The organism is Clostridium sp. AF37-5 (genome assembly GCF_003477605.1).
Classification (GTDB): domain Bacteria; phylum Bacillota; class Clostridia; order Lachnospirales; family Lachnospiraceae; genus Eubacterium_F.
Genome location: NZ_QUDR01000002.1, coordinates 168,185 through 225,855, shown reverse-complemented (window position 1 = coordinate 225,855; position 57,671 = coordinate 168,185). Strand labels below are relative to the sequence as shown.

Below are 57,671 nucleotides of genomic sequence, written 5' to 3'. Positions count from 1 at the left end.
GCTTTTCTAGTTCCTTTTTTCTGTCACTAATCTGGATTTTATTAGCATTTAACGCAATAATTTTTTCTACAATTTCATGTTTTTCATTTTCCAAATCTTGCGCTTTTTTCCTATTAGACTGTATGGTATCATCATACTTGGCATATATCTCTTGTCTTTTTTTCTCCAGTCTTGCCTTTCGTTCCTCCTCTTCTCGCTTCTTTCTTTCATATAATTCCCTTTCTTCCCTCATTCTTTTTTCATTCAGTTCTTGCTCTTTTTTTCTTTGTCTATCAACTATAATTTTATTATATTGCATCAGTTCATTTTTTAACTCATCATCTCCGTATTTCATGATTTTTTTGTACTCATCATACCCGTCAAGTGGATGCGACCAGTTTTTTAGCGCATTACGATTATTAAGGCTCATTCCTGCAAGCATTTTTATCAAATACGCTTCCCCACATTTTGGATTCATGTCCAAAACTCGTTCTACATATTCTCGAGCTTTATTCCAATTCTTGTCCTCAAGAAAAATCCATGCACGTTCCAATAAAGGAGCATATTTTGACGCACTATTCGCATTTTCATCTACACGGACTACTTTTTCAACAATCCTATTTTTATCTTTTCCCAAAATCTTTTCAATCCCATGAACTAAATCCTGCATAGCACCAATTTTTTCCATGTTGACAGCTTGAATTCTTGCAAATCCTTCCGGCATATCATATGGATTCATAAATTTGTAAACCGGAATTATCGTTTTTTTACTATCTTTTTTCATCATCGCCAAAAAACGGCTCCATTCATTTTTTACCCACACTGCTTCCATGTACTCAGGCTTGGTTCCAATCGTAATCATTATCGGAGCACTTTGCAGAGCAGCGAAAATATAAGGTTCATATGCAGTTCCTACTTTATCTTCAAGCGAAATACGCGCAAAAAATACACGTATTCCCTTTTCTGTAAGTGCATCATAAATATCTTGTCCGATTACGCTATCGGGTGTCCGCTCTCCCATATTATCTGCCTCTTTATAGCAGATAAACACATCATAGTCCTCTTCTTTGGATGAAATTTGCAGAATTTTTTTCTGTATTTTATCAATGTGTTTTGCTTCTTGTTCATAGGTCGAGCGCGCAACAGAATCTGCGTTTTCGCATGCACTTATAAAATCTTCATCCTCAATAATTGATTCTAACTGTGTTCTGTGACAAGTTGGAATCATTTTTTCTGTTAATGGATCTTTAACATACTCAATTCCATACCGGCATAAACATAATCCCCAGTATGCCTCTGCGTTTTTTGAATCCTCATTCAGGATATTTTCATAAGAATTCATTGCGTTATCAAAATCATTTTTCATTCGATAATGATTTGCACGATTAAATAAATTCATTATTTTTTCATTATCCGTTTTAGGAATTGTCTGCTTTGTACCACAATATTGACACTGTCCAACCGTCGCATCTTGATTTACTTCTAATTCTCCACCACACATTTTACAATAAAAAAACATCTGATATCCTCCATACTCTTAAGTGTTCTAGCATTTCTTTACTTGTACATTTTACAGAGATTGTTTCGTCTTTCTAATTTTGTCAAAAACTCATCCACCATCGACTCAAAACGTTCAACCTCATTATTTTGAAGCAATTGTTCCATCTGTGTTAACAATAAAGCCAGTTCTTTTTCTTCATCTTCCAATTCATCCATACTGACAGGATCACTGTATTTAATTTTATCCGCAATCAACTTCAGCTTTTCTTGTGATGAATAGCGTTGATATAAATAATCTGACTCAACACGCATTTTCTTAATAAGTTTTGTGTCCTTTTTTTGTTCCGTTTCCATTCGATCAATTTGTTCTTTTATCTGTGTAGCTGCAATTAATCCAATCAAAAAAGCACCTAACACAATAATATACAAAAGAATTGGAATCCAATAAGGAATCACTTTAGAAAGCAAAATAACTACAAAACTCAAGCAAATTTGTACTACCAAATATATAATGCCAACACGAAAAATGGGAATTCCATAAAATTTACTCATTGCAGTTTCCGAATTATCCCATGAAATTTTCCAAACAACTCCTTGGAACAAAAATGCAACAACCGTAAATATATACGATAAAACAAGACAACCATTTTTCTCCCACGGAACAATCCATACAATAGAGCTATAAATTGCCAATATAATACCCAAAAAAATCCACATTGTTTTGCTATTTTTCATTGGTATTCTCTCCTTTCTTTTTTCCACAATTACTACAAAAATTTCCGGTCAAGCCAGTCATTCCACAACTACAGGACCAAGTCGTATTTTGTGTCTCAGGCTTCATTAAATTTGATACAGATTGTCCCATCTCACCCGTCGTATTCATAAGAGGTGAAATTGCGTCCTTTGTCATCCCCATAACTCCTGACATAGCACTCAACCCAACTCCAAGATTCACCAAATCACCCATCAAGCCCGAATTTCCTATATTATTGCCACCCTCACCTGTACTTCCAAAACCATTTTCCACAGCACCAACGCCAACTTTTCTTGCAGTTTCTTCTGCATAAGTATAACCTTTCATCTTCATTTCAGACGCTTCTGCCTCTGCTTGCATACGATAAGCAGCTGCCTCTGCCTCTCCCTTTATTTTTAATGCCTCTGCTTGTCCCTGAGCGCGAATCATATTTAATCGGGCCTCTGTTGCAGCCTCGACAGCCTTTCTTTCCGCTCTTGCTTCCGCTTCTGCTCGAAGAATCTCCTCTTCTCGTATTCTTAAATATTTATCCGCATACTGCTGTTTTAGTCTCCTATAATTTGGATCATCATCCGGAGTCAAAATTCTGGTAACAAAAAATTCCGGCATATGTAATCCATATTCTGATAATGCCACATTTATTTTATCTTCTAGTAACTGAGAAAGTTCTTCTAACCGGCTATCAATTTCTAAAATATTAATTGCTTTTTCTTTTACAATTTGAGCCAAAAAACTTTTTACATAAGTCATAATCATGGATCGAAAATATCCATGCATTCCTGTAACATTACCGGCTTGTCCTCCCGTACTAAGAAGCTGTGATTGGGATAATGTTGCTTCTGTACCAACAAGTTTTGTAACCAGTTTCCGTGAGTCAGAAACACAAAGATTAAATTCACCACAAGCCCCTATTTCCAAATATAAACCTGACATAGGGTCAAATAGCCTGATTTTACTATCTGTTCCCCATTTAATTCCCATTTGTACTGTTTGATTAATAAAATACACTTCCGCCTGAAAAATCTGTCCATTTTCAATTGGCATTTTAAATAATCGACTTGTCATAGGAATATTTTGTGTTTCCAGCAAGTACCTTCCCGGTCCAAATAAATCCAGTGCTTCTCCATTTTTCAAAAACAAGGCCTCTTGTGATTCATGTACAATTAACTGAGAGCCCATTGTAAAATCCTGTATCGGACATTTCCATACAAAAGTTTCTTTTCCTCCGTCATATTGTATAACAGACATCTCGTTTTCTGAATATTTTGAGCCAAACATTTTTGTTCCTCCTCTTCCTTAATCGGCTAATATTGATTTGTAAGCATCAAATAATATGCATAAGCAATTTCCTCCAAAGATGATTGTCCTTCCCCATCTAGCATACAAATAAATTCATCATTTTTATCACATAAATATGCACTTTGAACACTCCATCCCAAATCCCAAACTAATGCACTCGTTTTCTCATATGTAATATGTACCTTCATTCCGCTTTCAATTTGAGATTCCTCATACTCGTGGTCTTTTTCCTCTGGAAAAACACCATAAAACTCAACATATACATCTCCATCATCTTCCCTGCTTTTCCATTTTGAAATAGCAAAATAAGAATCAAATGCTCGGCCGCGATCAACATCATAAATATCTTCAAATTCAGATTTGCATTCTTTCCTGACCTCCTTTACATCATCATCTAATGGATTATAATAAACCATATTTTTTTTATTACTTTGTACCTTACTCTTCTTCTTCGTTTTTTTCCTTTTTACACTCTTCTTCTTTTTTTTACTCTTTTTCTTATTCTTCTTTTTTTTCTTTTTCTTTGAAGCTTTTTTTGATTGTTCCGAACTTGTTTGTTCTGTATTCGTATTAGACGAAGCAGTATCCAATTCCTCACAACCAACTAATATAAAACTCATAAATAGTATTCCAAACCATACATAAATTTTTCTCTTCATTTTTCATTTCCTTTCTTAATACTTATCAATTGCCTGAGTCATATACTTCATAATTTCGTTGCTCGAATCCATAATGATACCTATCATTTCATCATACTTTGCGATTGTTCTTTCAAACTTCAAATGAATGAATTCTAAATTTTGACGAGCCTTTTCAACCTCTCCCTGACGAAGATACTCGACCATTAATTCATCACAATATCCATAATATTCTGCCAAAATTCTGCGGATATTCATGTCTGAAAATTGTGCGGTATAATCTGTAATCGTATCAAGTTCTTCATATATGTAAGCTAAATTTTCAATAGCAGGGTCATTTTCGTCTGCATAATATTCAATAAATTCTTCTGCATTTCCTAACATAGATGCATAATATAAAAATTGACCTAAAATTGGCATAATATCTTCCCATCGATACCAATTTGACGTTTTGCTTTCTTCTACAATTTCATGCAAGGCTGCTCTAACTCCTACAAGAGTTCCTTGAACATCTAATATCATTTCCCTATCTATAAACAATTGAATTGGAAATCCACAATGCGGACACTCCTCTATTTCGATGTCATAAAATGTATAGTTGCATTTTGGGCATTTAAATTCATCCATTACTCTTCCTCCTGTCATTTTCCTCATCTCTCACCTGAGCGATTAATTTCCGTATGTACCGCTCGCTGTAATCATACTCTTTAGCCAGTTCAGACACTGTCTTTTTTCCTTCAAATTTGCGAAGCATTTGCACGACATATTCTTTTGAATAAATCCGTTTTGGAAAATCAACCTTCAGACCACGATAACGATTGTATACTTTTCTCATATTGCTCTCGCCAATCAAATCCGAAAACTCCATATAAATTTCCGCATACTTCGTCTCTTCTTCAAATGAATCCGCACTCATCTTTTATCCTCCTTTATTTACTAATTCTAACACAATCAATTTCACAATACTTGTGTTGTTATCCGCGGTCATTATCCCCTTGAATTTCCTTTTTTTACCTAAACTAATGTTATTATAACCGAGCAAAAGAAAAATCAATTTCCGTTTTTTTATCCGGCAAATGTTCTCTTTTTGCATCAAAAAAAGAGCCCTAATCAAGCTGATTAACAGGCTCTTTTTAAATAAATTTATCCTAATCCATTTTCATCATTACCAGTTGTTCTGCCAGTTCTTCGTACAAATAGCAGTCATCTTCTTGAAAGCCAAGTAACAACAACGAATCGAGCTCATATTTTTCTGAGATAACAGCCATATTACAGGCGGTAAGAATCTGGTCGGCAAGAATGACAAATTGCTCTTTTGCTTTTTTTGCCTCATACTTTTTTCCGCAGGCACTGATTTCTTCCAAATAACGAAATACGGCAACGTACTGTATGAATGGAAGTAAATCTGCACGCTCAACTTGAACCATGCGTCTTTTGTGCTCCCGTTTGTTTTTTTCAATCTGTGACAACTGCTTTACCGCCTCCGGATTTTTCTCCATTGAATCCAAAAGTTCGTAACGCTTTCTTGTTAGCTCCATATCCTTTTCTTTCTGCTTCGCAATGTTTAACAAATCCGACAAATGCTTTTGTGTCATTCCACGTAAAAGGGTGTCACGCAAAAGGGAAATACGTGTATCCGGGAAAATTTCCGCGAGAACACGAACGTTATTATCCTCTTCAAAATAGACGAAAGAAACCATATCTAAAATTTCTTTGCGTCTCTCATCCGATAGTGATTTTTCTTTATACAAATATTGCCGAATCTGTTCTCCTTCGGATAATTTGTGGCGGTTTCTTTTCTTTTTCTTCCAAGTTTCAAAATCAGTGGAAGCAAGCATGTTTTCAAGCAGTATTTTCCATTCTTTCCGCATGTAGGAAACAACCAGTTTTTTCAATTTGAGCATATAATTCAATGCTGTTTTCCCATATCCCTTGAAAACACCGGCAATCGAATCAAGCCAGTCCATAAACTCATCTTTTGACAGTTGTTTGTTGTTCTCAAAAGCATACAGTAATTCGGCGGTATTTGTTGCCTGCACAATGACTAGGTCAGAATTGATATGCCTCTCAAATTGTTCAATCATCACGCAACACTCTTCATAGGACAAATGATTTAATAAACCGAACCAGAAAATAATTTCCCGATAATCATTAATGCGGATTCCCGGCTCAAACATTCCCTCTTTTAAAATCAAGTTTACATCCTGTGCCGAAAGAGAAAGGGCGAAAGCAATTTCAAAAATCTGCATACGGTCCGGCTTTGTTTTTCCGCCTAAACCAAACCACTTACGAATGGTCGGATAAGAAGCGATTTCTCTCTTATCTGTCTTCTCACGAAAAAGAGAACACGCTTGTTTCCTTTCCTCTTCCGTATAACAGTCTTTTGGAACGCCTAGCATGAATCCTGTAAAAAAGGTATCAAACCGGACAAAATCTGTTTTATTTAAAAAATCTTTTAATGCATTTTCAAGTGACATATCATGCTCCTTAATAAGTTATTACACCATCATATTTTTTCGGCTTTTTCGTTGGTTTTGTTGTCAGCTTTGGTGTTATGCTTTTGCATACTGTAAGTTTGATACATGTTTTTTTTCGCTTTTTTGTTCCTGCTCTTACACTTTGTGACAGCACAACATACGCCTTGCCATTTTGCTTTTCCTTCCAAACAATTTTATAAGTAAATCCCTTGGATTTTATTTTCTTTTCTGCCTCTTCGTAGTTCATTCCCACAACAGATGGAACCATAACCTTTTTCACTCCCTTGCTTAACGTGAAGGTTACATGAACTGTTTTTTCTTTCGAATATGATGTATCCACCGGAATACTTTGTGCAATTACAAACCCTTTTTGGAAATTTTCATCATAAGAACTCTTCCATGCTACAGTAACTGCCTTTTCCTTTAAGCCGGGAAGTGTTTCTAAAATTTCCTGCTTTGTTTTTCCAATTCCTGAAATCATTTTATACATCTGTGGTGTCGGCTCCGGCGATTTCGTCACAGCTTCTGTTTTTTCTTTCAGAACAGTTGCCACTTTCTCTTTTGGGGAGTTAAAAAGAAATGTTCCAAGCAACCCGACAAGTATAATAAAAACAGCCAGACCGGCAAGCACCCTGCTCTTTTTCTTCTCTGTATAAAGAGCATTTTCTAATTCCTTCATCGTGGCAAAACGCTCTTTTGCTTTTAGAGAAATACCTTTCATGACATTCCGGCGAAACTCCTTGGAAGCACGCACGCCTTTCATTTTCACCAAAGACTCTGTTTCATCCTCCAAAATCCGATCAATTGCTTCATCCGGAGATTTTCCCGTAAGCATATAATAAATGGTTGCACAAACGGCATAAACATCAGTGTATGGTCCCTGTTCTCCATGGCTCCGGTAAAGTTCCGGTGCCGAGTACCCACGCTTTATCATAACCGTCATGCTTTTATCTTCATCCAGATTAATCTGTCTGGCGGATCCAAAGTCCACAAGAATCACATGATTATCATCCGTAATCATAATATTATCGGCACTGATATCCCGGTGGATAATTCCCTGCTCATGGATTTTCGACAATGAGCTAAAAATCGGTTTGAGCATTTGTTTAACTTCATGCTCTGATACGGTTCCATTCTCCTGAATATAATCTCTTATACTGGTTCCCTCAATGTAATCCATCACAATATACGCCGTATGGTTCGCATAAAAGAAGTCACGAATAGACACAATTCCATCAATTTGATTCAGTTTTGAAAGTTTTCTCGCTTCTTCCAAATATTTTTCAAGAATCTGTTCATATTCCTTTTCCTGAAAAACATAAACTTCCGTCTCTCCCTTCGATACATCACGTCTTACGCGGCTGACCGGAAAAAATTCTTTGATTGCTACTTTACTTTCCAGCAGGCAGTCCCAGCCAATATAAGTAATACCGAAATTGCCCTCGCCGTTCACTTTAAGTATCTCATAGCGCTCCTGCAACTTTGTGTGTACAGGGAGAAATTGATTATTTATTTGGTTTTGCTGCTCCATTACCATCACCATTTACTTAATTTTTTTCTTCACAAATTTGCTGTACCTCTTTTTCTTCCCATGTCCCAGATACGTGCGGATATACAAATATACATTTTTCTCTTTAACCGCATACTGCAATCGCAGAGTTTTTTTGATTCTCTTGGATTTCAGCTTTACCGCTTTCTTTTTTCGTCCCTTTTTCCCCACATATAAATCTATATATCTTCCCTCATACTTTTGAAAAGTAAGCGTCAAAATATGTTTACTTTTCCTTGTTCTGACTTTGGGTTTTCGTAAGAGTGTCCGTTTCGTTTTCACTGTATTGGAAAACGCACTCCATTCGCTTTTTCCGTTTATCTGATATAGGGCTCTCACTTTATAAAAATAGTATTTATTCCGCTTTGTCCTGCTATCCGGATAATGCGTCACCTGCCCTTGCAAAACGGCTATTTTTTTATAATTTCCGTTCTTTTTGCTGCTGCGATACACCTCAAACTGAGATGCCTGTGGCACCACTTTCCACGCAATAGCAGCTTCTCCTCCCTTTAACCGCCACGCACGAATTTGCTTTGGAATTGGTGCATTTGTTGGCTTTTCTGCACCCCGCACAGGTGTTGACGTCGGTATCGGTGATGCCGTTGGCGTGAAAGTTGGTTTCGGTATCAACGTAGGAGTTGGTGCCGGAGTTGGTGTTGGGGTCGAAGTTGGCGTTGCCGTTGGGGTCGGGGTCGGCATTTGGGTCGGCGTTGCCGTCGGGGTTGGGGTTGGCGTTGCCGTCGGGGTCGGCGTTGCCGTTGCCGTTGGTTCTGGTGTTGGTGTTTCCGTTGGGGTCGGTGTCGGAGTCGGCGTTGCTGTTGGGGTTGGGGTTGGGGTCGGGGTCGGCGTCGGAGTTGGCGTTACCGTCGGTTCTGGAGTTGGCGTTGCCGTCGGTTCTGGTGTTGGTGTTTCCGTTGGGGTCGGTGTCGAAGTCGGCGTTGCTGTTGGGGTTTGGGTCGGAGTCGGCGTTGCTGTTGGTTTTACTGTCGGGGTCGGTGTTGCCGTTGGCGTCGGGGTCGGCGTTGCCGTTGGTTTTACCGTTGGTGTTGCTGTCGCCGTTGGTTTAGGAGTTGGTGTCTCTGCTGGAATCTCGGTCGGTTCCGGCGTAATAATTGGCTCGCACATTTCATCGTACACTCGTACTTTACCTGCCCATTTCCAGAGACCAGATGAAAGATTTATATGAATCACAGGACGTATAACCGGCTTCTCATCATTTACATAATAATTAAAACCTTCCTCTGTAGCACCAAAACTGGTAATAATTGGCGTCATTTTACTCGGTCCGCCTTTCCGAAGCCACCAGCATCCGTTACCTAAATACGCATCTGTTGTTGAGGACCAGCCCCCACGATTTTTTGCAAACTGTGTATTTCTGGATTCTCTTTTTTTTATGCCCTGACTAACTTCACAGTCAAATCCATAGGCTGGATTTTGAATTTCATCAAGTGATAAAAGATATACATAGTCCTCCGTTGTACATGCTTTCTCATAACTATATTGAGGCGGTGTATAAACACTTGTTAGACGAATTGCATTCTGCTCCTCTGTAGAAAAGGCAGCATAGAAAAATGCATAATTTAACCATTCCCGTAAATAGCAGGTTTCCCACGAAACATAGGATTCACTTGTATGATAAGCTTGGCTATCCAGATTTTTATCTGCCAACAAAAAAGCATCATCACCATCTACCGATAATACCCGCCATTTAATCGGCTGTTTGTCATCCTTTCGATCCGCAGTGCCATCCCGATTCGTATCGCTCTGCCAGTAATTACCAAAGTATACACAATCCCATGTGGTGTACCCGTCAGCCACAATAGGATTATTCACCGTGGTCGGTATTTCCGCCGGTTCTGCCGCCTCCACATCGACAAACTCATAACCATTCTCCAATGCATAAGTTTCCGCATAACTATCCTTATACCCAAATATCTTTATGATTTGTCCATCGCGAAAAGCAACCCGTGAAATAGTTGTCACCGATTTTGGTATATAAATTTCCTTCATTCCGTATGTACAAAAAGAGCCCTGTTCAATGGTCTTTATTCGATTAGACAAATTAATCCGAGTAATGTTGTTACAATCATAAAATGCATCCTTTGCTATACTGGTAACTGAATTTGGGATTGTAACGGTTCCCTCAAAGTCTGTGCGAAAAAAAGCAGCCTCACCAATACTTTTCAAATTGGGAGGAAGCATTAATGTTCCACTAAAACCAGAGCCTCGAAACGCCTCATACCCAATCTTTCTTAGATTATTTGGCAGCGTAAGGACTCCATCAAAACCTGATCCCCAAAAAACCTGTGATTCTATTTCTGTTATACCATCCGGAATTACTAAATCTCCACTTAACGAACTGCAAAATTCAAACGCTCTTTCACCCAAACTCGTTAAATTTTTCGGCAACACAAGTGGCCCTTCGAGATTTCTGCAATAAGCAAAACAACACTCTCCTATTTTTGTAATTGTATCAGGAAAAATCACCTTTGTAATATTATTATTTGAATCAAATGCAGAGTCTACCAGTTGCGTTACCGGATATCCATCTATTTGGTCCGGTATCGTAACCTCACTCCCAGAGCCTAAATACTTATATATCGTTACCGAGCCGTTATTTACTTCATAACTCCATTCCTCATTACTTATAATCGATGCCTCCGACACCCTCCCCGGCACATAAGGAAACATAAATGAAATAATCAAACAGAATATCCATATCCGCTGTCTTTTTTTGCTTTTCACTCTCATCTTATGTCTCCTTTCCATTTTCACTTTACGCCTTCGTCGTTTTCTTCTTTCTCGTGGTTCGCTTTTTCTTGTTTTCCCCTGCATGATGAGGCTGCACCGAACGATAAAAAGAATTCAGTTTTGCACGATAATCGCCGCCTTTTGCACGCTGTACCACCTGCTGCACAAAGGCTTCGAGTTTTTTCATGTAGTCACCCTCGCTGATTGAGCCGTCCGCCACGCCGGTTAAGCCCTTCTCCCAGCTTGCCGTCAAATTCGGCGAAATCATTTCCGGCATGGAACAAAATACAATGCCATAGACAAGTTCGCCCTTTAGCGTCGGTGTAATAATCTGATTCTTTTTGTTCAGATTCAGATATTCAATGGAAAACAACTTCTTCAAAATTTCCGCTCTCGTTGCACTTGTGCCAATGCCGCTTCCTTTAATCTGCTCTCGCAGTTCTTCATTCTCGATGAGCTGCCCGGCATTTTCCATTGCTAAAATCATAGAACCCGAATTATACCGTTTTGGCGGAGAAGTCTCCCCCTCTTTTACCGAACATTCGGTGAGAGAAACAGAGGTGCCTTTTTTTAAGAGATTAAGTACCTCTTTTAAGTCAAAACTCTCCTCTTTTTCCTCTTCTTTTTCTTCTGCCGATAGAATCTCTTCCGGATTCTTCTTTTTCGTAAAAGAATACTGGGTAACAGGCAAAAATCCTTCTTCCAAAAGAACTTTTGTTGATGTAAAAAAACGTTCCTCTCCGGCCTTTACCGTTACATTTAGCTTCTGATATACCGCAGGTGGGTAAAAGATACTAAGAAAACGGCGGACAATTACTTCATACATCTTTGTCTGTAACTCTCCCAGACGTGAAAGTGCACTTAATCCTTGACCGGTCGGAATAATTGCATAGTGGTCGGTAATCTGTTTGTCGTTTACATACCGTGTTTTCTCAAGTCCCTTATACGTCTGGTTTTGCGAAATATAAGGCAGGAAAGATGCCGTCATAGGATACCCCTGCAGTCCATTTAAGTTTTTCCCGATTTCTTTTGCCACCGCACTGGAAAGAACACGGGCATCGGTACGCGGATACGTTACTAACTTTTTCTCATAAAGTTCCTGAACAACCGAAAGTGTTTCATCAGGACTAATTTTAAAAAGTTTTGAGGCGGTGTTCTGAAGTTCCGCCAGATTAAATAAAAGAGGCGGATTCTTCTTTTCCTTCTTCTTTGCGACCTGCTCAATTTCCGATAAAACCGGCTCCGGCTGCATCAGAGAATCAATCAGAGCCAGCGCATTTTCCTTTTCTTTAAAACCATTTTCTTTGTAAAGAGCCGGTGACTGATAGTATTTCGAGCCTTCTACCGCCTTCCATTCTCCCTGAAATTTTTTACCCTGTAACTCAAAATTGCCAATCACACGGTAAAACGGCGTTTTGACAAAATCACGAATCTGCATTTCACGCTTTACCACCATGCCAAGTACACAAGTCATCACACGTCCAACAGACACTGACGTCCACTTCTGCCCCTTTAACGTATCATTCAGCCAAAATCCGTATTTCAAAGACAAAACACGTGAAAAATTAATTCCCATCAAATAATCTTCTTTGGCGCGCAAATAAGCCGAACTGCTAATATTATCATATTCAGCCATCGGCTTTGCCTCGCGGATTCCGCGTAATATTTCTTCTTCCGTCTGGGAATCAATCCACACACGAAGTTTCTTTTTGTTAGCAGAAACCTGCGCCATCTGGTCTACCAAACGATAAATGTATTCACCCTCCCGCCCGGAGTCGGTACAGATGTAAATGGTATCCACATCCTCACGGTTCAAAAGATAACTGACCGTATCAAACTGCTTTTTCACACCGGGAATTACTTCATATAAAAACTTCTCCGGTAAAAAAGGAAGGGTGTCTAACGACCATTTTTTCAAAGCGGCGTCATAAACTTCCGGATAACTCATCGTCACCAAATGACCAACACACCAAGTCACAATCGTATCTTCCGACTCAAGATATCCGTCTCCCCGTCTTCCATTTACCTTTAATATGCGGGCAAACTCCTGCGCCACACTTGGTTTCTCTGCTATAAAAACTCGTTTTGCCATGCTCTCACTCTCTAGTATCCTAATTCTTCACCAACCAAAATAACTTTGATTCGATTTTTCACTCCACTGCGCCTTGTCACTACAAACTGACTGCAGATACAGTCCTCACCGTAGCAGTTTCCACACATACCATTTACTGCACAAGGTGTTTTTTTGTTCAGTCGGACTGCATTTGGCGGGCAGGCAGTAAGACGAACCCGTTTCAGACCGGACTCCACGTCCGTTACCACTTTGTTCATACCTGCAATAACAATCACATTTTCCGGTCCGTAACAGAGAAAACTCACACGGTTTGCCCTGCCATCAATATTAATCAGCTCACCGTCTGTGGTAATCGCATTTGTACTCATAAGAAAATAATCGGAATTAATCATTCTTGCCTTAATTTCTTTTTCCTCTTCCGGCGTAGAAAATGCGGTGCGGTCGATTACATCGCAGGGACTTTCTTTCAGCCAGTCCATAATCCCGGTTTCCTGTAAGGTAACAGAGCCTCCATAACAAACCGATTTCCCCTGTGTAAGAAACTTTTCTTTCACAAGTGCTAATGCTTCTTCTTTTGTTTCTACATAAAATCCTTCCATCCGGCGTAACTTTAATTTCTCAATCATTTTCTCCGCCAGTATACGGTTTGCCATCTTTTTTGCTTCCTGCATCGAATCACTCCTCGTAAATCATAAGTCTGGGCAGATACGCCCAGACTTACTGTTTTGTTCTATAAAAATATTGCACACGATTCTAGTACAATGGGTACTTATCCGTCAATTCCTTAACAATTGCCTTTGCTTTTTCTGTATTTGCTTCATGGTCATCAATCAGCATTGCAATTGCCTCAGCAATCTGATCCATATCATCCGGATTCATGCCACGGCTTGAAACCGCTGCTGTTCCCAGACGAATACCACTCGTTACAAATGGAGACTGTGGATCATTTGGAATTGTATTCTTATTTGCTGTGATATTAGCATCATCCAGCCATTTTTCTACTTCTTTACCGGTCAGACCTTTGGCAGCCAAATCAACCAACATCAAGTGGTTGTCCGTACCACCGGAAACAATATCAATGCCGCGTTTCTGCAATCCCTTGCAGAGAGCCTGTGCATTATCAATGATACGTTTTCCGTACTCTTTAAAACTTGGGTCCAATGCTTCTTTAAAGCAAAGTGCTTTAGCAGCAATCACATGCATCAAAGGACCACCCTGAATACCAGGGAAAATTGCTTTATTTAACTTATGCTCCGTAGCAAATTCTTCAGAAGAAAGAATCATACCGCCACGAGGTCCACGCAGTGTTTTGTGTGTTGTCGTTGTTGTTACATGAGCATATGGAATCGGGCTTTCATGATAACCGGAAGCAACCAGTCCTGCGATATGAGCCATATCTACCATCAGATAAGCACCAACTTCATCTGCAATTTCACGGAATCTCTTGAAGTCAATCTTACGACAGTAAGCACTTGCACCGGCAATAATCATTTTCGGTTTGCACTCTTTGGCAATGCGCTCTACTTCGTCATAATCAATAAATCCTGCGTCATTCACACCGTACGGTACGATGTGATAATAGGTTCCGGAAATATTTGCCGGGCTTCCATGTGAAAGATGTCCGCCGTGATCAAGGTTCATTCCCATAACTGTCTCGCCCGGTTTAACCAAAGCAAAGAATACAGCCATGTTTGCCTGAGCACCGGAATGTGGCTGAACATTTGCATAAGTACAGCCAAACAGTTTCTTGGCGCGGTCTCTTGCCAAATCTTCCACGATGTCCACATACTGGCATCCGCCATAATAACGTTTGCCCGGATAACCTTCTGCATATTTGTTTGTCAGTGTGCTTCCCATGGCAGCCATTACGGCTTTGCTGACAAAGTTTTCTGAAGCAATTAACTCAATGTGGTCATTCTGACGACCGGTTTCCTGTTCCATTGCTTTTGCCAATTCAGGATCGGCATTTTTTACCTCATCAAATGAATACATAAATTCTCTCCTTTTTTATTTATTGTAAAGCGTTTTACGCCTCATCAATTGCTTTTCCGATATCATGTCTCATATACTTATTTGAAAAATCAATCCAGTTTGTTGCTTCATAAGCATTCTTTCTTGCCTCTTTCAAATCTTTTCCCTTTGCCGTCACACCAAGTACGCGGCCTCCATTTGTCACGATGCCCTCATCCGTAAGTTTCGTGCCGGCATGGAATACATAATAACCATCTTTACCATCAAATTTTTCAAAACCTGTGATTACTTTGCCTTTTTCGTAATGCTCCGGGTAACCATCGGAAGCAAGTACAACACAAACCGCTGCATTGTCCTCAAATTGAAGGTCAATCTCATCGAGTTTACCATCGATGCAGGCATTCATCACATCAATAATATCATTTTTCATACGCGGAAGAACGACCTGAGCCTCCGGGTCACCAAATCTGGCATTGTACTCTAATACTTTTGGTCCATCTTCTGTAAGCATCAAGCCGACAAACAAAATTCCGACAAAATCTCTGCCTTCTTTTTTCATCGCATCCATCGTAGGCTGATATACTTTTTCTTCACAGAATTTCTGAACCTCATCCGTATAAAACGGACTTGGTGAAAAGGTACCCATTCCACCAGTGTTCAATCCCTTATCACCATCTTTGGCACGTTTGTGATCCTGTGCACTTGTCATTGGTTTGATATGTGTACCATCGCAATAACAAAGCACAGATACCTCACGTCCGGTCATAAACTCTTCAATAACAATTTCATTTCCGGCATCACCAAACTGCTTGTCTAACATCAATGTCTTAACACCAGCTTTTGCTTCTTCTAAGTTGTTGCAAATCAAAACACCTTTTCCAAGTGCAAGCCCGTCCGCCTTCAAAACGATTGGCATTTTTGCCGTCTCAAGATAAGCCAGTGCCTCATCCGGATTCGTAAAGTTCTCATAGGCTGCCGTAGGAATATTGTATTTCTTCATCAAATCTTTTGAGAATGCTTTGGATCCTTCGATAATCGCTGCATTTTTTCTCGGTCCGAATACACGGAGTCCACGTGCCTCAAACACATCAACCACACCGCCTACCAATGGGTCATCCATACCGATAATCGTCAAATCAATCTGATTTTTTTCTGCAAAATCAGCCAGTTTGTCAAATTCCATTGCGGTAATATCAACACATTCTGCAATCTGTCCGATTCCGGCATTTCCCGGCGCACAATATATTTTTTCCACTTGATTACTTTTTGCTACACTTGCTGCAATGGCATGTTCACGGCCACCGCTTCCTACAATAAGAACTTTCACGAGATATCCTCCTAACTGTTATTTACGTTTTACAATTCCATCCACAATTTCTAATTTACCATTGGCAATTAAATCAATTGCTTCCGGAAGAATTTTCCATTCTGCCTGTTCCATCACACGCTTTTGCAATACTTCCGGCGTGTCATCATCAAGCACTTCTACTGCTTTTTGTAAAATAATCGGGCCACTGTCAGTTCCCTCATCAACAAAATGAACCGTTGCCCCCGTCACTTTATTTCCTCTTGCCAAAACACTTTCATGTACCTTAAGGCCATAATATCCGGCACCGCAATGCGACGGAATCAAAGACGGATGAATATTTATAATACGTCCCTCAAACGCTTTTACAAAATTCTCCGGCAAAATCACAAGATACCCGGCTAATACAACTAAATCAATCTGTTTGTCATTTAAACAACGAATCAGTGCTTCTCCAAAAGCGTTTCGATTCTCATAATCTTTGGGAACAAGGACTTCAGAAGAAATTCCTGCCTTTTTCGCACGCTCTAAGGCATACGCTCCCGGCTTATTACTGATAACAAGTGCAAGCTCCGTATTTGTAATCGTGCCCGCCGCTGCTGCATCAATAATTGCCTGAAGATTTGTTCCGCCACCGGATACACAAACGGCTGCTCTTAGCATAACGTAATTCCTTTCTCGCCATCTACGATTTCACCCATGATATAAGGTGTCTCTCCGGCTGCTTTGATTGCCTCAACGGTTTTATCTACGTCCTGCTTATCTACTGCTGTAATCATACCAACACCCATGTTATATGTATTAAACATTGCCTCTTCTGCAATCGAGCCATCGGATGCCAGCATTTTGAAAATAGGCGGAATCACAAAACTATCTTTCTTAATTTTTGCATGAGTTCCCTCTTTTAACATTCTAGGAATGTTCTCATAGAATCCACCACCTGTGATATGGCTGCATGCTTTAATCCGCACGCCTGCCTCTTTAATCTGACGGAGTGCTTTGACATAAATCTTTGTCGGAGTAAGAAGTGTCTCACCCAAAGTCAAGTCACTTTCAAGAGACTCATATTTCTGGTTTAATGTTTCTTCCTTCATGGAAAATACACTGCGGACCAGTGAATAACCATTACTGTGAATACCGGAAGAAGCCATACCTACTAAAACATCGCCGGCTTTCAAATCTTTGCCGGTAATCATATCTTTTTTATCTACGATACCGACAGAAAATCCTGCCAAATCATACTCGTCAATCGGATAAAAGCCAGGCATCTCAGCTGTCTCTCCACCAATCAGTGCGGAATCTGCCTGACGGCATCCGTCTGCTACACCACTTACAATTTTCGCAATTTTTTCCGGTTCATTTTTACCACATGCAATATAATCCAAGAAAAACAGCGGTTCACCACCGGCACATGCAATATCATTTACACACATTGCCACACAGTCAATACCAATTGTATCATGCTTATCCAAAATAAAAGCCAATTTAAGTTTTGTTCCTACACCATCTGTGCCGGAAACCAATGTTGGTTCTTCCATGCCAACAAACTTTTTCATCGAAAATGCACCTGAAAAACCACCGATATCCGTCAATACTTCCGGTCTCATAGTCGATGCAATGTGCTCTTTCATCAGCGATACTGCCTTATAACCTGCCTCAATGTCAACTCCTGCTTTTTTGTAATCCATCTTTGAAATTCCTCCTATATATTGTGCATATCAAAATTCATTGTACCATCTTTTGTACTATCGGTCAACGAATCTTAAATTTCATTTTTTTCGTACCGGAATAATTGCCAACACCTTTTATATAAAGAAGTGCCGTACCTTTTTTCTTGTTTTTCCGATAGGAAAGAATGTAATCTCTTTTTTTCTTTAACTTCTTTCCGCCAAGTTTTACCGTTACTTTCGGCTTAACAGCCTTACCGGTACGTGCATAAACTGCTTTCAAGCCGGTAACACTTGCTTTTTTCACAGAGGCACGGACAATCGTAAAGGAAGCCGTCAATGTACCGGAATAATTGCCCTTTCCAGTGACAACAATGCCGGCAGATCCACGTTTTTTATTGTTTTTATAAAGTAATGTATAATCGGTATTGTTCCTCAAAATCTTACCATTCCAAACAACCTGAATCAAAGGTTTCACCTGTTTTCCGGTATAACTGTATTTTGCTTTACATCCAGTAATTACCGCACTTGCCATTGTCTCCGGACGAATGGTAAAGGTTTTCGTAAGTGAATTTGTATAAACACCTTTGCCACAAATCACTAGTTTTGCAGTACCAACATTTTTGTTTGATAAGTAGGTTACGGAATAATCCAAATCCTGCACAAGCTTAACTCCATTTAACGAAACAGTAAACGAAGGGGTCAGAGCAGTTCCGCTGTAACGATAGCTTCCAAGGGAAGATACTGTCGCTTTCGCAATGGAGAACTCCAATTTTGAAAGTGACGTCTCCGCTGTTTCCAATGTAGTCAAATTTGCCACATAAGCTTTCTGTGCCTCACTGAGCGCATCATAGGCCTTTCTTGCACTCTCAATGCGGTCCTTTGCCTTTGCATTCACTGTACCAATCTGATTAATCAATGAGGATACACGGAGTGCTGCATTCATATTTTCTGCATCTAACTGCCTCTCAATAGCCTCTAACTGATTCAAATAAGAGCTTCCAAAATATCTCTTCTGACGATCCGTCATCTGCTCGTAGTCTGCGCGGAGTTTTTTCACCGTATCCTCATCTAACAGAGAATAACCGCCCTCTCCGCTCCGGAGTGTATCAACCTGAATACGCAGGGCACTTGCCACCTGTACATCGGCATTAATCTCACGAAGAGAATCAATATTATAAATAGCTGCCTGTTTGTCCTCATCCAAAGACGCATATGCATTTAAAAGACTCTCAATCTGCAATTTCTTCGAACACATTAAAGCATCTTCCGTCTCTTCAATCTGTCGAATACTTTTAAGCATTTCCAAACGGTCGGTTGCTTCATCCAGTGTTGACAGATTCGAAATCAAATCCGATATATCACAAATTCCGCTGTAAGAATTAACAAATAAACGATAGGATTTGTATGCCTGCTCATAACGTTTGGTGAAATCTTCAAATTCATCATCCGACGCTGCCGTACCAATATCTGTAATCTGTTTTTTTACTTCCTCACAGTTTGTATTTAACAATACGGCATTGTTCATCTTTTTCACAAGTTCAGGTGCCACCAAATCCTGCTCATCCGCAGTAAGTTCCTGATTGTAGTAGCGGTAAGCACGAAGTGCCGCGGTAAGTTCTGTTTTATTCTTCGGCGTTTCTGAGGTCAATGCAATCATTTCCTCAAAGGTCTCAATGTTGCGGTACTGAGTCAGCACATACTGAATTGCCTCTCCACGGTAATAGTCGTAAACCGAAAGTGAAAAATTGCTGGCCGCACCGGCATCTACTGCATCCTGCAATACATCCAGTTTTTCTTTTACGGTATCGTCAAGAACATCATAGACACCTAAATCATCATATGCCTGCTCAACGTCTGCGATAATATTTGCTTTTTCATATTTCTCGTAATTTTCAAACAAGGAATTTTTCATTGCTTTGATTAAACAGTCTGCATATTTTGTATAACGGCGGAGTTCCGCAAATTTACTTTCATACAATCCATAGGCTGTTTTTGCGGACTGAACATCTTCTAAAAATAAGTTATAATCACCGGCAGAAGCATCTGCCTTTAGCATTTCAATTCGTAAAAATGCGCGATCTGCACTGTCTACCAGTTCCAAAAGTTCGCGAATCTGATTCAGTGCATTCACATCATCCGCATCCACTGCCGCTTTTATGTGAGCAGAAGCATTTGCATAACTCTCACTTGCCGTCTTATAATTTTCTCTTGTTAAAGGCCTTGCTAACATGGCATCTACTGCTGTATGAATCGGTGCTGCCAGTTCCTCTAATGCCGCATTCTGTGCATCGGCATAATCCTGATAGAATTTCTGCACGGACTGATAACGGGTAACGGTCTCTGTTGTTGTCTCATCCTCTCCCGGTACCTCCGATGTCGTCTTTGTGGCAACATACGCATCCAATGTGTCAATCTCAGATGTGCTAAGCCCCGTTTGAAGTAATTTTCCTAATTTATCCACTTCATCTGCCAGTTCTTCCGAAAATGTGTAATCTTCCGGCGCAGGTGCAGCAGTCAATATAGTATCAATACAAAGTTTTGCCTGCTCAAGTGCCGAAACTTCCTCTGCCGAAACCGGCATCACCGGCAGAATACTTATCATCATCAATAGTGCACTCCATAAAGCAATCCATTTTTTCAATCTCATCATCCTCCATATTCCTATGCTTTCTCAACATCTGTTATTGGATGTTACAACAATATATTTTACCTTGTATTTGAAAAAATAGCAATAAGAAATCCTTTTCTTTCTATGAATTTTCTGATACAATAGGCAGGGAAGATAAAATTACAAAGGAGGTACACGAAAATGTCAAAGAAAAGAGGTTCTTTGCTTTCTTATCGCCCGGATATTAAAGTGGTAGATGCTACTCTTCGGGATGGAGGACTTGTGAATGATTTCCGTTTTACGGAAGATTTTGTACGTGATTTATACGCTGCGAATGTTGCAGCTGGCATAGATTATATGGAATTTGGCTATAAAGCATCCAAAGATATTTTTGACCCGAAAGATTTCGGACCATGGAAATTCTGTGAAGAGGCTGACCTTCGCAACATCGTTGGTGACAACGATACGGATATGAAAATTGCTGTTATGGCAGACGTTGGCCGATGCAATTACAAACGTGACATTATCCCACGTGAGGAAAGTGTCATTGATCTGGTTCGTATTGCAACATACATCAATACCATTCCGGCAGCTCTTGATATGGTAAGACACTGCAAAAATATGGGCTACGAAACAACGATTAACATTATGGCGATTTCCAACGCAAAGGAATCAGAAATCACAGAAGCACTGCAGCTGATTGGAGAAAGCGAAGTCGATGGTATTTACTTAGTAGACAGTTACGGCTCTCTCTATATGGAGCAGATTGATGACTTATCTGACCAATATTTGGAGGCAGCTGAAAATACTGGTAAATTTACCGGTATACATGCACATAACAACCAGCAGTTAGCCTTTGCCAACACAATCACCGCTCTTACTAGGGGTGTCAGCTACTTAGACGCCACTGTAAACGGCATGGGCCGCGGTGCCGGAAACTGTGCCAGCGAGCAGTTGTTAGGATTTTTGAAAAATCCTAAGTATGATATTATTCCGCTTCTTAAGTTTTTGGAAAAACATATCGTGCCCTTAAAAGAGTCCGGTGTTGTCTGGGGATATAACATTCCCTATCTTTTGACCGGTCAGATGAACCGTCACCCGCGTTCTGCGATTGCGGCAACAAAGGAAAAACGCACTGACTTTCTTAACTTTTACTTAGAATTAGGTGATAAAGACTGATCTCCGATTTCAAAAAGAGGCATATCCTTTGATATGCCCCTTTTTTTTTGATTTTTTATTTTGCTATGTGTGCCTCGACATTTTTCTTTGTTTGCTGCAAATTTGTTTCTAATCGCTTTAACTCTGTGATGGCTTGTTTTGCATCCTCTTCTGTCGTATCCTCAATCTTTTCATCTACCTTTTTTGACATCGACGTAAGTTTATCTTTCATCTTTGCAAAATCAGCATCTGCCTCAATGTGATTTTTCTGAATCATCGTCTCAATTTCCTTGTATAACGATAACACCTGGCTTTTCTTTGTCTGCACTTCTTTTTTGGTCTCCTCCGTAACAGAATCTGACTGACATCCCGTCACACTTACAACCATAAGCGAAAGACTCAAGAAAAGACTCACTAATTTCCTTTTCATATCATCCATCCTTTCCTATCACTGTTTTTCCCAGAAAGTACCTTCTCTGGTATCTTTTAACACAATCCCTTTTGCCAGCAATTCCTCGCGGATTACATCAGCTTTTGCGAAATCTTTTGCTTTTTTTGCTTCTTTTCTCTCTTCTATTTTTTTCTCAACATAAGAAGCCAGTTCATCGTCCACATCTGCCTCTTTTTCTTCCCACGCTTTCTCTAGCTGCAAAGAAAGTACTTCATCCATGCTCTGCACTAACACACGTTTCGAAGCATCCGAAAGTTCTGCCTTTAACATATCATATAAAACAGTAATTGCCGAACTGGTGTTAATATCATGAGAAAGTGCCTCTGCAAATTTCATCTTCCATTCTTCGCACGCAGCCGTATCCACTTCTCCATCTGTTGATAGATTGGCAATTCTCTTTACTAACTTATCATACGCACTTACTACATTATCCAGTGCATCCCACGAAAATTCAAGCGGCTTGCGGTAATGTGACTGTAAACAGAAGAAACGGTATGCCATCGGATTATATCCTTTTTCCTCTAAAAGAGAAACTGTCAAAAATTCACCCTTTGACTTACTCATTTTCCCATTCTTCGTATTTAAATGATTGACATGGAACCAGTAATTACACCACTTATGACCGATATAGGCCTCGCTCTGGGCAATCTCATTCGTATGGTGAGGAAAAATGTTATCGACACCACCACAGTGAATATCCATATATTCTCCCAAATGTTTCATACTAATGCAGGAGCACTCAATATGCCATCCCGGATAACCAACACCCCAAGGGCTGTCCCACTTCAATTCCTGATTATCAAACTTCGATTTGGTAAACCAAAGAACAAAGTCTGTCTTATTTCTCTTATTTGTATCTTCTTCAACATCCTCGCGGACACCAACCTGCAAATCCTCTTCATTCTGAGAAGATAAAACATAATAATTATCCAATTTTGAGGTATCAAAGTACACATTCTCTCCTGCAATATAAGCATATCCTTTTTCCAAGAGCACCTCAATCATGTGAATAAATTCCGGAATACAGTTTGTCGCAGGTTCTACAACATCCGGACGTTTGATGCTCAACTTTTCGCAGTCAGCCATGAATGCATCCGTGTAAAAGCGGGCGATATCCATAACTGTCTTATGCTCTCTTTTCGCTCCCTTTAGCATCTTGTCTTCCCCGGTATCACCGTCACTTGTCAAATGTCCGACATCCGTAATATTCATGACGCGTTTTACATCGTAGCCAACATAACGCAGGTATTTTTCAAGTACATCTTCCATAATGTAACTGCGAAGATTTCCAATGTGTGCAAAATGGTACACCGTCGGTCCACAGGTATACATCGCAACTTTTCCTTCTTCGTTTGGCACAAACTCATCCACTGACTTTGTCAAAGTATTATATAAATACGTTTTGATATCCATCATTGCTCTTTGTCTCTCTTTCTAACTTTTTGCTTTTCTTCCATTATAAAAAGCACCTGAACATTTTTCAAGTGCTTTTTATGAATCTTATCATTTTGCCAGTTTTTCAATGCCTTTAAATTTTTTAATGATATCGTCTACCGACAATTTATCGACAAGGAAATAATCCATGCCGTTTTTCTCTACCCGGTAAAAGTTAATTCCGTCATAAGGCAGGTAACGAACAGTTACATCACGGTTATTCTCGTGGTACACAATTGTGAGGACCGGCTTACTGCTCTTTGGTTTTACTTTATTATCCGCTTTTCCGGAATACTCAAGCAGATAAGCAAGTGAATACGGCGATAAGAAGTCTCTCTCGTCATCATCTGAAATCTTCTTGCCATTTAATGTCCAGATATTCTTCACACTGCTATCCGTTGCATTATTAACTGCAGTTCCGCTTTCGGTTGTCGCAGCAGTCGGTGTTGCAGTTGTCTTTGAAGTATCCTTTTTCACGGTTTTACGTGTTACAGAAAGTGTTGTATTGCCGTATGTGACATCATATCCTTTTATGCTTGTCGCAAGTACAGAATACACACAGTGGTCCATATTGGTATAGGCATCAAGTTTTGTAATCTTTTCAATCGTGTCCGAACTCATCGTATACACATTCCGGCTTCCTTTTTCACAGACGTAATACGAATCTTTTGTCTTTTTCCCAATCAAAAGATTTAACGACTTATACATTCTTTTGTTCTCCGGAATGATATAGGAAGCATCCGAAGAGGATGAGGACGAAGACGAATCGGACACCATAGCATTTGGTGTTGCCGTAGCTGTCGGTGTATAACCATCCTTTGGCTGGTAGAAATCTACCGTAATCGCAGAATTTGGCGAATCCAGTCCGTATTTCTTAAGGTTCTTGCAGTCATACTCCACCATTTTCTCATATTTCAGAACCGTAAAGTAACCAAGCACTGAACTCCACTCCGACTGACTGGTTGCCAGTGGTTTCGCATACGGTGCCGTAATATTCCAATTAGAGTAAAAATCAACTTTTTCTGCATCCGTCACCTTTTTTGCTGCAAAATCATTGCCTTTTTTATTCTTTACAGAAAATGCAGTCAAATAATCATCATCAATTTCAGGTAGTGTATCCATCTTGATGAAACTAATCTCATCTACGTTAAATGCCGTAATCATCGCGGTATTCAAGCAGTAAATTTCATCATGTCCTGAACATTTTGCGTAGTAGCCCATATCTGATTTTGGCACCTCACTTCCAATCTGATACTGATAGGAAGCGCCGTCTTTTGTCTCAATCGCAACTGTAAATGCCGGTGTTTTCAAACCGTAGTCGGAAAGATTTCCGGATTTAGCTGAAAACTTCTGTGTTGCTTTCACAGGATTAACATTTTTTACCATAGAAGATATCGTCTCATCCGATACCGGAGCACTTTCTTTTCCGTCAATCTTCCATGTCCCCTTTTTCTTCTGGGAAAGTTTCCACGCCTGTTTACCTTTCTTTGTCAAGGTAATCGAAGAAATGTTATCAGACGTAATGGTATCCAATGTAATTTTGGCATTGTCCGAACCGGAATCCGTTGAGTTCGATTCACTTGTCGAACTGCTGTCTGCATCTTTGTCTGATGATTTACCGCGTGGAATCACAAAATAAAGGACCAAACAAATAATCAGTACCACCACAAGGGCAATCATCGTAATGGCATTCTTTTTCTTACTTGACATTATTTTTTCCTCCTTCGGTTCCAAATCAGGAATCCGCAAAGCAGCAGGGCAAGTGGAAGAACTACAACAAGCAAAGCTGTCCAAAAGGTAATATCACCGGAGTTTAACTGTACTGTCTCTTCTAAGAGGGAGCGATCCGGAATATTTAATACTTTAATCTCATCTCCGCCATCACCGACAAGCCACTTCAGGGCGTTTACTAAAATTGCACGGTTATTGTACTGCTCTGCCATCTGGGTACCGATAATACTTGTTGTTGAGCCATAACTGCTGTTTGGCACATCCATAAAGGCAACGGAACCAATCGCAAAAATCTTCGTTGCATGGCCTTCACCCTTTGTATTTTCCGCATATTTATCTTCTGCGGTCATCGCTACACTGAAAGGTCCTGCCTGGTCACTGTCTTTTTTCTCCAAATCCTGTGTATCTTCTTTATCACTGATTTTGCGTGCATAGGATTTATCCGATGTCGTCAAAACCGATTGAACAGTCAATGTGCTTCGCACTTTCTTATCTGCCGTCATTCCTTTACTGTACCAGGAAAGAACGTCTTTTGTGCTCAAATCCGATGTCAAATCACTGTCTTTACTTACCTGCGGTGTCAAAAGCATATAGGCACTGCTTCCATAAGAAGCAAAGTAATTATCCGGATCAAGTACATAACCGGACTGGACATTAATGCCGTAATCTTTTAACAGCTTATTGTAGTACGGTGTATCCACTGTATAATTCAGCAAAAAGATTGCCTTTCCGCCATTTTTCAAGTAAGTACTCAGATACTTATACTCGTTTTCTGTAATATCGGCAGCAGGACTGTACAAAATAAGCAAGCTGCAGTCATCCGGCACTTTTGTATTTTTCGTCAAATCAAAGTCTTCCTTCTCCAATCCGTTTTTCGAGAGAAGTTCTGTAAAGTCATCATTTAAGGACTGCATGCTGTGACCGCCGCCCACGTAAACTTTCTTTGTATTTTTTAATGTTACTTTCTGAATTGCCGACGTAACTGCCGACTCTAACTTCAAGGATTTTGGAACCTGCTCCATAGAACCGGAAGAAGTGTCATACGTCATTTCAATCATATCACTCTGAAATGACAAATACTGTGATTTTCCGTTTTTGTTATTCACCACAATCATGTCATTATCCTGCACACTCTCGCTTGTGTATTTTTTCGCAAAGTTCGGATAAAGAACCGGGTTCTTCTTCTCAACCTTCACCGTTCCCAAACCATCGTAAAGTTTAATGATATTCTCGACATTAATCGTCTTTGTATAAGAACTCGTCTGTGCCTCATGTCCATCTTCCACCAAATAATAAATGGTAATGTCATCCTTTAATCCTTTGACATACGAAATCGTATCGGATGACAGGGAATACAAATAATCCGAGTTCATATCTTTTGACCAGTTCATTCTGGCAATTACAACATTAACAAGCACTACTACGGCAAGCACAATTACCATCGTAATTGTCTGAAAACTTCCCATCTTAAATTTACGGCTTGCAAATTTTTTCTTTTCATTTTTATTCCTGCTCATGATATCCTCCTTTTCCACGCATCCTAATTATAGCGTTGTTTCTTAATTCTCTGAATCGTAAAGAATACAAACAGAAAACTAACACTCACATAATATAACATCGCGCTCACATCCAAAATACCATATGTGAAGTTTGTGTACCGGTCCGTAAATGAAATCGCACTTAACACGTTGTACAGCAAACCATCAAAATGGGATGAGAAAAAGAAATACAAAACAAACAGGACAATTTCAGCCACAAGTCCAACAAGCGCCGAAACCCATTTGTTATGAATCCAAAAATTCAAGGCAAATGCCAGCAAAACAATTAAGGCTGCGAAGAAACATACCATAAAAATTTTACTGGATGGAAGCATATTTGCAAGACTTGTCATCAGCATCGTGAAAATATTGATAACACCAATAGCAACGGCTGCAATCACCTGACTCTCCGTCAAAGAAGAAACAAACACGCCAATGGCAATGTAAGCACATCCCATCAAAAAGAAGCCAAGCGTGCTGCCATAAGCAACCGCATAATTTACCGTGTAAGAAGTACTTCCCTCTTCTGCTACGCTGCGCACTAAATTCTGTAAAATAATCGGATAAAGTGACACAATCAAAAGACCAATTGCAAATAATGTAACTAACGCTAAATATTTTCCAAGTACGACTTTATTAATCGAAATTGGTGACGTATATAACAACTGGTCCGTTTTCTGATGTTTCTCGTCCGCCATACTTTTCATCGTAAGTACCGGAATCAGGAGCAGAATAAAGAAAATCTCAATGGCTCCATAAACGGTAGAAAAGTTCAGCGAACCACCGGACAAATTATACAGGAAGAAAAACAATCCGGTCAGCACCAAGAAAAACGCCAGAAACACCCACGCAATGGCAGATGTAAAATAGGACTTTAATTCCTTTTTATAAATCGCTCTCATCTTATTTTCCCTCCTTTTTTCTTCTGCGGCTGTTTCGCTCCGCCATCTGACGGCTGCCATTTCCGGTCAGGCGAATGAAGGTTTCCTCAAGAGAAGGCTCCTTCGTATGCATTTCTAAAATAGCACATTTATTCTCAGCCAACGCATAAAAGACCGTCTCACGGATATCCGAATCTGCCTCAGAAATAACCATAGCTTTACAGATTTCATCGTCTTCAGAATCGGTCACTTTATATTCTGTAATATGTTCAATGCCCGATAAAATACTGCGGACTAATTCTTTATTTCCCTTAATCTCCATCGTCAGTTCATGCGTCTGCTCAATGTGTGCGGAAATGTTTTCCGGTTTATCTTTGACAATCATCTTACCTTCATTGATAATGATAATCTCATTACATACCGCACTAACTTCCTGCATGATATGGGAACTTAACAAAATCGTATGCTTCTCGCTCAAGTCACGAATCAAATCGCGGATTTCCAAAATCTGTTTTGGGTCAAGTCCAACCGTCGGTTCATCAAAAATAAGGATTTCCGGGTCGCCAACCATCGCGCCGGCAATTCCCACACGCTGTTTGTAACCTTTGGATAAGTTTTTAATCAGACGCTCCGATACATCCGTAATTTTCGCACGGCGCATGACTTTAGAAATCATAGCATCCTTCTTATCTCTTTTTACTTTCTTTATATCACAGACAAAACTTAAGTACTCTCTAACAAGCATATCCGGATAAAGCGGCGGCATCTCCGGAAGATATCCGATTTTTTTCTTCGCTTTCTCCGGCTCATCAAATATGTCTACACCATCTATCTCAATCGTGCCCTCTGTCGCAGAGATGTAACCGGTAATCATGTTCATTGTTGTTGATTTTCCGGCACCATTTGGTCCTAAGAAGCCAACAATCTGTCCTTTTTCAACGGTAAAAGTCAGGTCATCCACTACATTTCGATTACCATAACGCTTTACCAGATGTTCTACTTTAATCAACGTTTGAACCTCCTTTATGTTCATTCACCATAAGGGCTCACTTAATCAAACCCATACCCACATACTATACAATGTAAATGTTACGAAATTATGAACAATTGACACTTCCATAAAAAAGGAGTAGAATACACGAGAGTGAAAAGATGCAAAGGAGAATGAGAAAATGAGTTTCCATTATAAAAAAGAAGTGATCTCTCCGGAAGTGCTTCAGGAATTGTACTCCCTAACACCGGAGCAGAAAGAACAAAAAGAAATTCGCGATGCACAAATCCGCGCAATTATTACAGGTGAATCGGACAAATTTTTGTTGATTATCGGGCCATGTTCTGCTGACCATGAAGATTCTGTCTGTGAATATATTACCCGCCTTGCAAAAATGCAGGAAAAAGTAGAAGAAAAAATTCTGATTGTTCCACGAATTTATACAAACAAACCAAGAACTACCGGCGAGGGTTACAAAGGAATCGTTCACCAGCCTGACCCAGAAAAAGCACCTGACTTTATGGAGGGCTTGATTGCCATGAGAAAGATGCACCTTCGTGCGATTTCCGAAACCGGCCTTTTCTCTGCGGATGAAATGCTCTATCCGGAAAACTGGCCATACATCAGCGATATTTTATCTTATGTAGCCGTTGGTGCCCGCTCTGTAGAAGACCAGCAGCACCGTATGACCGTCAGCGGCATGGATGTTCCGGCAGGTATGAAAAATCCAACCAGTGGTGATTTTTCCGTTATGTTAAATTCCTGTATTGCTGCCCAGTCCTCACATACTTTCCTGTATCGTGGACATGAGGTAACAACAGACGGAAATCCATTGGCACACACTATTCTTCGCGGTGCCGTAAATAAACATGGACAGAATATTCCAAACTACCACTATGAAGATTTGGAACGTCTGCATGAGAAATATTCACTTCTCAACCTGCACAACCCGGCATGTATTGTTGATGCCAACCATTCCAATTCCGGCAAAAAACACTATGAGCAGCCTAGAATCGTGGATGAAGTGCTGCACAGCCGTTTGGTAAATCCTGCTATCGCCGAATTAGTTAAGGGTGTTATGGTAGAAAGTTATCTGCTTCCGGGCAACCAAAAAGTCAATGAGCACGAATACGGAAAATCCATCACAGACCCTTGTCTTGGATGGGATGAAACCGAGCGCTTAATTGATAAAATCGCAAGCCACTTATAAGATTTTCTTCATCAGTGGCAAATTCCATTTAACTTCAATCAGACAGGCAGTTATAAAGGTAAAAATCATAAGAACAATTGTGATTTTTCCTCGCTTTGGCTGCCTGTTTTCTGTTGTCGCATAAAACAAAAAAAGATATAACGGCGCCAGTAAAAAGACCTGTGGAATCAGACTGGCAAAGTAGACAATGACGCCAAATGCACTTTTGGCATATAAAAAAAAGACAAATAAAAAACCGTTTCTTATTCCGGTATAAACGACAAATATCTTCTGACTCACCGGTCCTGCCGGACTTATTGCTAAAAGCCATATTAAGGCAAAATACTTTCCATGATTCCACAAAGAACGAAACCATTCCGTGAAAAACGCAGTTTCTTTTGTCCATGTCTTTGTATTATTTTCTAAAGTTGCCTGTAAAATTTCACGAAATGAATTTTGAAAACAGTAATAAAAAACAGCCCCACACAAAAAGCCGATTAGAAAACAGAGACTTATCTTTTGCAGAAATTCTCTATTTAACAATCGGCTGTGATTTGTTCGATGATGTTTATACATATGTCCACTCCTCTCAGGCAGTGCCTTTTACAAGGTATGTGGACAAAGCCTGTATTATTCCTGATTCTTATGTTTTAACATCTGATATGCCATAATACCGGCAATGGTTTTTCCATCTGTAATCCGGCCACCAAAAATCATCGCATTTAATTCTTCCAGCGAATAGCGTTCAATCTGAACAAATTCATTTTCATCCAAATGCTGCTTCGATGGAATTAACTTTTCCGTATAGTAAATCGCAATTTTTTCACTTGTATAGGCAGCAGCTGAGTGATAATCCACCAAATGATAAATCTCATCCGAACGATACCCGATTTCCTCTTCTAACTCTCTCGCTGCACAGACAAGAAAATCTTCCTCCAAAGAATCTCTTCCTCCTGCCGGGATTTCTAACAGCAAATCGTCAATTGCACCGCGGTACTGTCGTACTAAAATGATTTTTCCATCCTCATCCACCGGAATAATGGCGGAAGCCCCTTTGTGCTCCAACACATCCCAGTAAGCTGTATTGCCATTTGGCACTTTGAGTTCGTAAGTATAAAAATCCAAAATATGTCCATGATGTTCCAGTTTTTTACCCACAATTTGAAACTTTTCCATTATGATTCACCACCTGCCAATATTCCTTAATTTTTAAAACTATGAATTGGTGCCGGAATTCGGCCGGTTCTGGTTACAAAATCATCGCATCCAAACGGATTTACCGGCATAATCGGTGCATATCCTAAAAGTCCGCCAAATTCTGCCTGGTCACCAACATCTTTACCCTGTACCGGAATCAGACGAACAGCTGTCGTCTTCTGATTTACCATACCAATCGCCATCTCATCCGCAATGATACCGGCAATCGTTGTTTCCTTCGTATCTCCCGGAATTGCAATCATATCCAGACCAACGGAGCAGACACACGTCATTGCTTCGAGTTTTTCAAGTGTCAATGCACCCTCGGTTACAGCATCAATCATTCCCTGATCCTCGCTGACCGGAATGAAAGCACCACTTAAACCGCCGACATAAGATGATGCCATAACGCCGCCCTTTTTCACCTGATCGTTAAGCATTGCAAGTGCTGCTGTTGTACCCGGTGCTCCGGCACGCTCTAATCCAAGGGATTCAAAAATCTCTGCAATACTGTCTCCAACTGCCGGTGTCGGTGCTAACGACAAATCGATAATGCCAAATGGAACCCCAAGACGTTTGGATGCTTCATGAGCAACTAACTGTCCAACACGCGTAATCTTAAATGCTGTCTTTTTAATTGTCTCACAAACGGTACTAAAATCTTTTCCTTTTACTTTATCCAGTGCCGTTTTTACAACACCGGGTCCGCTGACACCAACATTAATTACGGCATCCCCTTCTGTTACGCCGTGGAATGCGCCCGCCATAAACGGATTATCATCCGGCGCATTACAAAAGACAACCAACTTAGCACAGCCGATGGAATCATTATCTTTTGTGAGTACCGCTGTCTCTTTCACAACTTTACCCATCAAAAGAATCGCATCCATATCAAGTCCTGTCTTTGTAGAACCGACATTTACTGAGCTACAGATATATTCTGTTGTTGCAAGTGCTTTTGGAATCGATAAAATCAGGTTTTTATCTGCCTGCGTCATCTTTTTCGATACCAGTGCCGTATAGCCGCCGATAAAGTTTACACCTACTGTTTTTGCTGCACGGTCAAGTGTCTGTGCAATCTTAACAAAATCATCCGGTGTCTTGCACGCAGAGCCACCAATCAAAGCAATTGGTGTAACGGAAATTCGTTTGTTTACAATCGGAATTCCAAATTCTTTGCCAATTTCTTCTCCGGTTGCAACCAGATCTTTTGCCATCGTCGTAATCTTTTTATATACGTTGTCACAAAGTTTATTCAAATCCGAATCAATACAATCCAAAAGGCTGATACCAAGAGTAATCGTACGCACATCCAGATTTTCTTTATCAATCATTTTATTTGTTTCAATGACTTCATTTATATTTATCATAGTTAAGCCTCCGTAATCTAATCCTTATAAGCGATGCATCTTGTCAAAAATCTCTTCCCTCTGTACACGGATTACGCAGCCGATTTCTTCGCCCAAATTTTCCAACTCTTCGGAAGCATCCACGAAGGATTTTGTAAGCTTTGCAAAGTCAACAATCATCATCATATTAAAATATCCATCTACAATTGTCTGAGAAATATCTAAAATATTGATGTCGTTTTCTGCTAAGTAAGTACATACTTTTGCAATAATGCCTACGCTGTCCTTTCCTACTACGGTAATTATTGTCTTTTTCATTTCTTCCTCCATTCTGAAATAGTTTTCTATTTCATAATTATTGTATCGTCAACAGTTTTGTCGGCGCCATACGGTCTGCCACTAACAACTCTGTATCCATCTTTTTCCAAACTGGGTTTTGTTCCAATTCATAACTTACGGTCTGATAGGCAAGTTCCGGAAAATTATTTTCCTTGCTCAAATGACCCAGTAAAATATGCTGCAAACCGGGATGCAGCACTTTTTCAATCAGTCTTGCCGAGGCATCGTTGCTCAAATGCCCCTTTTCACCGAGAATCCTCATTTTAAGTGAGTACGGATAACTGCCAACCTGCAACAGGTTAATATCATGGTTTGCCTCTAAAAGCAGGGAATCGCAGTCTTTCAAATGGTCTACGATTTCATTGGAAAAGCAGCCCATATCGGTTGCAACTCCGATTTTTTTCGATTCTGACTGCACCGTATAACAAACGGGATTTGCCGCATCGTGGGAAATTCTAACCGGCATAATCTCCATATCTTCAATCGAAACCGCCTTTTCCGGCACAACCGCATGGAACAAATCTTCGGAAACACCTTTCATATCACCTTTTTCCCATATTGCCTCAATCGTTTCCTTCGTAGCATAAACAGGAATCTGGTACTTGCGCAGTACCGGTCCTAAACCACAAATATGATCGGTATGCTCATGTGTAATAAAAATGGCATGAAGGTTTTCTATCGGAAAATTTTCCTCCATTAAGCCCTCCCGAATCCGTTTCATGCTAATCCCTGCATCAATTAAAATCCGGGCTTCTTCGCCACCGACATAAATACAATTGCCACTGCTTCCGCTGGCAATACTATATAACTGCATGTGTTTCCACCTCAATTTGTCTCATTTTATATTACATCTGAGAACTTATCTTCTCACTGTCAATTGTAATCCGGTCACGTCCATTCTTTTTGGAATGATACATCGCCCAGTCTGCTCTTGTCAAAAGTTCTCCCGGATTGGCGCAAGTCTGCGGATAACTTGCCACACCAACGCTGGCACGAACTGAAATATGTTTTCCTTCGTAAACAACTTCCTCACTCCGAATCTGATTATGAATGTCCTCAACGATATGATACGTTTCATCCAAATCTTTTTCAAAGAATGCTACAACAAATTCCTCACCGCCATAGCGTCCGGCAATACCGCCATGCTTGAGTGCTCCACGATTTAGTAACGAAGCCACATAACGAATCACTTCGTCACCGCACTGATGTCCATAGGTGTCATTCACCATTTTAAATTTATCAATATCAAAAAGTGCAAGTGAAACCGGCACTTTTTTCGTCATAGCTTCCGCCAAATACTTTCTTAATAGCTCCGTCAAGTGTCTGCGGTTATAAATTCTTGTCAAACCATCTCGGATTGCCATATCATTCATCTTCGCATAAAGACGTGCATTGGCAACACCAATACTAATCTGGCTGGCAATATTCTCATAGAACGCACGGCTGTCCATAAAGGTATTTTCTTTGTTCTTTCCAACAAACAGTGTGCCAAGTCTTTCTTCCTGATTTCGGATTGGCAGGCATACCACCGATGGAAGTTCCTGTTTACCCTCTAATTTAGTAAATAACTGCACAGAATCCGTAACATTATTTTGTATATAAGTCTGAGTCATGCGGAGAATCTCTGACATATCCGTATGTTCAATGGATTCAATCACCTTCTTTTTGAATTCATCTCCTAACACACAGGAAATGGCATACACCCGCCGCTGTTCTTCTTCCATTCCCGGAACATAAAGTTCATGATCCTGTTCCAAAACAATTACAACAACATCCAAATCCAATCGAACCTGTATCATATCAACAATTTTATCTAACATATCCTTTATCTCGATTGATGATATAATAATGGATGACAATTCATTCTGCACCGACATTTCATCATGCGAACGGTTAATCTTTTTATTTGCAAGCTGTAATTCGATTTTTTGAACTCCTAATTTTTCATTTACCCGGTTGATTTTTTCCTGCTGTTCTTTCATCTTATCATTGACTTTATTTAAATCTTCCAGTGCACGGTTCTGGCGGAAAATATCTTTTTCAAAAAAATCCCACATGTGAGACATCATTTCACTGACTACCACAATTAAAACAAGCACAACCGATACCGTCACAAGTTCACGGATAGCAATTCCAACCGTAACACGGCTTAAGTTATCTTGTGCTAACACAACAAGCATAACAAAGGATATCATACCATACAGACAGATATAAGTCACGTAAATAATAACCCGATGAGCCTTTTTCCCAAGAGCAACACTGTAAAAAAGCTCAAAGAAATAAATCAGGAACAGTATCAGGAAAATAATTCCCTCTAATTTTGTCTCTGCCATATAATAATACGCCAATCCAAGTGCCGGCCGCAAAAAGCAATACACTTTTTCTACCTGAATTATCCGCTTGGAATGAACATATTTTTTCTGCATATGGCGATTATGTACTAATTCTGTCACAATACACAACAAAGCGTATACAAAAAGAATCACATACCGGATAGTTACTACCTGATTCCCTGCAAAATAAAAACTAATACAGTAAATCAAAAGCATAACATCCAAAAAAATGTGATAAAACGCAACTTGTTTTTGTTTCCAGAATTCTTTAATTTTTTCTTCCATGCCAAGCCTCCCTTAAGACTCCCAGAACAATTCAATCCTATCACCATCATGAACAGGCTCTGTGAAATCTTTGTCTTCACCATTAATTCGAGTTACTAAACGCGTTCCTCCCGCTTTTGTCATATCAAACGGATATACATCAAACACATCGACAAAAATCGGATTTTTCTTATGTGGCATTTCGACCACATCACCATTTATCGTAACAAATACAGGTCCCGTCACTTCTTCTACCGGTGTAGAAATCGTTTTCTCCTGCCGTAACTGCTTTGCACCCGGAATCACTTCTCCGTCCGCTCCTAATTTTGCCGTATCGAACGGGACATCGCTCATCCAATCCGGCATCGGTTTTAACGGTGCCAACAATGGATCATCATCCATCTGCTCCTGCATCGTTTCTTCTCTTGTTTTTTCCGGCTCTTCCGGCTTAATAACCGGTCTTTTTGTAATTACATCACCGTCAACAATTTTTGCTGATGCGCCAGCCTCTCTTCCATTCAAAAGAACCAAAGTTTCAACATCCATACCGGCAAACTCTAACAATCTCTTAACGGAATAATAATCATAGGTACAGATTTCGTCTCCGTTTTTGACTTCGTAAAACGAGGATACCACCTCACCATTTGCCTCAACTAACTTTGGACATAACAGTTTTCTTCCAAATAAAGTCACGGTAATTTCCGCATTGCACTCCGGAATCTCTTTGATTAACAATTTTCCAGTACTTCCCTTTGTGGAAGGCCGAATCTGTATCGTATCATTTTCCTCTACTTTATCATTCAAACTGACTAGTGTGCCATTTTTCTTGATCTCAGCCACCTCGCCAACTCTTCCCTTCTTTTCCCGGGTTTCACCATTTACCGTATAATGAATACTGTCGCCGCGAATCGGGAACAAATTATCTTTGGAAAAACCATAGCTGACACAAGCATCTAACACCGATACCTTGCCATTATCATATAATTTCACACGCTGCTCATTTACCATTACATGGATAAAGTTATTTTTCTGCTCATAATAAGTCATGCAAATACCAAGCGGTGTCACTAATGTGGAATCTTTGCGGATTCCCTCCTGCTCAAACTGAACCTGTGAAAGTACCTCTGCACCACGTATTGCCACACGCTCATTTGGCAATCCCAGATAATGTGCGAGACTCTCGGTAAATCCCTCATGCTTACCGCCTCCACCGACAACAAATACCGCACTAACACACTGACCGCCATTCAATTCCAAAATACGATCGGCAATGTTTTTGGTAATATTTTTCACAGCGTCTTCAGATATCTGTGCAATATCCTCTTTTGTTACCTGAATTTTGCTTCCAAATATGTCCTTAAAAGAAACACTCTTCTTACGCTCACAGGCTCTTTTTATGTACTCTGCAGTCTCAAAGTCTGTCAAATACTTCTTAGCAATCGCCTCCGTCACTTCATCGCCGGCAAGCGGAATCATGCCAAATGCAATAATACTTCCATCTTTTACAATCGAAATATCACTTGTTCCGGCTCCGACATCCACAAGCGCAATGTTCAAAAGGCGGAATTTTTCCGGAATTGCCATGTTAATCGCAGCAATTGGCTCAAGCGTCAGACTTGCCACATGCAATCCTGCAAGCTCAACAGCCGAATACAAGCCATCCACAACCTCTTCCGGCAAAAAAGTTGCAATCAACTCTACCTCGATGTAATTTGCCATATGCATCTCAATCATTTCCATCGGGTAGCCATTCAAATAATATTTTACAATCGAATAGCCGACACAGAAAAACTTCTTTCCACTGTCGGTCTGCTCTTTTCTTATTTCATCATAAGCCTGTTCCACACCCATCATATCCAGAGAACGAATATGGTCTTCCGTCACCTTTGTCTCTGAATTAAACTGATAGCGGGCTTTGACGCGCTTTGTCTTTAACACTCTTCCGGCAGCCGCAATGCTGACGTCCGATAAAGGTTCTCTCACACGCTTTTCCAAACGCTCTTTGACTTTATAAATCGTATCTGCTACGGTCGGTATATCGTGAATCTGTCCATCAATCACGGCACGCGTCGTATGCTCAATGGATTCCTGAGCAACCACAACAAAACGGTCTGTACCAATCCGGTAGCCAACCGTTCCCACAATGCTTCTCGTTCCGATATCCAATCCAAATACAAGCTTATTGTCTTCTGCGTTCATCATTTTCACCTTGTTCCCTCATCAAAGATTCTACATATCCATTATTCTATCACAAATTTGTCTTTCTGACTAGTAATTCTTCGATTCTTTCTTGCAGCTTTTGCAGGTTTCCATTATTCACAAGCAGTGCATCACATCGTTTTTCCCATTCTTTATCCGATAATTGCACTCTCATAATGGATTCTGTCTTTTCGCGGGAGTATCCTCTCGATTCCATAAGCCTCTGAATCCTTAGTTCTTTGTCTGTCACAACCGCCCAGATTATATCGCAGAGCGTGTCACATCCGGTTTCAAATAAAATTGCCGTTTCTAAGCAGACAACCGGCTCATCCTTCCATTCATTTAATTGTTTACAAATCTGTTCTTTCACAAAGGGATGTACAATGGCATTTAGCCGCTCTCTGCCGTTGTCATCCTGGTAGATTTTATCCGCAAGCAAAGGACGCAGAATCTGTCCATCCTCTCCTGTGATGTCAACACCAAATGTATCGCAAATCTTTTGATAAGGCTCCGTCCCCGGTTTCAGTGCTTCATGACCGAGGGCATCCGCCTCAATAATCTTTGCCCCGTATTTTTCTTCCAGTAGATTTAACACCGTTGATTTACCACAGCCTACGCCGCCAGTAATACCAATTACCATTTTCTTTCTCCTTGGTTTTATTTTGCCTCATACCAATTTATTCCCTGCTTCACCTCTGCAATCAAAGGCACTGCCAAATCGCAGGCATGAACCATTTCTGTTTCCAAAATCTGTTTTACTTCATCAATTTCATCCTTGTGTGTCTCAATCAAAAGTTCATCGTGAATCTGCAAAATCAGACGGGATTTGTAATTGCCTTCTTTTAATTTCTTGTGCACACGTATCATCGCAATTTTAATAATATCCGCCGCCGTTCCCTGTATCGGAGAATTCATCGCAATGCGTTCACCAAACTGGCGCTGCATAAAGTTTTTCGACGCAAATTCCGGAATTGGGCGGATTCTTCCAAACAAAGATGTCACATAGCCTTTTTGTTTGCCCTGCTCCACCAGTTCGTCCATAAACCGTTTCACATCCGGATACGTTTCAAAATAATCCTCAATATATTTTTCAGCCTGTTTTTTTGAAATATTCAAATCGCGCGACAAACCAAATCCACTGATTCCGTATACAATTCCAAAATTAACTGCTTTTGCATTCCGCCTTTGCAGTTCTGTCACCTCTTTATAAGGCGTATGAAAGACAAGTGCTGCCGTCGTTCGATGAATATCAGCATTTTCCCGGTAAGCTTCAATCAAAGTTTCATCCTCTGACATATGTGCCAGCACTCTTAATTCAATCTGTGAGTAATCGGCATCCAAGAAAACGTATCCGTCCTGTGGGACAAAAACTTTTCGGATTTGTCTGCCAAGTTCCATACGAATCGGAATGTTTTGCAAATTCGGCTCAGTACTGCTCAAACGTCCGGTTGCCGTCACATTCTGATTAAATGTTGTGTGGATTCTGCCATCTTTTTCATCGATATCACTCTCTAATCCATCTGCATAAGTAGATTTCAACTTCGTAAGCTGGCGGTACTCCAGAATCATCTCCACAATCGGATCCTCAAAACGGAGTTTTTCAAGAACTTCTGCTGAAGTGGAATATCCTGTTTTTGTTTTCTTTCCATAAGGCATATGCATTTTTTCAAACAAAATTACACCTAACTGTTTCGGTGAATTGATGTTAAATGACTCCCCGGCACGCTCATAAATATCCGCTTCCAGTTCAGAAATGCGCTCACCAAGTTTTGCACCATATTCATGCAATGCCTCTTTTTCCACTAAAATCCCCACCTTTTCCATGTCATAAAGGGTAAATAAGAGCTGCATCTCAATCCGTTCAAACAATGACTGCATTTTTTGTTTTTTCAATTCTTTGGAAAGATTCGGATATGCAAGCGCATTTACCAGTGCACAGTAGCTAAAGTAACGTACTGCCTCGTCTTCTTTCTCTAAAAAGGCAGTTTCTTCCGGCTGTTTACCAAAAAACTGTTCATATGGGTGCATCAAAACAGATGCATAGTTTTCTGCAATCTCTTCTTCTCCAAACTTTTTCTGAACCGGACTTAACAGATACGCAGCCAGATTCGTATCATAGGAGTTTTCCGGTTTTGCATCCGGTAAGAAATCTAACTGACTCTTTAAATCATTGGCAACCAATATATGTGTTTTCAAAAGATTACTGATTTCACTTGTAATATCGTATTCGGACAAATCATCGCCCACTTTGCAAAAAGCAATCTTTTCTTTGGAAAAAGCAACCGCCATACCTAAAAGTCTTCCATCTGCCTCCGTCATAAATAACGTCATCTGTCCGCTGGCACTCGTTGTTACTGCAGCATCCTTTCGAAAAACGGCCTTGACCGCTACCGGCTCTTTCTTTTCAATTGTCTTCACAAAAGAGAGCCAGTCTTTTTTTGTCTCAATTACCTGAAAATATTTTTCCAGTTTTTTATCTCTGCCGGTATCCTCCGAAAATCGCTTTAAAATGGATTTCAAATCCAAAGACTGAATCATCTGGTATGCTTTTTCGTTAAACATATCCTCAAACGTACACTCTGAAAGCACCACTCCCAATTTGCAGTTTGTCCTTATAGTCGCTAAATCTTTACTCATTTTTGCCATGTCCACATGGTTCTTCAACGCCTCTTTCGCACGATTTGGTGTTACTTCTTCTACATGCTCAATCGCATTTTCAACCGTACCAAACATCGTCAGAATTTTAACTGCTGTCTTCTCACCAATTCCCGGAACACCCGGGATATTATCTGAAGCATCTCCCATCAGCCCTTTGAGATCAATAATCTGAGATGGTGTAACACTGTATTTTTCAATTACCTGCGCTGTATGATAGTCTTCGACAACCGTCTTTCCACGACTCGTTTTTGGAATGCGGACCAAAATAGTATCCGTCGCTAACTGCAGCAAATCGCGGTCACCGGATACAATCGAAACAAGATATCCTTCCTGCTCCGCTTTTTTCGCCATCGTTCCTAAAATGTCATCCGCCTCAATGCCTTCTTCCGCATAAATACGGATATTCATCACTTGAAGAAGATTTCGGATTACCGGCACCTGTTCACTCAATTCAGCCGGCATCGGTTTTCTTTTCCCTTTGTATTCTTCGTACATTTTATGGCGGAAAGTCGGTGCTTTTTCATCAAACGCTACTAGCAAATGCGATGGCTCTTCTTCGTCCAATATTTTAAACAAAATATTTAAAAATCCGTAAATCGCATTTGTATGCAAGCCCTCGCGGTTTGTTAAATCCGGCACGCCATAAAAGGCACGGTTCAATATGCTGTTTCCATCAATCAGTACAAGTTTGTTTTCCAATTTTTTGACCTCTTTATTTTTTGATTTTTATTTTCCGTTTGCTTGTGTAACCACTCTCATAGCGTTTTCCTTTTTTGCTGTAATATGCTTTCACACGGATATAATACGTTCCTTTTTTCAGACCGTACGCTTCAAAACGGTTTCCGTTCAATATGTATTTCTGTGTTTTTTTCGCAGCAAAGGAAGATGCCGTCGAAACTTCCATCTGGTACCCATGTACCATTTTCCCACTCGAATAAGTAATCGCAAACGATTTCTTGTTTTTCTTCAATTTCTGAATTTTCGGTGTCTGCGGCACAATTTTAAAGGAAATGGTTTTCTTTCCGGTAAAATTGCCCATGCCCTGTATAACAACCGATGCTTTTCCGATTTGAAGATTATTCCGGTACACCAATGTATAGTCTCTATTTTTCTCTAATTTTACTTTCCCCACCTTCAACGTCACATTTGGTTTCACCCATCTTCCGGTATAACTCTTTGCCTTTTTATAATGACAAGTTACCGAGCGAACCGAACGTTTCACAATGGTATAAGAAACTTTTTTTGTTCCCTTGTAATTACCGATTCCCTTAATCGTAATTGTTGCTTTTCCTAAATTTTTATTATTCTGATAAGATGCCTTGTAATCTTTTCCGGAATCAAGCACCTCTTTTCCATCCTTAACCGTTTCGTTTCCTTTGATTGCCTTACCTTCATAAGCATATTTCTTTTTCAAACGAATCATTTTCTTTGTCAGAGCTTTTTTCTTAACCGGAACTTTCACACGGATAATCACCGTACGGTACATTGCTGTATTTTCCGGCACATATTTCGCACGATAGCCGGAATTTCCATAAACCGGCACAATCGTACTATCTACCCAGCTAAATCTCTCCGGCAGACGAATTGAAGAAAGTTTTTTCTTGTTTGAATATACAAAACTTCCAAGTGTCACTTTCGGAATCTCCGGAATTAGTTTTGGCACATAGGTCGTTGTCTGTCCTGCCAGATAACCGGAATATTTCTTTGCTTTCACCTGGCAAATTAAACGATATCCGATATCTTCTTTTGTCACTTTGTAGGTAAGCCCGGTTGCTCCTTTAATTGCTGCCGCTCCGTCAATGGTCGTGACATCATCTTCTTCTTTTGCATTTGTCGCAAATTTATGAATGGCATCCAACTCATACGTGCCATCGTCATCGCTGTCATCTTCTTCGTCATCATCGTCTTCCGCTTCCAAATCGTCTTCTTCGGCTCCGCCTGTCTCATCTAACACGGACTCAAAACTCTCTGCATCCTCTGCTTTTTTTACACGATACCACTGATAAGACAATTCACCCGGATCCACTGAATCCAGTGATGGTTTTGCGGTAAGCGTCTCATCAATTGCCGGTGTTCCGGTTATTTCCACACTTCCGGCAATTGCCATTTTGTCAGTCGTAAAGACCGCACTTTTTGCCACTGCCGATTCATTTCCTGCATCATCTGTCATAAAAGAATAAATTACATATTCCGTTTCCGCTGCAAGTCCATTAAATGAAAAATTAGAAGCTTTTGCACCATCTACTCTTCCATAACCAACAATCCCATAATGAGAAGTCACACGCGACAATATAAATTTTGTTGTCATGCCACCGCTTTCTTTCTCTGCCTCTTCGCCTAACGCCTTTGGCAGTACCACATAATAAAATTTACCCGGTTCATTTCCGGTAATCAATCCGGAAGAAGTCGTATCGGTATCACTGTCAAAACCGGAAACCGATGTAATCTGTGGTGCTGTAAAATCAGCTACAATTGTAATCGTTTTCTTTGTCGTATCAATCGCATTCTTTGTCGCATCTGCCTGTTTCGATGCTAAATAATAAGCAATCTCATTTTTTCCTTCTGTCAACGTCACAGACATCGTATCTGCCCAATTTGCATCCACTGAAGCCTGACTGCTGATTCGATAGCCTGCCGGTGCTTCTATCTCAACCTTATCGTCTGTCAATCCTGTCCTGTCTGCAATATTAATTGTACCTTTTTCCGTCTTTGCCACCGCATTCGTATGATAAGCACGAATTTCATAAGCCGGAGCATTTTTTGCCAGCTGATAAGAAATTTTCTGTTTCTCATCACTGCTCCTTTCATCCTTTAACACAAACTGCTGTTTTCCGGCAGTTTCCGATGAAATCGTAAGTGTAACTCCATCCGGCAAATCCTTTTCATCGGATACTGCGTAATGCACATCTCTGATAAAGGTACGCTTCTGTCCATAATACTTCCACAAGCCGGAAAATGGTGTTACCGTAACAATTTCTTTTGGTTCAGCCGTAGGCTCTATCGTAGCTGCCCCTCCGGTCACACTTCCACCTGAAGTCACATTTGCATTAAATAATACAATTTCTCTGTTTTTTTGTTCCTTCGCCTGCGTATTCACCGGGGTCATCCCCATAAATAATGCACATGCTAAAATCCATGCTAATCCTTTTTTTAACTTACGTTTTCTCATAAGTTCTCCCTTCTAATATAACTTAATTCATGATAAATTATATTTTACACGTAAATGTGTTGAAACACAATATAAAAAGAAAAGTTTGTGGGAATTGTTTGGGTTCCGCAATTTCGTAGAATAGCTTTGCGTCTCGTGGGCACTCTCGCTCGTTGAGTGCGTAGCGGTATGGGCACTGAAACTACCAGTGCCACATACCGACGTACTCAAACCCACGAGTCGCAAAGTTTTTCTACGGAATTACTGAAATCCAAAGGAACCGGCAGCGAACATTTGTCACAAACATAATCAAACTTACTAACTTTTTTTCTAAAAAAGTGTTGACACATTAAAAAAAGGATGGTATAGTAAATATCGTTGTGAGCGGATGTGGCGGAATTGGCAGACGCACAAGACTCAAAATCTTGCGGTGGTGACATCGTGCGGGTTCAAGTCCCGCCATCCGCACTCACTAAAAAGCACTAAAAACTACGAAAAACGTTGTTTCTAGTGCTTTTTTATTTAACGAATTAGATTCTAAAATAATTTGCTTGTAGCAAATATTTAATGACAATTTATTGGGATTCCAGTAATTTAGAAAAAAGACATTGTGACTCGTGGGTTTGACCACTCACGAGACGCAAAGTCTTTTTTCTAAATTACGGAGCCCAAAAAATTAGTCATATTTTTTACTGTTACATTTTGGGTATTTCGATGCAGTAAAATGATGTGTTTTTTTCATCACCGAACTCGATTTCAAAAAGTATGTATAATACGGTTTTTTGTTGGTGTTTGTGCCATTGATAATCGGGTCGTCAAAGGTCACATCAATGTGATACCACTTACCGGAAAGTTTCACCATATTCCATGCATGGCCGACGCTACCGCTTGAACCGGTTACAAAGCGGCACGGAATTTTAAGTTTACGCATCACCATCTGAAAGGCATGCGAATAACCATCACACACTGCCACTTTTTTCAGCAGTGCTCCCTTTGCTGTGTGGGATACACTCGGTACATATCCGCGTTTGAGACTGTAATAATCATATTTTACATTTCGAATCATCCAATTATGTACTGCCTGTACTTTTTGATAATTCGTCATATCTTTTTTAATAACCGATTTAATAATCTGGTTTACCCGTTTTCCAACTGCTTTTCCGTATACCGTTACTTTGTACTGATATTTTTTACCGCCGGCAGATGCCTGAATTATGGTGGTTCCTTTCTTTTTTGCACGAATTTTACCGCTTTTTGTAACAGATACCACACTCTTTTTCTTACTCTTATACGTTACTGTATTAATGCAGTTGAGCAAAGGAATCGTGTCGGTATCACCCGCAAGAAGGTAAATATGGGAAGATGCAAATTTAATTTTGTTTGTTGTCGTAACGGCAATTCCTTTTTTCTCGGCATACGAATACGCCTTACTTAATTTTGGTGCTGCAAAATTTAAGATTTTTCCACAGTCATAAAGGATATTGTCTATCAATGTAACAGTTTCTTTTGGAAAAGAAATCACACGAAGTGATGAACATTTGGCAAAAGCATACTTTTCAACTGTCGTTACACTTGACGGAAGAATAATTTTCTTCACCTTTGAATTGTTATAAAAGGCAAGCGAAGAAACCACCGTTACCGTATTTGGTACGGTTACGGTCGTATCGCTTCCCCGATAAGAAATCAATCTGCCATTTTCAATCAAAAAATCCGAATTGCCGTAGGTACTGTCGCTGTTTTCTGTCGTTACCTCTCCAGACACAACGGAAAAGGATGCCGGCATGCGCTCTCCTAAGATTTCTCTTAAAATCGAAACCAGCACATCGGTATCTGACTGGCTTCCGTAAATTCTCGCATACTCGTCCTTTGTCACCTCATAGCGGGCGTCATCCAGATAAACATAATAATGCGTCACCTCTGCCGCCCTGCTGTTTTTACAAAATACAGGCAAAAGCATACCGCATAAAATTAATAAAACAACAATTCCTCCGATTCTTCGGATTTTCTGATTTGTATTCATTCTAACCTCTTTTCCAATGCCTCCACAACAATTTCAAGGACTTTAATCCTTGCGTATAACTTGGAATTTGCCTCAATAATATGCCATGGGGCTTCTGTCGTCGATGTGCGTAACATCATCTCATCGACTGCTTTTTCGTAGTCATCCCATTTGTCACGGTTGCGCCAGTCTTCATCTGTAATTTTCCACTGTTTTTCCGGCGTTTCCATTCGCTGCTTAAAGCGTTTTTCCTGCTCATCTTTGTCGATGTGCATCCAGAATTTCAAAACAATTGTACCGGATTTTACCAAATGGGCTTCCATATCATTAATTTCCTGATAAGCACGTTTCCATTCTTCCTCCGTGGCAAAACCTTCCACACGCTCAACTAACACTCTTCCATACCAGGTGCGGTCAAAAATTGCCATGTGTCCGTCCTTTGGAAAATGATTCCAGAACCGCCACAAATAATGATGTGCTTTTTCGATATCATTTGGCGAAGCAATTGGCACCACTTCATAACCACGCGCATCCATACACTGGGTAATGCGCTTAATGGCACCGCCTTTTCCACCGGCATCCCAGCCTTCGAATGCTAGCACCACAGGCACACGCTGCAAATACATCTGATTGTGAAGTTTCTCCATCCGCTTTTGCAAATCTTTTTTCTTTTTCTTATATTCCTCAGGCGTCAAAGAGAGCGTCAAATCCACACCTTTTAACACACTGTTTTGCAGATATGCATCTGTATCCTCACTTTTAGAATCCGTTTCCGGATTTCCTTTTTTCTGATTCTTCTCGACCGCCTGCTCCAGCCCGTTTACAATTGTCGTTAAAATTTTATCTACTGCAAATTTTTTGTCCATTGCCTCGACAATTGTCCACGGCGCATTTGCCGTATCGGTCTGTACCAGCATAGTATCAAATTGTGAGAAACATTTGTCATAATTCTCATTATTTTTCCAGTCTTTTTCTTTGACACGCCAGCTCGTGTCCTCACTGCCTGCCAAATGGTTTAACCGTTTTTTCTGCTCCTTTTTTGTAATAGCAAGAAAAAACTTAATCAAAACAACTCCATCGTCGGTAAACTGCTTTTCGTACCGGCAGATTTCGTCCGCCTGTAAAATATCCGGGAACCCCTGATACCAGCTGTGATCAAAAATATGAATTCTTCCTTTTGCCGGCATTTTCGTCGCATAACGCCATAAATATGGATGCCTTTTATCCTCTTTCGTTTCCTTTTCCATCGTAAAAACCTGAAAACCTCTTGGGTCAAGAGGACGAATCATCCGTCCAATCATTGTTCCTTTTCCGGACGCAGAAAACCCCTCAAACACAATAACAATCGGAATCCCCATACTCCGGCACTGCCGCTGCAGTTCTCCCATACGAATTTCTAAATGTGCCAGTCTCTCATCATAGTCTTTGCGAACTTCTTTTCGCTCCATCATTACCTTATCAAGCATAAGTAACACCCCTTTTCACAATCTTCTTGGTCTGCCCCACATCTGATTTTTACGGAGTAATTGGTACTTAGCATACGCATGTTCCAAAATTTTGCGTTCATTGGCAAACTTCAGCAGATGATATGCCTCATGGTATTTATAATACCCCGAATCCTGAAAATATTCCTCCCTTTGTGGTTTTGAATAGAAACTATCCGACTGCATTAAAAACCAATGAACATCTTTGGATACCGTCCCCTCCGGCACTTCAAATGTGTAGTGGCTTCGGTCAACATAATCAACAATCCGGCACAGCGCACTTGCCTCCTCCTTTACTTCACGTAATGCCGTCTCCGGAAAACTTTCTCCCTGCTCAACTGTTCCTTTCGGAAGAACCCAGCCTTCATATTTGTGTTTCACATTTTTATACAACAATAATATCTTACCCCGGAAAATTACTACTCCGCCACAGCTTGTTGCTTCTATCATTGCAATCCCTCCTGCGTGGAAATCACGTTCCTCTGTACACGTGTTTTTTTTCTTAGTATACCCCATTCTACCAATAAGCGTCAAACACCTTTTTAGCAATCGGAACAGCATAGGCACTTCCGGTTCCCGCAGCCTCTACAACTACGCTGACGCAAAGCTTTTTACCATTTTTTTCCGCGTAGCCGACAAACCACGCATGAGAATCCGTCGAACCGTTTTGGAACTCCGCAGAACCCGTCTTTCCACCTGCCTTATATGGCGTTCCATAGTATAAAGACGTCGCCGTTCCACCTTTTACGGTTCCCCTCATTAATTTCTTTAATTGTTTTGCCTCTTTTTCTGACATTTTCTTCCCGAGTGATTTCGGTGTATTTTCAGAAACCGTATTTCCGTTTGCATCCTCAATCCGGTCAACCACATATGGCTGCATCAATTCACCGCCATTGACTGATGCACAGACAAGTAAAATATTTTGCAGCGGCGTAACCAGTGTCTGTCCCTGTCCGATTGACGCCTGTCTTACATCGCCCTGCGCCGTCTTGTTATCAATCGTAAAACGGGACGATTTCTGCTCCATTTTTTCAAGCGGAATGCTTTTATTGTAATAAAAGGATTCACATAACTTGCGCCACGAATTCCGGTTCAAACCATCTCCGATGGAGCAAAATGCTGCATTACAAGATTCGGCAAATGCCTTTTCCAAATCCACTTTTCCGTGCACTTCACCACCATAGCACTTAATCTGTTCACTTCCTGTTCCAATTTTTCCGGTACAGGTATAATGAAATTTTGAATAATTATCCTGTTCTCTCATAAATTCAAACGCTGTATACAATTTAAAAGTTGACCCCGGCGGGTACAACCCTTGTGTTGCCCGGTTATAAAGCGCCGACTGCTCCCCGGAATCCGATGTCAATTTGTTCCATCTGGCATCCGTCAATTGATTGGGGTCGTATGATGGTTTACTCACCATCGCCAGTATTTTCCCGGTTTCCGGGTCCATCACAACAACCGCTCCACGCTTTGAACCAAGTGCATTACTCGCCGCTTTGGAAAGCCCGACATTCAATGTGGTAACTACATTGTTTCCCGGATTTTTTTTCCCTTTTAGTTCATTAATCGTACTAAGAAATGGATTCAGTCCGGAGGTCAGCATCGTATAACTTTCTGATGCCTCCAACCCGGTTTTCCCATGCGAAGAACGTCCGACAACATGCGCAAACAAGCTGCCATACGGATACTTTCTCGTTTCGTTTCCTGAAGAATCCGTAACTGTCTTTGCCAGCACTTTTCCTTTGTCCGATAAAATTTTACCTTTCGTCACACGCTTGGCTAAAAGTTCCTGACGTTTATTTGCCGAATTATTTAACACTTGATCCGAATCGTGAATGATAAAATAAACCATATATCCGGCAAGAATAAAAAAGATTGCCATCACAAGATAGGTCACAACCGCCATTTCCCGGTTCTGGCGTTTACTGCCTTTTTCCGGATTTTCGATTAATTGCTGCTTGTTCTTCATTTGTCGTGACCTCCTCTCTTCGGTTTCTCACATACATTCCCTGAATAATACTAAAAATCACAATCGTCGTTATAATGGAACTGCCACCGTAACTGATTAACGGCAGCGTCACACCGGTTGACGGAATAAATTTGGTTACTCCACCGATACTCAAAAACACCTGGAAAATCAAAACTACACTCAATCCGAATGCACACAGTTTATAAAAATTCTTTTTCATTTTTAAGGCGATATTGACAAACATAATAAAAGAACTGATGTAAATCAAAATCAAAAAGATACAGAAAATGACACCCATTTCCTCTGCAATTGCAGAAAAAATAAAATCACTTTCCACAACCGGCACACTCTTTGGCATGCCCTGTCCAAGTCCCATGCCAAACAATCCTCCAGTTCCGATTGCAAACAAACTCTGGCAAATCTGATAGCCACCCTGATTCATGTTCGACCAGGGGTCCTGCCACGCCGCCACACGCACACGCACATGCGCAAATAACCGGTACGCCACAACAGACGCCACCGTCCCTGCAAAAAAACCTGCCGCCAGATAGCGCAGTTTCATCGTCGCCGCATAAAGCATCATAAGATATGTCACAAAATAAATCAGTGCTGCGCCCAAATCTTTTTCTAATACAAGGATTCCCACATGTACTGCCGCCGCAATACTAATCACGGCAACACTCTTAAAATCCGTCCGCTTTGCCAAAAGCGATGCGATAAAAAATACATAAATAATTTTCACAAATTCAGACGGCTGCAATTCAAATCCACCAATCGAAACCCAGTTTCTTGCGCCGTATTTTTCCACACCAATAACAAACACCAAAAGTAAAAGCAGGACACCGGCAAGCGCATACTGCCAACCGATTTTTTCCCAAATCGTAAAACGCTCAATAAACAACGGCACTAAAAGACACACTCCCAAAGCAAGCGATGCCATCACAAGCTGTCTGATTGCATAATCATAGGAAAGTCTGCCAAGCATAATAAATCCAATCATCATGCAAATCATCATGTTATTCCAGATTAGTTTTGACATTCCCTTGTAAAACACCTGATAGATTTTCGTAAAAAACAGAAAAAAGAATAACTCAAGTGCCCACAAAACCACATATTTAATTTCTTTTTCTTCCACTAAAATAACTGCACTGCAAACCAAATGAAGCATCACGATAAGCACACGCTGTGCCCGGAATACTCCCTCATTATTTCCTGCCGCCCGTCCGATAAACGCGCGGTAACTGTAGAAGGTATACAGAGCAAATAAAATAACGATTATATATCGTGAAAGTTCTGCTATAATAAGTTCCATGTTTTCAAAACCTTTCTCATTTCATCGGCTGTCTCCCATGTAAAATGGTGCCATGCCGGCTTATCAAATTCCGGCTTTTTCTCGCCGTTTTTTGTATATATCGTATTGTAGCAAAAATCGCAATTATTTACCACATAGAATTTGTCCCCTTTGCCACCAGATACTAAAATTCTCTCTTCTTTTCCATCGCACCTGTCAAGCGTCCGTTTTAAGCATCCCTTCGTCACCATTACTTCTTTGCGCCCATAGCCACGCTTAATTGCCGGGCAGATACCAAGTTCTGCAAGCACTTCTTTTGCGCGCTCATTTTCATGGTAAAATGTTTCGGCAGCAATCCATGGGCAATCCTGAAACCTCTTTTTTGCCACAAGCAGCGCACGGTGGCTGTTAATCACAACCGCACCGACAATCAGCCGGTTTATCAATGTCCTCCACTTTTCTTCCACTCCCGCTTTCATAATCCGTGGGAATGAAAGAATTACCGGACGATTTTTAAGAAGTTTGATTACCTCATCCTCTTCCTTTGCAAATAAAGCTACCGGCAGTTCAATCCACACATCGCTTTCATCCGTCTCCACTGCTGTCCTTAACTGCTCCATCGTAGAAACTTTTAGAATGGAGACATTTTGCCAGACAAAAAGTTCTTTCTTTTTATGCGGTTTTTGCTCTCCCACACTTCGTCCAGACACCGCCTCTCTCTCAAAAGCTGCTAATGCCTCTCGTTTTAATTTGGCGATTTCTCCCATTGGCACAAAGGAATCCTCCTCTAAAGTAATGGAAAAGTCCGTGAGTCTATAATTCGTATTTCCCATTTTCCGAATGCGCTTTTCAATTTCGTCTTTTGTCACAGGACGATTCACGGCTCTTTGTAATGGTTCACCAAACACTGTAACTTCATGCGAAAGTCCCTGCAGTTTCAGAGCAATCGGTTTGCCGATTTTCGCGGTCATTTCGCCTTTCAAAGAAATTTTGTCATCAATAGTTTCGATTTTTTCATCAATCCATGACAACAGTGCCGCATTTTTTGTACGATAAACTTTCTGTCCCTTAAATATCGTACTGCCCCTTTTTACATTGCACGTCACAACGTCACCGGGTGCTGCTTCATTTTTTACCGTATACTCGTATGCTTTTGTATCATCTTCCAGGCGAAATTCTAAAATATCCTGATAATGCAGAGCTTCTTTTACACGGAATACCGCCTGTCCTTTGGACGCTTTCAAAACAGTACCAACACACGTACCAAAATGCCCGTTTTTTTTCGGATACATAATATTTTTCTTATCTGTCTCAAAAAGGTATCCGGCAGAAAATCCGCCGCGGTTATAAATGTCTTTACTCCGCCTGATATCTTTCCACAGCCTGCTTTCTTTATTTTGAACCAATGCCTGAAAAGCCTCGTTCCCCTCACTCTCATAAACATCGACATAATGGCGGTATAACGAGGACAAGTACGCACTGTACTCCTTCTTTTTCATACGCCCTTCAATTTTAAAAGAATCGATTCCGGCATCCACAAGTTCCGGAATATGCATAAGCGTACACATATCTTTTGTGCTGAATAAATGTCCGTTTCCATATGCACTTGTAAATGGAAGTCTGCACGGCTGCGCACACATTCCCCGGTTTCCGCTGCGGTCTCCAATCTCCTCACTCATCAAGCACTGCCCGGAATAACAATAGCAGAGCGCACCATGCACAAACACTTCTATTTCCAAATCGGTCTGTGCTCTCATCGCACGAATTTCCTCAATGGTACATTCTCTGGCAGGAACAAATCTTGTAACACCATAGTTTCTGTATAACTCTGCCTCATCTCCGGATAAAATCGTCATCTGCGTGCTGGCGTGCAAATCCATCTGTGGAAAATTTTCATGTAAAAAAGACAACACGCCTAAATCCTGTACAATACAAGCATCAAGTCCCGCCTCATACAACGGAGCAATCAATGGGAACAAATCATTTTCCAGCTCCCTGTCCGAGAGCAGCGTGTTGACCGTCAGATATATTTTTTTATCGTGCATATGAGCATACACAAGTGCCTCTTCCAGTTCATCGACACTCGGATTTTTAGCAAAAGCACGGGCACCAAAGCGGCTGGTTCCCACATAGACCGCATCTGCCCCCATTTGAAACGAAGCATATAAGCCATCCAGTGAGCCTGCCGGTGCAAGAATTTCTACATTACTCATTCGATTCCTTTCTCCCTCTATCTTGTAAAGAAGGACTGCATTTTCAGCAGTCCTTTTTCTATCTTTTTTGTTTCAATCTAGTTTCTAATTCAACCTGTTTTTTCTCTAATTTTTCAACTGAATCATGAAACTCATCGCGTTCTTTTTCAAGTTTCTTAATGGTATCCTGTAACTCAATAATCTCATGCTTCATGTCTAACACCATTTTGTCTTTTAACTGAGTCTCGGTGCGGTATTCGCTTGCCTTTTTCTTCTCTTTGTAATAATCGTCGGCAATATTAATCGCAAGCAGGGTATTACGCAAATCCAAATCCAGTCTTGCATATCCCTCCTGTTTATGAAATTCCGCCAATTTACGATTAATGTAAGAGGCAATTTTCTGAATGTATTCCGGGCTTTCAAATCCACAAAGTGTATATTTTCTGCCATCAATTAAAACTTCTACATCATTTTTCTTTTTCATCTATGCACCTCACCTGCTCAATTTCCTAGTAATTATACATAAAAAAACATTATTCGTCAAATGACAACCCCAAATGATGATATGTTTTTTCTGTCACAATACGTCCTCTGGGCGTCCTTGCTAAAAATCCATTCTGAATCAAAAACGGTTCATAGACATCTTCAATCGTCCCACTGTCCTCACCAATGCATGCGGCTAACGTATCCAGTCCAACCGGTCCTCCATGAAATGTCTCAATCAGCGCCAGTAAAAGGCTCCGATCGGTGTTATCCAGTCCATATTTATCCACTTCCAGCAAATCCAATGCAAAATTTGCCACCGAAAGTGTAATGTTTCCGTCGTATTTTACTTCGGCAAAATCACGCACCCTCTTTAATAGGCGGTTAGCCAAACGTGGTGTTCCGCGTGAACGTCTTGCAATTTCTCTAGCTCCCTCCCTATCAATCGACACATGGAAAACCTGCGCCGAACGAAGAACGATTTCGGTCAATTCGTCTACTGTATAAAACTCCAAACGATGGACTACTCCAAAACGGTCACGAAGCGGTGCCGTCAGCATACCGGCGCGCGTCGTTGCACCCACAAGTGTAAACTTCGGCAAATCCAGACGGATACTTCTCGACGAGGCTCCCTTTCCAATCACAATATCAATGACGTAATCTTCCATCGCCGGATAGAGCACTTCTTCCACCTGTCTGTTAAGTCTGTGAATCTCATCCACAAACAGTAAATCACCATCCGAGAGATTATTTAAAATAGATGCCATTTCACCCGGTTTTTCAATTGCGGGTCCCGATGTAATCTTTAAGTTCACATCCATCTCATTCGCAATAATCCCCGCTAATGTGGTTTTTCCCAATCCAGGCGGCCCATATAACAGTACATGGTCAAGCGATTCGTTTCTCTGTTTCGCCGCCTCAATATAAATCTTTAAATTTTCTTTTGCTTTACTCTGACCAATATAGTCTTTCAAAAACTTTGGACGAAGACTATTTTCAATTTTGTAATCTTCTTCCATCAGGTCAGTAGAAATCACTCGCTTTTCCATTACTTACTCTCATTCCTTTACAGATTTTTTAAGCTCAATTTCAAAATATCTTCCACAGACATTTCTTCCGTAACTTGAAGTTTGCGTACCGCACCAGCAGCCTCTGATGCGGAATAACCAAGGGCAACCAGCGCCTCAATCGCATCTTTCTTCGCATCTGCTCCGGCCGATACATTTTCTGTGGCAAAAGATTCTTCCACGCCGCCAAAGACATCTTCCAAATGACATTTATCCTTTAACTCAAGAATCAGTTTGCTCGCAGTTTTTGGTCCGATTCCCGGTGCTTTCGCAATCGTTTTTGCATCATCCGAAAGAATCGCAAGACGGAGCGCATCGGTATCCATGGCAGTTAAAATACCAAGTGCCGCCTTCGGCCCAATGCCATTTACCGTAATCAGCAACTTAAACATGTCCATACTGTCTTTCGTCAAAAAACCATAGAGCTGCAACGCATCTTCGCGCACATATGTATAGGTATAAATCTTAACTGTATTTCCAACCTGTGGCAATTCGGAAACAACCGAACCCGGCACTAAAATTTCAAACCCGATATTCTGATTTTCCACAATAATTTTGTCCTCACTCACGGAGTCCAAAATCCCTTTCACAAATGCTATCATAGTTCCTCCCTTATGCCGGATGCATTACACAAGTGCGTCAAACACATGTAAAATCGGCTGAATAATTTTCATCTTTAACGGTCTGTTTTTCCAGTCCTCATAGGTAATCTCAATACTTTGCGCAAATGTATTTATAAAATCGTTTTCCACCGCTTGCCTGAATTCTTCATCATAAATCCAGACACCATTCTCATAATGTAAGTAAAAGCTCCGGTAATCCATATTGATGGTTCCGACAATCGCACAATGTTCATTCATAACTACTTTGGAATGAATGAATCCCGGCTCATATTCGTAAATACGAATTCCATTTTTCAAAAGGATCCCGTAGTTATATTCTGTCATGTATTTAATATGTTTTTTATCCGGAATATGAGGCGTGATAATCCGCACATCCACACCACGGCGCACGGCTTCCAAAAGCGTCTCAATCATCGCTTCTTCCAAAATCAGATACGGTGTCATTACATACATTTTTTCACCGGCATAATGTATCATCTGTTTATACATGCTGCCGACAAAAGAGCGGGTATCTAATGCCGGACCGTCACGCAGTACATGGCAGTACATATCCGACTGAATCGATGTTTTTTCTGCCCGGTACCGCTCATAATCAATCGCCTCATTTTTAGAGCAGACTGCCCACAGTTCGAGAAAAGTAACTACCATACTCCAGACAACATCACCTTTTAACCGTACTCCTTCATCTTTCCATATGCCAAAACGGTCTACTAAATTTGCATATTCATCCGCAATATTAAAACCGCCCGTATATGCCACCTCACCATCAATGACAAGAATTTTCTGGTGGTCACGGAAGTTCATAAACAACTTACTGGTATACTTATGAATCGGATTAAATACTTCTACTTCAAAGCCTTCTGCCCGCAGTTTCTGTGCAAAATCCGTACTTGTGCGAAGCAGTGCCCCGAAATCGTCATATAGAAATTTAACTTCAACTCCTTCTTCAATTTTACGTTTCAAAATATCATGCATCTTATCCCAAATTGCGCCTTCAGCCACAATAAAAAATTCAATAAAAACATATTTTTTTGCCCGCTCCAAATCAGCAAACAAATCTTCAAACGCATTTTCTCCCATATCATAATATCTTGCCTCATTATTTTTTGAAATCGGTGCACCATTAGCTTCCATATAACGCGACATACGGGATGAAACCGGATGTTTTTTCCGAAATTCATCAGACACTTCGGGATGCCATTCTAAGTGTCTGTCTACACTTTGAATCGTCGATTTTATACGACGATTTAATTTGTTTTTTTTGCCTACTTTTCCCCAAAGAGCAAACATAATATTTCCGGATACCGGAAGTAAAATTGTAATGCACAGCCATCCATATTTATAGGACATGCTGCGGCTGTCATTCGTAAGTGCCAGAATGGTAAACACACCAAACAACTCCATTACCAAATAAAATAATGAAGCATACTGGCGCAGTAAAAATGGCAGTACAATCAGAATTGCGAACTGAAACGCAACCAAAACCGCCACAATGCAAGCTCTCAAAAAGCCGCTCAAACTATTTTGAACTCGTCCTTTTAATCCCTGAAGATGTTTTAATGGACGTTTTTCTCTCTGTGCCTCCATATCATTCTCCATCCTTTTCCATCAAATTTCAAATAAATACAGTATACCACATACGGTGGTAATTCGCAAACATTGCACATCCTCTGATTTTCTGCTATGATAAATGCAGATTTTTTACGAGAAGGGATTAACCATGGAACACACAGCAAAGGTACTTACTTCCTATGAAGAACAACTAAACAATGCAGCGTCTATCTTACCGGCTCCGGCAGAAAACATCTGCTTTTTTGATATTGAAACTACCGGGCTTTCTGCTGCTGTTTCGTCTCTTTATCTGATTGGCACAATTACCTTTGAAAATAATGAGTGGGTTCTAAACCAGTGGTTTGCCGATGATTATGTGAGTGAAGTACGTCTTTTGCAGGCATTTTCTGAGTTTTCAGAAAAGTACGAATGGATTGCGCATTATAATGGTGCGACCTTTGACATCCCTTATCTGGAAAAGAAATACCGCACAAATCATATGCCGTCCCCGTTTGCCGGGAAGCAGACACTTGACCTTTACCGGGCAGTCAAACACATCAAAAAATATTTCCCGGTTCCCAATCAAAAATTGATTACAATGGAGCGTCTTGCCGGTTTTACCAGACATGAACTTTTAAGCGGAAAAGAATGTATCACACTTTACACGGAATTTATGCATGAGAATTTTTTTCATAATCCGGAATCCTTAGAAAAAAAGAACAGACTGCTCTTTCATAATGAAGATGATTTGATTGGTACCATTGTATGTGCACTTCTCCTTGCCTACACAACGTATAAACCGATATGCCCGAGTGTACAGACAACGGAACACAGCGTTCTATTTACCGACACCTTAGAGAAAAAAGTCCCGGCAAATCTTTCCTTTCAAAAAGGTGATATCTCCTTTTCTTTTGAAGGGAAATCCCTTTCTATCGAGGTGCCGCTTTGGGAAGGTACGCTGTACCACTTTTTTGCCGACTATAAAAATTATTATTATCTGCCAAAGGAAGATATGGCGGTACATAAAAGCGTTGGCTGTTTTGTCGAACCTGCCTACCGTCAGAAAGCAACTGCCGCTAACTGCTACATCAAAAAAGACGGCAGATTTCTTCCGCTGCCGGCTGGCACCGACTGGGATTCTCCTGTTTTTTCGCTCACCCGAAAAGACAAGAAAGTTTTTATACCATGGGAAGAAAATACGGAACTAGCAACTGATTCCGTCTGCCACCTCATCAATGAATTTATGCATATGCCAGAATAATACCGCCAATTCCTGCATAAACACTTGCAATCCCTCCCGTCTCAACAATGTGAATCTGACAATCCGGGAGTATCTTATTTAATTTTTTCTTTACTTCATATGCTCCTGCCTCCTGCCCACAGTGTGAAATTACAATATGCGAAATCTTTTTTTCTTTATTTTCATTTCCAATTGCACGCACCATCGCAGACAACGCACGTTTCATACCTCTCGCCTGACCGGTCTGGCAAATGGTTCCTTCATCGGTTGATGCCAATATCGGACAGATATGAAAAGCGTCCGCAAGTTTTGCCTGAAGGCCATTTAATCTTC

Annotated in this window: 45 protein-coding genes, 1 tRNA gene and 1 pseudogene (2 of these 47 running past the window's edge); 4 read left to right on the top strand and 43 right to left on the bottom strand. The window is 40.5% G+C overall.

All coding sequences use genetic code 11. From position 1 onward, the window contains the following. The 16 genes from DW019_RS02545 to DW019_RS02470 form a co-directional block, all read right to left on the bottom strand. On the bottom strand, positions 1-1,207 hold the 5' portion of the coding sequence (locus DW019_RS02545) for a TIR domain-containing protein (protein ID WP_279217633.1). The gene continues 488 nt to the left of window position 1, outside the view; 1,207 of the gene's 1,695 nt are visible here — the first part of the coding sequence; its start codon is at positions 1,205-1,207; the stop codon falls past the left edge of the window. A 329-nt stretch (positions 1,208-1,536) separates the two neighbouring features. After that, positions 1,537-2,214, bottom strand: a complete 678-nt coding sequence (locus DW019_RS02540; RefSeq protein WP_118442425.1) for a hypothetical protein — start codon at positions 2,212-2,214, stop codon at positions 1,537-1,539. Next, positions 2,204-3,511: an SPFH domain-containing protein gene (locus DW019_RS02535; protein ID WP_118442424.1), complete on the bottom strand. Its 1,308-nt coding sequence runs from the start codon at positions 3,509-3,511 to the stop codon at positions 2,204-2,206. Before DW019_RS02535 ends, DW019_RS02540 begins: the two co-directional genes overlap by 11 nt. A 26-nt stretch (positions 3,512-3,537) precedes the next feature. Further along, positions 3,538-4,191, bottom strand: coding sequence for a hypothetical protein (locus DW019_RS02530; RefSeq protein ID WP_118442423.1), 654 nt, complete (start codon positions 4,189-4,191; stop codon positions 3,538-3,540). 15 nt (positions 4,192-4,206) lie between these two features. Continuing rightward, positions 4,207-4,797 (bottom strand): zf-TFIIB domain-containing protein, encoded by a 591-nt coding sequence (locus DW019_RS02525; protein WP_118442422.1) that lies wholly within the window; start codon positions 4,795-4,797, stop codon positions 4,207-4,209. Then, positions 4,790-5,086, bottom strand: a complete 297-nt coding sequence (locus DW019_RS02520; protein ID WP_118442421.1) for a Mor transcription activator family protein — start codon at positions 5,084-5,086, stop codon at positions 4,790-4,792. The genes DW019_RS02525 and DW019_RS02520 overlap by 8 nt, the downstream gene beginning before the upstream one ends. Positions 5,087-5,318: 232 nt before the next feature. Next, the gene (locus DW019_RS02515; RefSeq protein WP_118442420.1) at positions 5,319-6,647 is read right to left on the bottom strand and encodes a hypothetical protein; all 1,329 of its coding nucleotides are present in this window, start codon (positions 6,645-6,647) and stop codon (positions 5,319-5,321) included. A 10-nt stretch (positions 6,648-6,657) separates the two neighbouring features. Then, positions 6,658-8,178, bottom strand: a complete 1,521-nt coding sequence (locus tag DW019_RS02510) for a serine/threonine-protein kinase (RefSeq protein WP_182431024.1) — start codon at positions 8,176-8,178, stop codon at positions 6,658-6,660. Between the two features lie 12 nt (positions 8,179-8,190). Continuing rightward, entirely contained in the window at positions 8,191-10,947 is a 2,757-nt protein-coding gene (locus tag DW019_RS02505; protein WP_182431023.1) for a leucine-rich repeat protein, read from the bottom strand. Between the two features lie 25 nt (positions 10,948-10,972). Continuing rightward, complete coding sequence (locus DW019_RS02500; protein WP_022376747.1) at positions 10,973-13,039, bottom strand: DNA topoisomerase; 2,067 nt, start codon at positions 13,037-13,039, stop codon at positions 10,973-10,975. An 11-nt stretch (positions 13,040-13,050) separates the two neighbouring features. Beyond that, positions 13,051-13,692, bottom strand: a complete 642-nt coding sequence (locus DW019_RS02495; RefSeq protein ID WP_118442417.1) for a lactate utilization protein — start codon at positions 13,690-13,692, stop codon at positions 13,051-13,053. An 82-nt stretch (positions 13,693-13,774) separates the two neighbouring features. Further along, on the bottom strand, positions 13,775-15,013 hold the full coding sequence (gene glyA, locus DW019_RS02490; protein WP_022376745.1) for a serine hydroxymethyltransferase: 1,239 nt from the start codon (positions 15,011-15,013) through the stop codon (positions 13,775-13,777). Positions 15,014-15,047: 34 nt separating this feature from the next. After that, entirely contained in the window at positions 15,048-16,319 is a 1,272-nt protein-coding gene (gene purD / locus DW019_RS02485) for a phosphoribosylamine--glycine ligase (RefSeq protein ID WP_022376744.1), read from the bottom strand. Positions 16,320-16,337: 18 nt separating this feature from the next. Beyond that, on the bottom strand, positions 16,338-16,961 hold the full coding sequence (gene purN, locus DW019_RS02480) for a phosphoribosylglycinamide formyltransferase (protein ID WP_118442416.1): 624 nt from the start codon (positions 16,959-16,961) through the stop codon (positions 16,338-16,340). After that, entirely contained in the window at positions 16,955-17,986 is a 1,032-nt protein-coding gene (purM, locus tag DW019_RS02475) for a phosphoribosylformylglycinamidine cyclo-ligase (protein ID WP_117479865.1), read from the bottom strand. The genes purN and purM overlap by 7 nt, the downstream gene beginning before the upstream one ends. Positions 17,987-18,050: 64 nt before the next feature. Then, a complete protein-coding gene (locus DW019_RS02470) occupies positions 18,051-20,609 on the bottom strand; it encodes a hypothetical protein (RefSeq protein WP_118442415.1) in 2,559 nt (852 codons plus the stop codon). Positions 20,610-20,777: 168 nt separating this feature from the next. Between DW019_RS02470 and DW019_RS02465 the strand changes: the two genes are divergently transcribed. Further along, entirely contained in the window at positions 20,778-21,755 is a 978-nt protein-coding gene (locus tag DW019_RS02465; protein ID WP_117479861.1) for an aldolase catalytic domain-containing protein, read from the top strand. Between the two features lie 55 nt (positions 21,756-21,810). On the opposite strand, the gene DW019_RS02460 is transcribed toward DW019_RS02465, so the two are convergent. The 6 genes from DW019_RS02460 to DW019_RS02435 all read right to left on the bottom strand — a co-directional run bounded on the left by DW019_RS02460 (position 21,811) and on the right by DW019_RS02435 (position 28,778). Next, positions 21,811-22,164: a hypothetical protein gene (locus DW019_RS02460; protein ID WP_022376739.1), complete on the bottom strand. Its 354-nt coding sequence runs from the start codon at positions 22,162-22,164 to the stop codon at positions 21,811-21,813. Positions 22,165-22,182: 18 nt separating this feature from the next. Beyond that, positions 22,183-23,601: a cysteine--tRNA ligase gene (cysS, locus tag DW019_RS02455; protein ID WP_347474399.1), complete on the bottom strand. Its 1,419-nt coding sequence runs from the start codon at positions 23,599-23,601 to the stop codon at positions 22,183-22,185. Between the two features lie 87 nt (positions 23,602-23,688). Next, a complete protein-coding gene (locus DW019_RS02450; protein ID WP_118442414.1) occupies positions 23,689-25,329 on the bottom strand; it encodes a DUF4340 domain-containing protein in 1,641 nt (546 codons plus the stop codon). Beyond that, positions 25,329-26,867 carry a GldG family protein gene (locus tag DW019_RS02445; RefSeq protein ID WP_117479484.1) on the bottom strand — a complete coding sequence of 513 codons (1,539 nt, stop codon included), beginning with the start codon at positions 26,865-26,867 and terminating at the stop codon, positions 25,329-25,331. Before DW019_RS02445 ends, DW019_RS02450 begins: the two co-directional genes overlap by 1 nt. A gap of 23 nt (positions 26,868-26,890) precedes the next feature. Continuing rightward, a complete protein-coding gene (locus DW019_RS02440) occupies positions 26,891-27,790 on the bottom strand; it encodes an ABC transporter permease (RefSeq protein WP_022376735.1) in 900 nt (299 codons plus the stop codon). Between the two features lies 1 nt (position 27,791). Next, complete coding sequence (locus tag DW019_RS02435) at positions 27,792-28,778, bottom strand: ABC transporter ATP-binding protein (RefSeq protein ID WP_118442413.1); 987 nt, start codon at positions 28,776-28,778, stop codon at positions 27,792-27,794. Between the two features lie 160 nt (positions 28,779-28,938). On the opposite strand from DW019_RS02435, the pseudogene DW019_RS02430 reads away from it, so the two are divergent. Continuing rightward, a pseudogene (locus tag DW019_RS02430) lies at positions 28,939-29,970 on the top strand (3-deoxy-7-phosphoheptulonate synthase); the annotation flags it as partial. Here the strand turns inward: DW019_RS02430 and DW019_RS02425 are convergent. Genes DW019_RS02425 through DW019_RS02380 form a run of 10 tightly spaced genes read right to left on the bottom strand, consistent with a single transcriptional unit; the run spans position 29,965 to position 43,457 of the window. Then, the gene (locus tag DW019_RS02425) at positions 29,965-30,525 is read right to left on the bottom strand and encodes a hypothetical protein (RefSeq protein ID WP_118442411.1); all 561 of its coding nucleotides are present in this window, start codon (positions 30,523-30,525) and stop codon (positions 29,965-29,967) included. The pseudogene DW019_RS02430 and the gene DW019_RS02425 overlap by 6 nt on opposite strands. 54 nt (positions 30,526-30,579) lie before the next feature. After that, positions 30,580-31,125, bottom strand: coding sequence for an NUDIX hydrolase (locus tag DW019_RS02420; RefSeq protein ID WP_118442410.1), 546 nt, complete (start codon positions 31,123-31,125; stop codon positions 30,580-30,582). 26 nt (positions 31,126-31,151) lie between these two features. Further along, positions 31,152-32,516: a PFL family protein gene (locus DW019_RS02415; protein ID WP_118442409.1), complete on the bottom strand. Its 1,365-nt coding sequence runs from the start codon at positions 32,514-32,516 to the stop codon at positions 31,152-31,154. A gap of 24 nt (positions 32,517-32,540) precedes the next feature. Continuing rightward, on the bottom strand, positions 32,541-32,813 hold the full coding sequence (locus DW019_RS02410; protein WP_022376729.1) for an ACT domain-containing protein: 273 nt from the start codon (positions 32,811-32,813) through the stop codon (positions 32,541-32,543). A 37-nt stretch (positions 32,814-32,850) separates the two neighbouring features. Then, entirely contained in the window at positions 32,851-33,648 is a 798-nt protein-coding gene (locus tag DW019_RS02405; RefSeq protein ID WP_022376728.1) for an MBL fold metallo-hydrolase, read from the bottom strand. 31 nt (positions 33,649-33,679) lie between these two features. Continuing rightward, positions 33,680-35,452, bottom strand: coding sequence for a sensor domain-containing diguanylate cyclase (locus DW019_RS02400; protein ID WP_022376727.1), 1,773 nt, complete (start codon positions 35,450-35,452; stop codon positions 33,680-33,682). A gap of 12 nt (positions 35,453-35,464) precedes the next feature. After that, a complete protein-coding gene (locus DW019_RS02395) occupies positions 35,465-37,633 on the bottom strand; it encodes a cell division FtsA domain-containing protein (RefSeq protein ID WP_242989443.1) in 2,169 nt (722 codons plus the stop codon). Positions 37,634-37,679: 46 nt separating this feature from the next. Continuing rightward, entirely contained in the window at positions 37,680-38,270 is a 591-nt protein-coding gene (gene coaE, locus DW019_RS02390) for a dephospho-CoA kinase (RefSeq protein WP_118442408.1), read from the bottom strand. A 17-nt stretch (positions 38,271-38,287) separates the two neighbouring features. Beyond that, positions 38,288-40,987 (bottom strand): DNA polymerase I, encoded by a 2,700-nt coding sequence (gene polA, locus DW019_RS02385; RefSeq protein ID WP_118442407.1) that lies wholly within the window; start codon positions 40,985-40,987, stop codon positions 38,288-38,290. 13 nt (positions 40,988-41,000) lie between these two features. Beyond that, the gene (locus DW019_RS02380) at positions 41,001-43,457 is read right to left on the bottom strand and encodes a hypothetical protein (RefSeq protein WP_118442406.1); all 2,457 of its coding nucleotides are present in this window, start codon (positions 43,455-43,457) and stop codon (positions 41,001-41,003) included. Positions 43,458-43,820: 363 nt separating this feature from the next. On the opposite strand from DW019_RS02380, the gene DW019_RS02375 reads away from it, so the two are divergent. Beyond that, a tRNA-Leu gene (locus tag DW019_RS02375) sits at positions 43,821-43,904 on the top strand. A 208-nt stretch (positions 43,905-44,112) separates the two neighbouring features. Here the strand turns inward: DW019_RS02375 and DW019_RS02370 are convergent. From DW019_RS02370 to cls, 10 genes are all read right to left on the bottom strand, one after another. Further along, positions 44,113-45,456: a transglutaminase domain-containing protein gene (locus DW019_RS02370; RefSeq protein WP_118442405.1), complete on the bottom strand. Its 1,344-nt coding sequence runs from the start codon at positions 45,454-45,456 to the stop codon at positions 44,113-44,115. Next, a complete protein-coding gene (locus DW019_RS02365; protein WP_118442404.1) occupies positions 45,453-46,901 on the bottom strand; it encodes a phosphate--AMP phosphotransferase in 1,449 nt (482 codons plus the stop codon). Before DW019_RS02365 ends, DW019_RS02370 begins: the two co-directional genes overlap by 4 nt. A gap of 15 nt (positions 46,902-46,916) precedes the next feature. After that, positions 46,917-47,369, bottom strand: a complete 453-nt coding sequence (locus DW019_RS02360) for an NUDIX domain-containing protein (protein WP_118442403.1) — start codon at positions 47,367-47,369, stop codon at positions 46,917-46,919. 67 nt (positions 47,370-47,436) lie between these two features. Next, positions 47,437-48,891: a penicillin-binding transpeptidase domain-containing protein gene (locus tag DW019_RS02355; protein WP_118442402.1), complete on the bottom strand. Its 1,455-nt coding sequence runs from the start codon at positions 48,889-48,891 to the stop codon at positions 47,437-47,439. Beyond that, the gene (locus DW019_RS02350) at positions 48,845-50,203 is read right to left on the bottom strand and encodes an FtsW/RodA/SpoVE family cell cycle protein (protein ID WP_118442401.1); all 1,359 of its coding nucleotides are present in this window, start codon (positions 50,201-50,203) and stop codon (positions 48,845-48,847) included. The genes DW019_RS02355 and DW019_RS02350 overlap by 47 nt, the downstream gene beginning before the upstream one ends. Next, a complete protein-coding gene (locus DW019_RS02345; RefSeq protein WP_118442400.1) occupies positions 50,188-52,395 on the bottom strand; it encodes a U32 family peptidase in 2,208 nt (735 codons plus the stop codon). The genes DW019_RS02350 and DW019_RS02345 overlap by 16 nt, the downstream gene beginning before the upstream one ends. Positions 52,396-52,453: 58 nt before the next feature. Continuing rightward, entirely contained in the window at positions 52,454-52,858 is a 405-nt protein-coding gene (locus DW019_RS02340) for a cell division protein ZapA (protein WP_022376716.1), read from the bottom strand. 49 nt (positions 52,859-52,907) lie between these two features. Then, complete coding sequence (gene ruvB / locus DW019_RS02335) at positions 52,908-53,906, bottom strand: Holliday junction branch migration DNA helicase RuvB (RefSeq protein WP_118442399.1); 999 nt, start codon at positions 53,904-53,906, stop codon at positions 52,908-52,910. A 17-nt stretch (positions 53,907-53,923) separates the two neighbouring features. Beyond that, positions 53,924-54,526, bottom strand: a complete 603-nt coding sequence (ruvA, locus tag DW019_RS02330; protein ID WP_022376714.1) for a Holliday junction branch migration protein RuvA — start codon at positions 54,524-54,526, stop codon at positions 53,924-53,926. 24 nt (positions 54,527-54,550) lie between these two features. Then, positions 54,551-56,134 carry a cardiolipin synthase gene (gene cls, locus DW019_RS02325; RefSeq protein WP_181975038.1) on the bottom strand — a complete coding sequence of 528 codons (1,584 nt, stop codon included), beginning with the start codon at positions 56,132-56,134 and terminating at the stop codon, positions 54,551-54,553. Between the two features lie 133 nt (positions 56,135-56,267). Here cls and DW019_RS02320 point away from each other — a divergent pair, with 133 nt between their 5' ends. Beyond that, positions 56,268-57,359, top strand: a complete 1,092-nt coding sequence (locus tag DW019_RS02320; RefSeq protein WP_182431022.1) for a ribonuclease H-like domain-containing protein — start codon at positions 56,268-56,270, stop codon at positions 57,357-57,359. On the opposite strand, the gene DW019_RS02315 is transcribed toward DW019_RS02320, so the two are convergent. Beyond that, on the bottom strand, positions 57,340-57,671 hold the 3' end of the coding sequence (locus tag DW019_RS02315) for a DegV family protein (RefSeq protein WP_118442397.1). It continues 520 nt past the right edge of the window; the window shows 332 of its 852 coding nt (coding positions 521-852); its start codon lies off the right edge, out of view; it ends in the stop codon at positions 57,340-57,342. The genes DW019_RS02320 and DW019_RS02315 overlap by 20 nt on opposite strands.

What these genes read in the sequence shown, in the direction of transcription:
- DW019_RS02540 (WP_118442425.1), bottom strand. Translation starts at nt 2,214, where the DNA reads ATGAAAAATAGCAAAACAATGTGGATTTTTTTGGGTATTATATTGGCA.
- DW019_RS02510 (WP_182431024.1), bottom strand. Translation starts at nt 8,178, where the DNA reads ATGGAGCAGCAAAACCAAATAAATAATCAATTTCTCCCTGTACACACA.
- DW019_RS02535 (WP_118442424.1), bottom strand. Translation starts at nt 3,511, where the DNA reads ATGTTTGGCTCAAAATATTCAGAAAACGAGATGTCTGTTATACAATAT.
- ruvB (WP_118442399.1), bottom strand. Translation starts at nt 53,906, where the DNA reads ATGGAAAAGCGAGTGATTTCTACTGACCTGATGGAAGAAGATTACAAA.
- glyA (WP_022376745.1), bottom strand. Translation starts at nt 15,013, where the DNA reads ATGTATTCATTTGATGAGGTAAAAAATGCCGATCCTGAATTGGCAAAA.
- DW019_RS02530 (WP_118442423.1), bottom strand. Translation starts at nt 4,191, where the DNA reads ATGAAGAGAAAAATTTATGTATGGTTTGGAATACTATTTATGAGTTTT.
- coaE (WP_118442408.1), bottom strand. Translation starts at nt 38,270, where the DNA reads ATGGTAATTGGTATTACTGGCGGCGTAGGCTGTGGTAAATCAACGGTG.
- DW019_RS02520 (WP_118442421.1), bottom strand. Translation starts at nt 5,086, where the DNA reads ATGAGTGCGGATTCATTTGAAGAAGAGACGAAGTATGCGGAAATTTAT.
- DW019_RS02505 (WP_182431023.1), bottom strand. Translation starts at nt 10,947, where the DNA reads ATGAGAGTGAAAAGCAAAAAAAGACAGCGGATATGGATATTCTGTTTG.
- DW019_RS02350 (WP_118442401.1), bottom strand. Translation starts at nt 50,203, where the DNA reads ATGGAACTTATTATAGCAGAACTTTCACGATATATAATCGTTATTTTA.
- DW019_RS02395 (WP_242989443.1), bottom strand. Translation starts at nt 37,633, where the DNA reads ATGATGAACGCAGAAGACAATAAGCTTGTATTTGGATTGGATATCGGA.
- DW019_RS02525 (WP_118442422.1), bottom strand. Translation starts at nt 4,797, where the DNA reads ATGGATGAATTTAAATGCCCAAAATGCAACTATACATTTTATGACATC.
- DW019_RS02410 (WP_022376729.1), bottom strand. Translation starts at nt 32,813, where the DNA reads ATGAAAAAGACAATAATTACCGTAGTAGGAAAGGACAGCGTAGGCATT.
- DW019_RS02495 (WP_118442417.1), bottom strand. Translation starts at nt 13,692, where the DNA reads ATGCAGGAAGCAAAAAAGATGGCAAACCGTATACTGGCGGAGAAAATG.
- DW019_RS02445 (WP_117479484.1), bottom strand. Translation starts at nt 26,867, where the DNA reads ATGAGCAGGAATAAAAATGAAAAGAAAAAATTTGCAAGCCGTAAATTT.
- DW019_RS02320 (WP_182431022.1), top strand. Translation starts at nt 56,268, where the DNA reads ATGGAACACACAGCAAAGGTACTTACTTCCTATGAAGAACAACTAAAC.
- DW019_RS02440 (WP_022376735.1), bottom strand. Translation starts at nt 27,790, where the DNA reads ATGAGAGCGATTTATAAAAAGGAATTAAAGTCCTATTTTACATCTGCC.
- DW019_RS02340 (WP_022376716.1), bottom strand. Translation starts at nt 52,858, where the DNA reads ATGAAAAAGAAAAATGATGTAGAAGTTTTAATTGATGGCAGAAAATAT.
- purM (WP_117479865.1), bottom strand. Translation starts at nt 17,986, where the DNA reads ATGGATTACAAAAAAGCAGGAGTTGACATTGAGGCAGGTTATAAGGCA.
- cysS (WP_347474399.1), bottom strand. Translation starts at nt 23,601, where the DNA reads ATGATGGATATCAAAACGTATTTATATAATACTTTGACAAAGTCAGTG.
- DW019_RS02370 (WP_118442405.1), bottom strand. Translation starts at nt 45,456, where the DNA reads ATGAATACAAATCAGAAAATCCGAAGAATCGGAGGAATTGTTGTTTTA.
- DW019_RS02355 (WP_118442402.1), bottom strand. Translation starts at nt 48,891, where the DNA reads ATGAAGAACAAGCAGCAATTAATCGAAAATCCGGAAAAAGGCAGTAAA.
- DW019_RS02415 (WP_118442409.1), bottom strand. Translation starts at nt 32,516, where the DNA reads ATGATAAATATAAATGAAGTCATTGAAACAAATAAAATGATTGATAAA.
- DW019_RS02460 (WP_022376739.1), bottom strand. Translation starts at nt 22,164, where the DNA reads ATGAAAAGGAAATTAGTGAGTCTTTTCTTGAGTCTTTCGCTTATGGTT.
- DW019_RS02380 (WP_118442406.1), bottom strand. Translation starts at nt 43,457, where the DNA reads ATGAGAAAACGTAAGTTAAAAAAAGGATTAGCATGGATTTTAGCATGT.
- purN (WP_118442416.1), bottom strand. Translation starts at nt 16,961, where the DNA reads ATGCTAAGAGCAGCCGTTTGTGTATCCGGTGGCGGAACAAATCTTCAG.
- DW019_RS02500 (WP_022376747.1), bottom strand. Translation starts at nt 13,039, where the DNA reads ATGGCAAAACGAGTTTTTATAGCAGAGAAACCAAGTGTGGCGCAGGAG.
- DW019_RS02515 (WP_118442420.1), bottom strand. Translation starts at nt 6,647, where the DNA reads ATGTCACTTGAAAATGCATTAAAAGATTTTTTAAATAAAACAGATTTT.
- DW019_RS02465 (WP_117479861.1), top strand. Translation starts at nt 20,778, where the DNA reads ATGTCAAAGAAAAGAGGTTCTTTGCTTTCTTATCGCCCGGATATTAAA.
- DW019_RS02345 (WP_118442400.1), bottom strand. Translation starts at nt 52,395, where the DNA reads ATGAGTAATGTAGAAATTCTTGCACCGGCAGGCTCACTGGATGGCTTA.
- cls (WP_181975038.1), bottom strand. Translation starts at nt 56,134, where the DNA reads ATGGAGGCACAGAGAGAAAAACGTCCATTAAAACATCTTCAGGGATTA.
- DW019_RS02360 (WP_118442403.1), bottom strand. Translation starts at nt 47,369, where the DNA reads ATGATAGAAGCAACAAGCTGTGGCGGAGTAGTAATTTTCCGGGGTAAG.
- DW019_RS02420 (WP_118442410.1), bottom strand. Translation starts at nt 31,125, where the DNA reads ATGGAAAAGTTTCAAATTGTGGGTAAAAAACTGGAACATCATGGACAT.
- ruvA (WP_022376714.1), bottom strand. Translation starts at nt 54,526, where the DNA reads ATGATAGCATTTGTGAAAGGGATTTTGGACTCCGTGAGTGAGGACAAA.
- DW019_RS02450 (WP_118442414.1), bottom strand. Translation starts at nt 25,329, where the DNA reads ATGTCAAGTAAGAAAAAGAATGCCATTACGATGATTGCCCTTGTGGTG.
- DW019_RS02425 (WP_118442411.1), bottom strand. Translation starts at nt 30,525, where the DNA reads ATGTATAAACATCATCGAACAAATCACAGCCGATTGTTAAATAGAGAA.
- DW019_RS02405 (WP_022376728.1), bottom strand. Translation starts at nt 33,648, where the DNA reads ATGCAGTTATATAGTATTGCCAGCGGAAGCAGTGGCAATTGTATTTAT.
- DW019_RS02400 (WP_022376727.1), bottom strand. Translation starts at nt 35,452, where the DNA reads ATGGAAGAAAAAATTAAAGAATTCTGGAAACAAAAACAAGTTGCGTTT.
- DW019_RS02365 (WP_118442404.1), bottom strand. Translation starts at nt 46,901, where the DNA reads ATGCTTGATAAGGTAATGATGGAGCGAAAAGAAGTTCGCAAAGACTAT.